This window comes from Actinoplanes sp. NPDC089786, assembly GCF_040684855.1.
Lineage (GTDB): Bacteria > Actinomycetota > Actinomycetes > Mycobacteriales > Micromonosporaceae > Actinoplanes.
On sequence record NZ_JBFBGU010000028.1, the window covers coordinates 1 to 57671 of the forward strand.

Below are 57671 nucleotides of genomic sequence, written 5' to 3' on the forward strand. Positions count from 1 at the left end.
TTGATCAGGCCGACGTTGGCGGTCTGGATGAGGTCGTCGGTGGGCTCGCCGCGGCCGGAGTAGCGGTGGGCGAGGTGGCGGGCCAGCGGCAGCCACGCCTCGATCGCCCGGTCTCGAGCAGCGGCCCGCTCCGGGCCCGCCGGTGCGGCCACCATGACCGCTAAAAGCTGGGCTGGTTCCTCACGTACGGTGATCATGGGGTGGTCCTCCATCAGCGAGCAGAGAGCCGTGCTCGCACGCGGCGACCGTTCAGACTTCCTACGCTAGCCGGTCGGTCGAGTCCTGACCAGCCGAAAGTATGAGTGACGTTCCGTGACTAATCACCCAGTCGAGGAACTGATCCGGAGGTAGCGGACGGGACAGCAGATAGCCCTGGACGACGTCGCACCCCTCGGTCGCGAGGTACGCGTACGTCTCCTGGTCCTCCACCCCCTCGGCGACCACCTGGAGGTCCAGGGCGTGCCCGAGCTGCACCGCCGAGCGGACCACCGCGCGGTCCCGGTGGTCGGTGGCGCTGCGCTGCACGAACGACTTGTCGATCTTGACCTCGTGGATGGGCAGCTGACGGAGCCGGCCCAGCGACGAGTAACCGGTCCCGAAGTCGTCGATGGAGAGCTTCACGCCCAGCGCGTGCAGCCTTTCGATGGTGGCCGAGCTGCCCGCCGGGTCGGTCAGGATCGTGCCCTCGGTGATCTCCAGCGTGAGCCGGTGCGGCGGGTTGCCGGTCTGCGCCAGCAGCAGCGCCACCGTCTCCGGCAGCTCGGCGTCGAGCAGGCTGTTCGGCGAGAGGTTCACCGCCACGTCCAGGTCGTGGCCCTGGCGTGCCCAGCCGGCCCGGCGGCGCAGGGCCAGCTCGAGCACGTGCAGGGTGAGCGGGCGGATCAGGCCGCTGTGCTCGGCCAGCGGCACGAAGACGTCCGGCGCGATCGGGCCCAGCTTCGGGTGGTGCCAGCGGGCCAGCGCCTCGGCGCCGATCACCCGGCCGGTGCGCGGCTCGACCTTGGGCTGGAAGGCCACCACCAGGTCGCGGCGCTCGATCGCGTCGCGCAGGTCGGTGATCAGGGCCAGCCGCTCGGCGCTGTGCCGGTCCGCGCCGGGGTCGTAGACGCGCGGGCCGCTGTGGTTGTCCTTGGCCGCGTACATGGCCACGTCGGCCTGCCGGATCAGGGTCTGCGCGTCGTCGCCGTGCTGCGGCGCCAGCGCGAGCCCGATGCTGGCCCGGGCGGTGACCGTGACCGGGTCCATCCGGACGCCGCGCTCGACCACGGCGCCGAGCTCGGCGGCCGCCGCCACGGCCGCCTCGGCGCTGCCCGAGGTGGGCAGCAGCACGGCGAACTCGTCGCCGCCGAGCCGGGCCACCACCCCGCGGCCGGCCAGGTGCGCGCTCAGCCGGTCGCCGACCTCGCGGAGCAGCCGGTCGCCGGTGTCGTGGCCGAGCGCGTCGTTGATCTCCTTGAACCGGTCCAGGTCGAGCAGCATGACGGCCACGCCGGCGCCGTCCGCCCGCGCCTCGGTCAGGGCCTCGTCCAGCAGCCGCTGGAAGTAGCGCCGGTTGGGCAGGCCGGACAGCGGGTCGTGCAGCGACAGGTGCTGCTTCTCCTCGACCTCGCGGCGCAGCCGGTCGACCAGGTCGGCGCGGCCCAGCGCGGCCGAGGCGTGGTTGGCCAGCGCCCGGAACAGGGTGAGCCGCTCGGGGCCGAACGGGTCGCTGTCCGACATGCTGCCGGAGACCACGAGCACGGCGCGCTCGCCGACCGGTCCGATCGGAACCGCCATCCCCTGGTCGGCCAGCACCGGTTCCCCGGCGGTCAGGGCCGGCCGCAGCCAGGCGTCGTCGGCCGGCCAGCCCAGCTCGGTCACCGTCGTGGTGGCCGGCCCGCGCAACGCGTGATGCCGCAGCACGCCGTCCTCGTTCGGCACGACCAGCTCGGCGTTCTCCGCCCGCAGCACGTCGCGGAGCAGCCCGAGGACCTCGCCGAGCAGGTCGTCGACCCCGCGGGCGCTGTCCAGGGCGCTGGTGAACGCGTACAGCTGCTGCACCTCGGCGTTGCCCTGGCCCAGCCGGTCGTACGCCCGGTAGGCCAGGAACAGCACCACCGCGACCACCGCGACCAGCGCCAGCGCCCACCGGTCGTCGATCGCCGCGGAATAGCTGACCAACGCGGTCGTGGTGGTCACGGCGACCATCCAGACGCTGCGCAGCGCGGCCGGCAGCCGGCGCCACTCCCCCGGGTCGTCGTGCATGGCGATCACGGCGGTGAGCAGCACCGCCGCCACCACGTCGGCGATCACCATCGCGGCGTACGCGCCCAGCCAGCTCCGCAGGTCGAGGCCGTCGGCGAGGGCGTGCGGGGCGACCGCGGCGAACACCAGCACCGCCACGGCCGCCTGCACGGCCAGCAGCGCCACGTTGAACGCCAGCTTGGCGCCGCGCTGCCGGCGGAGCAGCCGCAGCCCCAGCCCGCCGGCCAGGGCCCGGGTCACGATCACCGTGACCGGGTCGAAGGCGAGCAGGCCCAGGACCATCGGGAACTCGCTCAGGTTGATCGCGTGCGCGCCCCGCCTTACGCGTAGGTAGACCGTGAAGCCCTCGGTCACCGCGAAGAGCGCGCTCAGCACGAGCAGCCACCACGCCCCGCCCGGCAGGATCGGCGCGGTCACGCCGCCCCGGGCGAGGACAGCCGTCACCGCGGCGGCGGCCACGGCCATCACGGCCGTGAGCGCGCCGACCCGGAACGACGGGCTGCCTACTGCCATGGCGCTCCCGACCAGTCCGCCGAGGCCCAGCTCCGGCCGGCCCACGACCGGCCGGCCCACGACCGGCCGGCCCAGCTCCGGCCGTTCCACTGCGCGTCGGCCCACGAGCGGCCGGCCCAGGTCGACCCGGCCCAGGAGCGCCCGGTCCAGGCCACCGACGACCACGTACGCTGCCCGGACACGTCCGTGCCGAACGCGCCGCCGGTCCACCGGGTGCCGTTGAACGAGCCGTCCCGCCAGCTGTTCTGGGTCTTCGAGGCGAGCGCCCAGGTCGGCGCGACCCAGGCCCGGCCGAAGATGTCCCTCTCGCCGCTGAGCTCCACGTCGTTGGCCGGGTCGTAGACGTGCACGCCGCCGCGCGACCGCTCGAGCGAGCCGAGCCCGGTGGCGGCCACGTTGACCTGCGGGGCGCTGGACGGCTTCTTCGTCACCGCGGCGGCCGCGACGTCGATCTGGCCGTTGCCGCCGGCGTACGCGTCGGCGCCGGTGATCGGCTTGGCCGTGGCCATCAGGAGACGCTTGACCTGGTCCGGGGAGAGGTTGGGGCGCTGCTGGAGGAGCAGGGCCACGGCGCCGGAGACGACTGCGGCGGCCTGCGAGGTGCCGCTGCCGCGGATGAACCGCTGGGCCGGGTCGGCGGTGGTGCTCAGCCGCGCGGCCGGGTAGGTCCGGTCGACGTACGAGCCGGGCACCCGCAGCGAGACCACCGAGCGGCCGGAGGCGAGCACGTCGGCGTGCCGGCCGGCGTTGCCGCGGTTGCTGAAGTCGGCGACCACGTCGTCGGCCCGGGCCTCGGTGCCCCTGGCGTCGGCGGCGCCCACCGCGATCACGTCCGGGTCGGCGGCCGGCATGGTCAGGCTGTTCGCGGCGAAGCCGTCGTTGCCGGCCGAGACGACCACCACGATGCCCTTGCTCCAGGCGTTCTCCACCGCGAAGGCCAGCGGGTCCAGGGCCGTCGACTGGGTCGACCCGGTGCCGAAGGACAGGTTCAGCACCCGGATGTTCATGCCCTTGTCGTCGCGGTGCGCGACGACCCAGTCGATCGCGGCGATCACCTGCGAGACGTCGCTGGCGCCGTCGGCCGACGCGACCTTGAGACTGACCAGGTGGGCGCCGGGGGCGACGCCGGCGAAGCGGGTGGCGCCGGGCGCGCTCGCCGGGTCGCTGCCGGCGATGATGCCGGCCATGTGGGTGCCATGACCGTACGTGTCCAGGTGTCGCAGGTTCGGCGCCTGCGACTCGAACGACAGGTCGGGCCCCTTGATCACCTTGCCCGGCGCGTTCAGGCCGGGCACCGGGGAGACCCCGGAGTCGATCAGCGCCACGCCGACGCCCGCGCCGGTCAGCTTGACGCCGGCCGGCCCGCTGCCGACGTCCGGGTCGGCCTTGTCCGCCTTGTCGCCGCCGGCGCCGCGGATCACCGGCGCGAGCAGGGTGCTGCCGACCTGGTTGAGCCAGCCTTCGCCGGACATCAGCCGGACCGGAGCCGCCGCCGCGCCGGTCGCGGCGGCGGCGTTCGCCACCCCGACCGGCCCGGTGGCCACTCCGGCACCGAGCGCCAGGGCCACGGCGAGACCGCCGGTGGCGGCTGTTCCTAGGGGTCGGGCCCGCATGGGTCTCCTCACGCCGTCGATACTGTGCGGGGTCCCTGATCGGCGGGTGTCGGCGGGACTGAACCGAAATGCGCCCGCGTGATTGCCGGGCGTCCGGTCGTGGTACACAGCATCAGCGACAATCCGCACGGCAGACGGGACAGACATGGCCATCCTCGGCATCGACATCGGCGGCTCGGGCGTGAAGGGCGCACCGGTCGACACGGTTGCCGGAGAACTGCTCGAGGAACGGCACCGGGTGCCCACCCCGCAGCCGTCCGACGTCAGCGCCGTGATCGACGCGGTCGCCGAGGTGGCCGACCGGTTCCCGGGGTACGAGCGGGTCGGCATCACCTTCCCCGGCGTGGTCGTCGACGGCGTGACCAAGACCGCGGCCAACGTCGACAAGTCCTGGCTCGACGCGCCCGCCGCGCAGCTGTTCGCCGACCGGCTGGGCGCGCCCACGACGGTGCTGAACGACGCCGACGCCGCCGGCGTGGCCGAGGTGGCCTTCGGCGCCGGCCGCGGCCAGCGCGGGCTGATCATGATGCTGACCTTCGGCACCGGCATCGGCAGCGCGCTGTTCCTGGACGGCACGCTGATCCCGAACACCGAGTTCGGCCACCTCGAGCTGGAGGGCTTCGACGCCGAGGCGCGCGCGGCCGACCGGGCCCGCGAGGTCGAGGACCTGAGCTGGGAGCGGTGGGCCGGCCGGGTGCAGACCTACCTGCGGCACGTGGAGATGCTGCTGTCGCCGCGGCTGTTCGTGATCGGCGGCGGCGTCTCCAAGAAGTCCGACAAGTTCTTCCCGCTGATCGACATCAAGACGCCGCTCGTGCCCGCGACTCTGCTGAACAACGCCGGCATCATCGGCGCGGCGGTGACCGCCCAGCTGGCCGCCACCCCGGTACCGACAAGGAGCTGAGCACCACATGCCACGCACCGCCGCCACGAACACCAAGGTCTCGCGGGCCGAGCTGGAAGACTTCATCCGGCCGCGGCACCACGCGATCCTGATGACCACCCGCCGCGACGGGCGGCCGCAGTCCTCTCCGAACACCTGTGGGCTGGACACCGAGGGCCGGATCGTGATCTCGACCTACCCCGAGCGGGCCAAGGCGATGAACGTCCGGCGCAACGCCCAGGTCTCGGTCTGCGTGCTGTCCGACGACTTCGGCGGCGCCTGGGTCCAGGTCGACGGGACGGCCGAGGTGATCGACCTGCCCGACTCGGTCGAGCCGCTGGTCGAGTACTTCCGGGTGATCTCCGGCGAGCACCCCGATTGGGACGAGTACCGCCAGGCGATGCGGGACCAGGGCAAGTCGCTCATCCGGGTCACGATCGACGCCTGGGGCCCGATCGCGACCGGCGGCTTCCCGGCCCGCCTGGCCGGCTGACAACCAGCCAGTGCTGAGCTACCACTGGTGTAGCTCTACGCGACCTTGGCCTCGACGCCGAGCAGGTAGTAGAGGTCGTCGCGGTGCATGTCGGCGACCGGCTCGAGCAGGTCCGGGTGGCGCATCAGCACGGTGGCCTCCCGGTCCTTGTCGTCGGGGCTGATCAGCTTGCGGAACTCGCCGCCGCGGCGGGCGTGCGGGCGTGGCCGGCCCTCGGGCACCGGCATGGCGGCGACCACGGCGTCGACCGCGCGCCGGGCCAGCATGGGGTCGGCCAGCAGGCAGGCGGCCCAGCTCACCACGACCTCGTCGACCCAGGTCCGCCAGCCCTCGTCGGCGGCGAAATCGTCCTCCGGTTCGGAGCCGGCCCGCCAGTCGAGCAGCGCTGAGCCGCCCGGCCCGGCGATCGCGACCAGCGCGGCGTCGATGACGGTCGGGTAGCGCAGCCACGCCGCGACGGTGGCCGCCTGGCGGGCCTGGTGCTCGGCGCGGGCGTGCGCGGGACCGTCGGAGGCGGCCGGCGGGTACGCACGGGCCAGCCAGTGGGCGCTCGCCGCGATCACCGGCGACAGGTCGCTGGAGGCTCCGGACACGGGTGATCCCCTCGTCGGCGCGCGCCGGGACCGGCCCGCGTCATGACTCACCACTCGGCGGGGCGGGCCCGGGCTTGAGCAGGGTCACCTCGATGGCACCGCAAGGCAACCGGAGCGCAACGGTGGCCGCCGAGACCGCCTCGGGCCTGGTCGAGCCGCGGCCCGGCCCGGCGGCGGATCGGCCCATTGGTCGCCGGCCCGGAATAGGAGGGTTTCGCCATCGGCGCGAAGCCCCTCCTCGATGAGCCCGCGTGACCGCCCTCCGGTAGGTTGAGACTGTCGCGGGCGGTCTGTTTGCGAACGCTCCACTACGGAGAAGTTCCTGTTAACCCCCGCATCCGTCACGGCCATTCTGATTACGGTGGAGATCATGACCGGACGCTTTCCGATCGAGGACGTCACCCCGTCCGTTTCCTGCGGCCGCTACCCCGCCAAGGCAGTGGTGGGCGAGCTCGTCCCGGTCTCCGCGGTGTCCTACCGCGAAGGGCACCACGCGCTCGGCCTGAACGTGGTGTGGCAGGGCCCGGGCCGGCACAACGAGCCGTTCACCCGCATGCGGCCGGGCACGCCCGGCCTCGACGAGTGGCACGCGGTGATCAAGCCCGACGCGGTCGGCCGCTGGACCTTCACGGTCGAGGCGTGGGACGACCCGTACCTGACCTGGCGCAACTTCGTGGTCAAGAAGATCGGCGCCGGGCAGGGCGTCGAAGACCTCGCCAACGACCTGGCCGAGGGCGCCGACGTACTCGACCTGGCCGTGAAGATCGTGCCCGAGCACGACCAGGAGCTGGTCCGCGAGGCGGCCGCCGCGCTCCGTGACGACCAGCGGTCGCTGTTCTCCCGGGTCTCCCCCGCGCTCGACCTCGAGACGCTGCTCTGGGACCACCCGGTCCGCCAGCTGGTCACCACCACCCGGTCGTACGCGATGTGGGTCGATCGTGAGCGCGCGCTGTTCTCGTCGTGGTACGAGTTCTTCCCCCGCTCCGAGGGCGCCGAGATCGGCCCGGACGCCACCCCGATCAAGCACGGCACGTTCAAGACCGCGGCGAAGCGGCTGCCCGCCGTCGCCGCGATGGGCTTCGACGTCGTCTACCTGCCGCCGATCCACCCGATCGGGAGGATCAACCGCAAGGGCCGCAACAACACCCTGGTCGCCCGGCCCGAAGACGTCGGCTCGCCGTGGGCGATCGGCTCGGACGAGGGCGGCCACGACGCGGTCCACCCCGAGCTGGGCACCCTGGACGACTTCCGCGACTTCATCCAGGAGGCGCACGACCACGGCCTGGAGATCGCGATGGACCTGGCGCTGCAGGCGGCGCCCGACCACCCGTGGCTCAAGACCAACCCCGAGTGGTTCACCACGCGCGCCGACGGCACCATCGCGTACGCCGAGAACCCGCCCAAGAAGTACCAGGACATCTACCCGCTGAACTGGGACAACGACTACCGGGGCCTGCGCGACGAGGTGCACCGCGTGGTCATGCACTGGGTCCACCAGGGCATCCGGATCTTCCGGGTCGACAACCCGCACACCAAGGCGCTGAACTTCTGGCAGTGGCTGATCGCCAAGGTCAAGGACGAGGAACCGGACGTGCTGTTCCTGGCCGAGGCGTTCACCCGGCCGGCCATGATGAACGGGCTCGGCAAGATCGGCTTCACGCAGTCGTACACCTACTTCACCTGGCGGACCACCGCCTGGGAGATGAAGCAGTACATGCAGGAGCTGCTCGCGTCGATCGACTGGATGCGGCCCAACTTCTGGCCCAACACGCCCGACATCCTGCCGCCGCACCTGCAGACCGGCGGCCCGCCGATGTTCAAGATTCGTACCGTGCTGGCCAGCATGCTCTCTCCGTCATGGGGCATGTACTCAGGGTTGGAGCTGTTCGAGCACGTGCCCCGGCCCGGCGCCGAGGAGAACATCGACAACGAGAAGTTCGAGCTCAAGCCGCGCGACTACGCCGCCGCCGAGCGGGCCGGCCGGTCGCTGGCGCCGTTCATCACCCGGCTCAACCAGATCCGGCACCAGAACCCGGCACTGCGGCGGCTGCGCAACCTGCGCTTCCACGAGGTCGACAACGACTCCCTGCTGTGTTTCTCCAAGCGCGACGAGGAGACCGGCAACACCGTCCTGGTCATCTGCTCGTTCGACTCGACGAACGTGCAGTGGGGCAACACCGTGCTGGACATGCCCGAGCTGGGCCTGGACTGGCACGACCGGTTCGAGGTGACCGACCAGATCTCCGGCGCGTCCTACGAGTGGGGGCAGCACAACGCGGTCCGGATCGACCCTTACGTCGAGCCCGCCCACGTCTTCGTCGTGCACCGGCGCGACTAGTTTCGGTTGAGATTCAGCGGTTGGGGTAGGTGGAGCAACAATGGACCTGACGGAAGACCTGGGCCCGATCGCGGACCACGATCCGAGCGATGGCAGCCACGTCGAGGACGGCGTGGTCGAACACCCGAACGCGGACGACTTCGAGCACGCGCGCGTCCTTCCGGCCGACCGGACCTGGTTCAAGCGCGCGGTGTTCTACGAGGTGCTGGTCCGGGCGTTCTACGACTCCAGCTCGGACGGCTCCGGTGACCTGCGCGGGCTCATCGAGCGACTGGACTACCTCCAGTGGCTCGGGGTCGACTGCCTGTGGCTGCCGCCGTTCTACCAGTCGCCGCTGCGCGACGGCGGGTACGACATCAGCGACTTCTACCGGGTGCTGCCCGAGTTCGGCACGGTGGAAGACTTCGTGGCGCTGCTCGACGCGGCCCACAAGCGCGGCATCCGGGTGATCACCGACCTGGTCATGAACCACACCTCCGACCAGCACGCGTGGTTCCAGGAGTCGCGGCGCGACCCCGACGGGCCGTACGGCGACTACTACGTCTGGTCCGACACGTCGGACAAATACCAGGACGCCCGGGTCATCTTCGTGGACACCGAGGAGTCCAACTGGACCTTCGACCCGATCCGCCGGCAGTTCTACTGGCACCGGTTCTTCTCGCACCAGCCCGACCTGAACTACGACAACCCCGACGTGCAGAACGCCATGCTCGACGTGCTGCGGTTCTGGCTCGATCTGGGCATCGACGGGTTCCGGCTGGACGCCGTGCCGTACCTGTTCGAGCGGGAGGGCACCAACGGCGAGAACCTGCCCGAGACGCACGCCTTCCTCAAGCACTGCCGCAAGGTGATCGACGACGAGTTCCCGGGCCGGGTGCTGCTGGCCGAGGCCAACCAGTGGCCGGCCGACGTGGTCGAGTACTTCGGCGACGCCAAGACCGGCGGCGACGAGTGCCACATGGCGTTCCACTTCCCGCTGATGCCACGCATCTTCATGGCGGTCCGCCGCGAGTCCCGCTTCCCGATCTCGGAGATCATGGCCCAGACGCCGGCCATCCCCGACATGGCGCAGTGGGGCATCTTCCTCCGCAACCACGACGAGCTCACCCTCGAGATGGTCACCGACGAGGAACGCGACTACATGTACTCGGAGTACGCCAAGGACCCGCGGATGAAGGCCAACGTCGGCATCCGACGCCGGCTGGCCCCGCTGCTCGAGAACGACCGCAACCAGATCGAGCTGTTCACCGCGCTGCTGCTGGCCCTGCCCGGGTCGCCGGTCCTCTACTACGGCGACGAGATCGGGATGGGCGACAACATCTGGCTCGGTGACCGCGACGGGGTACGCACCCCGATGCAGTGGACCCCGGACCGCAACGCCGGGTTCTCCACCGCCAACCCCGGACGGCTGTATCTTCCGGCCAACCAGGACCCGGTGTACGGCTACCAGGCGGTCAACGTGGAGGCCCAGCGGGACAGCTCGACCTCCCTGCTGAACTGGACGCGGACCATGCTCGCGGTCCGCCGCCGGCACGACGCGTTCGCCACCGGCACCTTCCGTGAGCTCGGCGGGTCGAACCCCTCGGTGCTGGCGTTCCTGCGCGAGGACGGGGACGATGTGGTGCTCTGCGTGAACAACCTGTCCCGGTTCCCGCAACCCATCGAACTGAATCTGCAGCACTGGGCCGGATACACCCCGGTGGAGCTGACCGGGCACGTCAACTTCCCCCGCATCGGGCACCTGCCATATCTCCTGACGCTCCCGGGGCACGGCTTCTACTGGTTCCAGCTCTGCGGGTCGGAGGAGAAGCAATGACGCTGCCCTACGCCGAGTGGTTGCCGGAACAGCGCTGGTACGCGGGCCGCGGCCGGACCCTGGTGTCGGCCGAGCCGGCCTCGACCACCGCATTGCGCGACGACCTCGACCTCGTGCTGATCGACACCCGGTACGCCGACGGCAGCTCGGACCTCTACCAGGTGCTGGTGTCCTGGGCCGTGGGCCCGATCGTGGAATACAGCGCGGTCGCCACCATCGGCTCCGACGGCGAGCGCACCGGCTACGACGCGCTCTACGACCCCTCGGCCGCGCAGTACCTGCTGTCGCTGATCTCCTCGGGCCAGACCGTCGGCGACATCACCTTCCAGCCCGAGCCCGGCGTGACGCTGCCGGTCGACGCCTGGCCGCGGGTCTTCGACGCGGAACAGAGCAACACCAGCGTGATCTTCGAGGAGCGGGCCATCCTCAAGATCTTCCGGCGGGTGCAGCGGGGCATCAACCCCGATGTCGAGCTCAACCGGGTCCTCGCCCGGGCCGGCAACCCCCACGTCGCGGCGCTGCTGGGCTCGTTCGACGCCGGTGACGCGCCGCTCGGCATGGTCACCGCGTACGCGTCCAACTCGGCCGAAGGCTGGGCGATGGCCACGGCCAGCGCCCGCGACCTGTTCGCCGAAGACGCCGAACTGCACGCCGACGAGGTCGGCGGCGACTTCCAGGGCGAGTCCTACCGGCTCGGCGAGGCGGTCGCGTCGGTGCACGCCACGCTCGCCGCCGAGCTCGGCACCAGCGAGCTGCCCTTCCCGGTCGAGACGCTGCTGGCCCGGCTGAGCGCCAACGTCGCGGCCGTCCCCGACCTGCGCTCGGCCGCGCCGGCCATCGAGGAGCGGTTCCGCAAGCTGACCGGTGAGCACGTCACCGTGCAGCGCGTGCACGGCGATCTTCACCTCGGGCAGGTTCTGCGTACGCCCGCGGCCTGGCTGCTGATCGACTTCGAGGGCGAGCCGGGCCAGCCCCTGGACGAGCGCCGCGCCCCCGACTCCCCGCTGCGCGACGTGGCCGGCGTGCTGCGCTCGTTCGAGTACGCCGCCTACCAGCTGCTGGTCGAGAACAACGGCGACGACGAAGGTCTGGCCGCCCGGGCCAAGGAGTGGGTGGCACGCAACCGCGCCGCGTTCTGCGACGGGTACGCCGCGGCCAGCGGTGCGGATCCGCGCGCGCAGGGACCGTTGCTCACCGCCTACGAACTCGACAAGGCCGCGTACGAGGCCGCGTACGAATCCCGCCACCGCCCTGGATGGGTGCGCATCCCGTTGCGCTCCATCGCGCGGCTGGTCGGCTGAACCGCCCCTTTAAGGAGAGTCATGACCCTGCAGCCGAGCACGCCGTCCACCGCCGCCGACCCGCGCGCGATGAACGCGGTGATCGCCGGGGACACCCACGACCCGCACGCGATCCTGGGCGCGCACCCGGCGGGCGGCAACACCGTGATCCGTACGCTGCGCAAGGGCGCCAAGGAGGTCACGCTGGTGACCGGCGGCGAGCGGACGCCGATGGTCCCGGTGCACCCGGACGGCATCTTCGCCGCCGAGGTGCCCGGCACGGTGCTCGACTACCGGGTCGAGGTGGACGGCCAGGAGCACGACGATCCGTACCGCCACCTGCCCACGCTGGGCGAGCTCGACCTGCACCTGATCGGCGAGGGCCGGCACGAGAAGCTGTGGAAGGTGCTCGGCGCGCAGCCGCGCGACGCCGGCGTGGGGTTCGCGGTGTGGGCGCCGGGCGCGCGGGGCGTGCAGGTGGTCGGTGACTTCGCCGGGTGGGGGCCGTACGACGGGTGGCCGATGCGGTCGCTCGGCTCCAGCGGTGTCTGGGAGCTGTACGTGCCGAACGCGCGGTCCGGCACCAAGTACAAGTACAAGATCCTCGGCCGCGACGGTGTCTGGCGTGAGCACGCCGACCCGCTGGCCCAGCACACCGAGGTGCCGCCGGCCACCGCGTCGGTCGTCTGGGAGTCGACCTACGAGTGGGCCGACACCGAGTGGATGTCCGAGCGCGCCACCCGGCAGTGGCACCAGGAGCCGATGAGCGCGTACGAGGTGCACCTCGGCTCGTGGCGGCCCGGCCTGTCCTACACCGAGCTCGCCGACCAGCTCACCGAGTACGTGGTCGAGATGGGCTTCACGCACGTCGAGCTGATGCCGGTGATGGAGCACCCGTTCGGCGGCTCGTGGGGCTACCAGGTCACCGGCTACTTCGCGCCCACGTCCCGGTTCGGCACGCCCGACGAGTTCCGCCACCTGGTCGACAAGCTGCACCAGGCCGGCATCGGCGTGATCCTCGACTGGGTGCCCGCCCACTTCCCCAAGGACGAGTGGGCGCTGGCCCGGTTCGACGGCAGCCCGCTGTACGAGCACGGCGACTGGCGGCGCGGCGAGCACCCCGACTGGGGCACGTACGTCTTCGACTTCGGCCGCAAGGAGGTCCGCAACTTCCTGGTGGCCAACGCGGTCTACTGGTGCGAGGAGTTCCACGCCGACGGCCTGCGGGTCGACGCGGTCGCCTCGATGCTCTACCTGGACTACTCGCGCAAGGACGGCGAGTGGACGCCCAACCAGTACGGCGGCCGCGAGAACCTCGACGCGATCAGCTTCCTGCAGGAGATGAACGCGACCGTCTACAAGAACAACCCCGGCGTGATCACCGTCGCCGAGGAGTCCACCGCCTGGCCCGGCGTCACCCGCCCCACCCACCTGGGCGGCCTCGGCTTCGGCTTCAAGTGGAACATGGGCTGGATGAACGACACCTTGTCCTACATGGAGAAGGAGCCGATCTACCGGCAGTGGCACCACCACCAGATGACCTTCGCCACCGTGTACGCCTGGAGCGAGAACTACATACTGCCGATCAGCCACGACGAGGTGGTGCACGGCAAGGGCTCGCTGACCGGCAAGATGCCCGGCGACCAGTGGCAGAAGCTGGCCAACACCCGGGCCATGCTCGGCTTCATGTGGTCGTTCACCGGCAAGCAGCTCGTCTTCATGGGCGCCGAGATGGGTGACGAGCAGGAGTGGAGCGAGGAGCGCGGGCTGAACTGGGACCTGCTCGCCGACCCGTCCCGCGGCGGTGGGGTCCGGCGGCTGGTGCAAGACCTGAACGCCGTCTACAAGCGGGTGCCGGCCCTGTGGACGCAGGACACGTCGCCGAGCGGGTTCCGCTGGATCACGTCCGAGGACAGCCAGCACAACACGTTCTCGTTCCTGCGCTTCTCCCCGAGCGGCGACATGCTGGCGGCGATCGTCAACTTCGCCGCCGTCCCGCACGAGGGCTACCGCATCGGCCTGCCCCGGCCCGGCGTGTGGCGCGAGGTGATCAACACCGACAGTACGCTCTACGGCGGCTCCGGGGTCGGCAACCTGGGCGAGGTCCACGCCGAGGAGGTCCCCTGGCACGGCATGAACGCCAGCGCGTCCCTCCGGGTGCCGCCGCTGGGCGCCGTCTGGCTGCACTTCGAGGGCTGAGAGCTTCTTCCCGGCCCCTTTAGCGGGGCCCTGTGGTGATCATCTCCACTGTAGAGTCGGGCCGATGCAGGTCCGGTTGATCGATGAACGGTCCGATCCCTCGCAGTTGACCCGTCTCTACGACAAGGTGATCGCGCCCAGTTTCGCGCCGGCCGAGCGCGAGCCGGTGGAACGGCTGGCCTCGGCGCTGGCGGCGGGATCGCTGCGCGGGGCGGTCGCGGTCGATCCGTCCGGCGACGAGGTGGGGTCGCTCTTCCTGGAGTGGTACGCCGACATCCGCGCGGCGCTGCTCTGCTATTTCGCGGTACGCCCCGACCTGCGCGGCCGTGGCATCGGCCGGCAGCTCATCCAGGTGGCGGCGCCGCGGTGGCGAACGGAGTTGCGCCCTCACGTGGTCTACGCCGAGGCCGAGGACCCCGGGTTCCACGGTGGCGTGGCCGACTACGGCGACGGGGATGCGCGGCTGCGGCTGTACGCCGGGTTCGGCGCCCGCCGCCTGCCGCTGCGCTACTTCCTGCCCGAGCTGATGCCCGGCCAGGGCCGCCTCCCCCACCTGCTGCTGCTCCTGGTCGAGGCCGACGACTCGGTGCGCCCGACACCGGACACCATCCGGGGCGACGCGGTCGAGGCCTTCCTGAGCCGCTACTTCGCCCGCCAGGAGGGCCCGCCCCGCCCCGACGACACCGACCTCCAGTCCCTGCTCGACTCCTGCCGCGGCGACCTTCAGCTGCACGACCTCAGTCAGTGAGCTTCCCGAGGAACCTCGTCGTCACGGTGGTCGAGTGGAGCTTGCGAACCGTGGCCTCGAACTCGGGGCGCGGCTTGCGGCAGGCGTCGACCGGAACACCCGGGCGAACATAACGCCCCTGCTCGTCCAGGAGGACCATCCACGGCACCTCGTGCCCCTCCAAGGTGCAGAGCCGCCCGTCGGTCGGCTTCTCGTCCGGCAGCCGCAGGGCCGGGAGCAGGGTGCTGAGGTCGGTGACGCTCTGCTCGATCGCCACCCGGTCGTAGCCGCCGTTGGCCCGCTTCTGGGAGCCGATCGTGCAGACCCTCGCGGACACCGGCCGGAACGTGTCGTCCAGCTTCGGCAGCTTCAGGGCGTCCGATCCGTCAACGAGGCGCAGGGCGGGCTCGGGTGGAGGCGGGCAGCCCTTCCACAGCGGCCGATCGACCGGAAGCCCCTCGGGCCGCGCCTTCACCCCCGGCGCTCCGGACGGCTGATTGCCCGCCGGGGGCGCGGGCGGACTGCTCACCCCGGGCCGGTCACCCGCCTCGGGATTGTCGTCCGCCCCGGGGCTGGTGCAGCCCGCGGCCAGCAGCAGGGTCGCGGCGAACAGGGACGTGAGCCGGCCGATCATGTGGTCCTCCGATCCTCGGTGGCCGTTCGACCACACCGGGACCGGTTCGGTTCCGTGGTTTCGGGGTGACCACTCACGCAGAATGAAGCGCGGCCGGCTCGTCATGGACGCGCCAGCGGCCAGAGCCGGTCGTGCGGCCTCGGCGGGAGCGACGGTCGGCGCCACCCACCGAGGCACGACATCCAGCTCTTGACCTTGCCTTTAGTCCTTGGCCAGCCCCGCGCGGCGCAAGGCTTCCGCCATCTCGCTGTTCACCGGCTGCCCACCTTGACGCTGACCACCTTGGCCGCCCTGACCGCCGCGCTGACCGCCCTGGCCGCCCTGACGCTGACCGCCGCGCTGACCGCCTTGACCGCGCTGGCCGCCTTGACCGCCGCCCTCGCGGGGCCCCCGCTGACCCCCCGGGCCGCCGCGCTGGCCGCCTTGACCGCCGCCCTCGCGTGGAGCGCGCTGACCGCCACCGCCACCGCCACCGCCACCGCCGCCCTCGCGCTGTGCCGGCTTGTCCTGGAGGCGCATGGTGAGCGAGATCCGCTTGCGCGCCTCATCCACCTCGACCACCCGAACCTTCACCACATCGCCCGATTTGACCACCTCGCGGGGATCCTTGACGAACGTGTCGGACAGCGCCGAAACGTGGACCAGCCCGTCCTGGTGGACGCCGACGTCGACGAACGCCCCGAACGCGGCCACGTTCGTGACCACGCCCTCCAGGATCATGCCCGGCCTCAGGTCGGCGATCTTCTCGACGCCCTCGGCGAACGTGGCCGTGACGAACTGCGGGCGCGGGTCGCGGCCCGGCTTCTCCAGCTCCTTGAGGATGTCGGTGATCGTCGGCAGGCCGACCGTGTCGGTGACGAAGTCGGTGGGCTTGATGCCGCGCAGCAGCGACCCGTTGCCGATCAGCGTCTTCATGTCGGTGCCGGCCGACTGGAGGATCGTGCGGACCACCGGGTACGACTCGGGGTGCACCGACGACGAGTCCAGCGGGTCGTCGCCGTCGGGGATGCGCAGGAAGCCGGCGCACTGCTCGAACGCCTTCGGGCCGAGCCGGGCCACCTTCCGCAGGTCGTCCCGGGAGCGGAAGCGCCCGTTGGTGTCGCGGTGCAGCACGATGTTCTCGGCCAGGCCGGCGCCGATGCCGGAGACCCGGGTGAGCAGCGGCGCCGACGCGGTGTTCACGTCCACACCGACCGCGTTCACACAGTCTTCGACCACCGCGTCCAGCGAGCGGGACAGCTTCACCTCGGACAGGTCGTGCTGGTACTGCCCGACGCCGATCGAGCGCGGGTCGATCTTGACCAGTTCGGCCAGCGGGTCCTGCAGGCGGCGGGCGATCGACACCGCGCCGCGCAGGGAGACGTCCATGCCGGGCAGTTCCTGGGACGCGTACGCGCTGGCCGAGTAGACCGACGCGCCCGCCTCGGACACCACGATCTTGGTGAGCTTCAGGTCGGGCTGGAGCTTGATCAGGTCGGCGGCCAGCCGGTCGGTCTCGCGGGAGGCGGTGCCGTTGCCGATGGCGATCAGGTCGACGTGGTGTTCCTTGGCCAGCTTGGCCAGGATCGCCAGCGAGGCGTCCCATTTGTTCTGCGGCACGTGCGGGTAGATCGTGGACGTCGCCACGCACTTGCCGGTCCCGTCGACCACGGCCACCTTCACGCCGGTGCGGAAGCCCGGGTCGAGGCCCATCGTGGCGCGGGTGCCGGCCGGCGCGGCGAGCAGCAGGTCACGCAGGTTCGACGCGAAGATGCGGACGGCCTCGTCCTCGGCCGCCTGCCACAGCCGGACGCGCAGGTCGGCGCCCAGGTGGATGAGGATGCGCGTACGCCAGGCCCAGCGCACCGTGTCGGCCAGCCACTTGTCGCCCGGCCGGCCCTGGTCGACGATCCCGTTGCGGCCCGCGATGGAGGCCTCGTACGAGCGGTCCTCCTCCTCGGGCGAAGCCGCCGGGTCCATGGTGAGGTCGAGGACCTCCTCCTTCTCGCCGCGGAACATGGCGAGGATCCGGTGCGACGGCAGCTTCGGGAACGGCTCGGCGAAGTCGAAGTAGTCGCTGAACTTGGCGCCCTCGGTCTCCCTGCCCGCACGAACCTTGGCCGCCAGCCGCCCCCGCGTCCACATACGTTCCCGCAGCTCACCGATCAGGTCGGCGTCCTCGGCGAACCGCTCGATCAGGATCGCCCGGGCGCCGTCCAGCGCGGCCTGCGCGTCGGCCACCCCCTTGTCGGCGTCGACGAACGCGGCCGCCTCGTCCGGCGGGTTCCGGTTCGGGTCGCCGATCAGCAGCTCGGCCAGCGGCTCCAGCCCCGCCTCACGGGCGATCTGGGCGCGGGTGCGGCGCTTGGGCTTGTACGGCAGGTAGATGTCCTCGAGCCGCGCCTTGGTGTCGGCCTCGAGGATCTGCGCCTCGAGCGCGTCGTCCAGCTTGCCCTGCGACCGGATCGACTCGAGAATCGCCGCGCGCCGTTCCTCCAGCTCACGCAGGTAGCCGAGCCGCTCCTCGAGGGTGCGCAGCTGCTGGTCGTCCAGGGTCCCGGTGACCTCCTTGCGGTACCGGGCGATGAACGGCACGGTGGCGCCCCCGTCAAGCAGGTCGACCGCCGCGACCACCTGGTTCTCCCGAACCCCGAGCTCTGTAGCGATGCGCTGATGAATACTGGTCGTCACGGTGGGATTGTCGCTTAGGCGGGTATGCGTTGTCGCGCCGCCCCGCCCCCCACACCCAAGATCAAGATCAAGTGCCGGTCGTAGCGGGGTGGGTGGTGCAGACCGCTGCTCCCGCCGAGGTCGGTCCGGGCGGCCGCACGCTCCGCTTCCGCGGCCGCCCTCCCTGCAACGTGAGTGAGTGGTCACGCCCGCCGCTGACGCGGCCCCCCGGCCTTGCGCGCCGTCGCGTGGCTGACCACGCTTCCCGATCGCGACCGGTCACTCGCTGCGGGCGGTTTCCGGGCCGGTCATGCGTTCGAGCAGGGGCAGCGTGGAGGCGATGATGCCCAGGCAGGCCGCCAGGCCGACCACCACGATGACGTAGTACTCGGCGTCGGGGGCGATCAGCGTGTAGTCCATCTGGGCGCGGAGGAAGAGCTGGGCCGCCAGGAAGCCCATGCCGATCGCCACCACGGCCACGGTCAGCATCGGCACGACGCTCTCCAGGGCCACCACCCGGCGCAGCACGCTGACCGGCACGCCGCTCAGGCGCAGCAGGCTGAACGGGCGCTTCCGCTCGGTCAGGCCGCCGGCCACGCTCACCGCGAGGCTGCACCCGGCCAGCCCGAGGCTGGCGATGATGATGACGTCGGCCAGTTGCTTCCAGCCGCTCAGCTGGTCGGTGAGGGTCGACTCGAACTCGCCGGGGGCGTTCGCGGCCACCCAGAAGTCCGGGAACGCGAGCGAGAGCACGGTGCGCGCCCGTTCGCGTGGGGCGGCCGAACCATCCGTGCCGACCACGATGGACACCACCGGCAGCTTCGCCACCGCGGCCGAGGTGAGCGGCGCGGCGGGCCAGACACGGGTGGCGGAGGCCGACTCGCGCCAGGGAATGAAGTTGCCCGCCACGACGGCCACGTCGGTGCCGGCCGCGCACCGCCCGTACACCGCCGGGATGTCGGCGCAGGCGATCACGCCGGCCTCGCCGCCCTGCACCGGGTTGGAGTGGATCTTCGTGACGGTCCGCACGCCGGGGATCGCGCGAAGCTCCGCCATCAGGGTGTCCGGGACGGTGGGTGGTTCCTCGTAGAAGGCGGTGGACAGGGTGGCGGCGTCGGTCGAGCCGCGCCGGGCCGGGCCGCGCTCCGCGACGATCGTGGTGATCACGCCGACGGCGACGCTGGTCACGAACAGGGCGAGCATGATGCCGCTGATCGCGCGGAAGCCGGCCTTCGGGTTGTCGGCGAGGCGCCGGGCGGCGATGAGCGTGGCGGGGTGGCGGGCCCGCCGGGCCATCAGGCGGGCGCCGGCCATGGTGAGCCACGGCCCGGCCAGCAGCAGGCCGGTCATGACGAGCAGGAGGCCGGGCAGGAAGATGGCGGTCTGCCCGCCCGAGGTCTCCGGCTTGCGGCCGATCGCGAAGGTCAGCAGGGCGATCCCGAGCACCAGCGGGGTCAGGCGCCAAGCCCGCGGCGGGCGCGGGGTGACCCGCCGGGTGACGCCGAGCGGAGAGATCCGTACGCGGGTCAGCGAGACCCACGCCGCCAGCGCCGCGCCGGCCGGCACCCCGATCGCGACCACCAGCACGTCCAGCGGGCGCAGGGACATGTCCGAGGGGAAGAACGGGTCGCCGGTGAACGGGATGCCGGCGAGCCGGCCGCGGAACGCGTAGAACAACGCGAAGCCGAGGACCACGCCGGCCACCGCGGCGAGGGCCGCCTCGGTCGCCGCGATCACCGAGATCTGCCGTGGCGTGGCGCCGACGAGCTGCATCGCCGCGAACCGTTGCTCCCGGCGCGCGGCGCTGAGGCGGGTGGCGGTGCCGATGAAGATGAGCACCGGGAACAGCAGGCCGCCGGCGATGACGCCGAGGATCAGGTCGACGACGGTCTCGGGCAGGGCGGGCGGCTGGTCGCCGACGGTGGCCAGCCGCCGGGCGTGCGGCAGCTTGGCGACCTGGTCCGGAGTGCCACCGACGATGACGAGCAACGAGTCCGGTGACGCCAGCGTGTCGTTGCCGATGACGCCGAGGTTCTGGCCCGGGTAACGGTCGCCCAGTTGGCCGGGCGGCGCCGTGGCCAGGAGCCGGGCCAGCGCCGGTGAGGCGTAGAACTGTCCCGGCCGCGGTGTCACCGGGATGCCGGCCGGGGTCGGTGAGCCGGGGCCGGTGGCGGCGACGTCGACCCGGGTGATCAGCTCGCCGTCGTGGAAGTCCTCGCGGGTCGACCACCACAGCGGTTCCGCCACGTCGCCCGCCGGCTGCGTCGGGTAGAGCGCGGCGTACCGGGTGAGCTGGGAGTTGACCGCGTTGACGCCGGCCAGCGTGACCAGCAGCAGGCCGGCGCCGACGGCGACGGCGAGCGCGATGACGACCAGGCGGGTGAGGGCCTCGCGACCGCCGGAGACGGCGAGGCGGACACCGAAGCGGATCATGAGGCGATCCGGTCGGCCGCGATCACGTGACCGTCGCGCACGATGACCTCGCGATCGGCGTACGCGGCGACCCGCGCCTCGTGGGTGACCAGGACGACCGTCGTACCCTGCTCCCGGGCCGTGCCCACCATCAGGTCCATCACCTGCTCGCCGGTGAGTGAGTCGAGCGCGCCGGTCGGCTCGTCGGCGAACAGCACCCGCGGCTCGGCCACCAGCCCCCGCGCCAGCGCGACCCGCTGCGCCTGACCGCCGGAGAGCTCACCGGACCGGCGCTGCTCCAGGCCCTCGAGGCCGAGCCGCGCGAACCAGCCGCCCGCCCGGCGCAGCGCCTCGGCCCGTTTCACGCCGGCCAGCAGCAGGGGCAACGCCACGTTCTCGACCACGGTCAGCTCGGGCACCAGCTGCCCGAACTGGAACACGAACCCGAAGCGTTCCCGGCGCAGCACGCTGCGCCGGGCCTCGGACATGGTGTCGACCCGCTCGCCGCCGGACCACACCTCGCCCGAGCCGGGCACGAGGATCCCGGCCAGGCAGTGCAGCAGCGTCGACTTGCCGGACCCGCTCGGGCCCATGATGGCGAGGATCTCGCCCTGCTCGACGGAGATGCTCGCCCCGCGCAGCGCCGGGGTCGCCCCGAACGAGAACACCATCTCACGTGCTTCCACCGCGATCGTCACGGCCGGACCACCTTCCGCAGCGCGTCGAGCCGGGCGCTGGTCGCCTCGATCCAGCGCAGGTCAGCCTCGAGGTGATAGAGGCCGTGATCGGCGAGCATCACGTCGACGAGCCCACCGGCCCGCTTGATCTCGGTCAGCTCGCGCATCCGCTGCAGGTGGGCGCGGCGCTGGGTGTCCAGGTATTCCTCGGCCGGGCGGTCCAGCATCAGCGCCAGCGCCACCTTGGTGAACAGCAGGCTCTGCAGGTGGGGCTCCGGCTCGACCGCCTGGGTCAGCCACTGGTCCACATCGGTCGCGCCGACGTCGGTGATGACGTACTGCTTGCGGTCCGGCCCGACGCCCGGGCCGACCTCGCTGATCACCACCTTGCCGTCCCGGGCCAGCCGGCTCAGCGTCGAGTAGACCTGCCCGAACGGTAGCGGCTTGCCCCGGCCGAAGTAGGTGTCGTAGGCGCGCTTGAGGTCGTACCCATGGCTGGGCTCTCGATCGAGCAGGCCGAGGAGGGTGAGGGGAACACTCATGCCGGCGACCATACACCGGAGGTATACACCGCGTATATACCCTCGGTGCGGGGCTTCGCTGGGCCGGGATCAGGCGCGTACGGCCTTCAGGGCGGCTTCGGTGCGGGAGGCGGCGCCGGTCTTGCGGAGCAAGTTGGACACGTGGACGGTGACCGTGCGGACCGAGATGCCCAGGACCCGGGCTATCTGCTTGTTGGACATCCCCTCGGCCAGCAGGCCCAATACCTCGCGCTCGCGGGCGGTCAGGTCGGCGGCGGCGGGGTGGCCGGCCAGGCCGGACGGGCCGCCGGAGCCCTCCACGGCGATGAGCTCGGTCAGGCGGTAGGGGTTGCCTCCGGTGCGGCGCCAGACCGCGTCGGCCAGGTCGGGCGCAAGCGTGCTGTCGGCGTACACGTGATCAAGAATTTGACCCACCTGAGTGGCGTCGAGGGCGTTGAGGTGGTGCCGGGACGCGCCGGGCACGCCGGAGAGGCAGGCCAGGGTGCGGGCGGTGAGCAGCGGGGATACGGCGGCGTCGGGGGGCTGGCTGGTCACCAGCAGGAGGGCCGGCAGGTCGGTCGTGGCCAGTTCGGCCACCAGGTTCAGGCTGGCCGGGTCGAGGGCGTGCAGGTCTTCCACGACCAGCACCCGGGGCCGGCCGGCGACGACGGCGTGGACGGTGGCCACGGCGATGCGCAGGAGGGCGTCGGGGGTGTAGCGCTCGCGGGGCAGGTCGGGGTCCTGGGCCAGCCAGCGCAGGGCGTCCCGGGGCAGGTCCAGGCCGGCCAGGTCGTGGCCGGTCAGCGCCGAGGCCAGCCAGTCGTACGGCGCGGGGGTGTGCAGGCGGGCCCGGCCCATCAGCGCGTCGGGCGGGGCGGCGGCCGCCGCGAGGGTGCTCTTCCCGGTGCCGGGCAGGCCGGTGATCACCGCGGGGACGGGCCGGCCGGTGCGCTTGACGCGTGCCCAGGCCTCCCTGAGTTCGCGCAGAGCGGCGTCGCGTCCTACCATCGGCACCGGCATCACATACTCAACCCTACGTAACGTGTACTAGAGACGCGGACGGCGGGGTTTGGCAGGCTTGGAGACATGACGCTCGTCATCCGCGCGGTCGGCGCCTCCGATCAGGGGCTGGTCCGGAACAACAACGAGGACGCGGTCTTCGTCGGCCGGCGGCTGCTCGTGATCGCCGACGGCATGGGCGGGCTGCCCGCCGGCGAACTGGCCAGCGACATCCTGGTGAAGACCCTCTCGGTGGTCGACGAACGCCCCGACGGCGGCGAGCCGCTGCAGGACGTGATCGACGCCGTGGAGACCGCGAACCAGCGCATCCTGGAAGCGGTGGCCGACGACGACGCCCGCGACGGCATGGGCACGACGGTGACGGCGATGCTGCTGGCCGGCGACCGGGTGGCCGCGCTGAACGTCGGCGACTCCCGCCTCTACCTGCTCCGCGACGGCGAGATGAACCAGCTGACCAGGGACGACACCTACGTCCAGGCGCTCGTCGACCAGGGCGTCCTCTCGCCCGACGACGCTCGGCGCCACCCGCAGCGCGCCCTGGTCACCCAGGCCGTCCAGGGCGGCCCGTTCCGCCCGGCCGGCCGGATGATCCCGATCCAGCCGGCCGACCGTTTCCTCCTGTGCAGTGACGGTCTGACCGATTACGTGGAGGACGACCAGATCGCCGAGGTCCTCAAGCACGAGCCCGACCGCAAGACCTGCGCCGAGCAGCTGGTCCGCCGCACCCTGGACGCCGGCGCCCCCGACAACGTGAGCGTGATCGTCGCCGACGTCTGCCCCGCATGATCGCCACGGAACGGCTGGTCCTGCGCCGCTTCCGCCCGTCCGACACCCCGGTTCTGGCCGCCTACCGCGCCGACCCGGCGGTGGCCCGCTACCAGAGCTGGGAGCCAACGGCGCCGGTGCCCTACTTCGGCGACGGCGAGCCCGACATCCCCGGCTGGTTCCAGTACGCGATCGAACGCGTCGCCGACCGGGTGCTCGTCGGCGACGTCGGCGTCAACACCCACGAGAACCTGATGCAGGCCGAGATCGGCTTCACGCTGGCCCGGGCCGAGCAGGGCCGGGGCTACGCCACCGAGGCGGTGACCGGGCTGCTCGGGCACCTGTTCCGGGTGCGCGGCCTGCACCGCGTGTCGGCCGGGTGCGACGCCCGCAACACCGCGTCGGCCCGCCTCCTGGAACGGGCCGGCTTCACCCGCGAGGGCCTGCGACGCGAACACTCCTGGCACAAGAACGAGTGGACCGACGAGCTGCTGTTCGGCCTCCTGGCCCGCGACTGGCTGCCCATCCGGTCAGCGTGACAAATGACGCAACGCGGTGGCCAGCCAGTCAAGGTCGTCGGTGGCGTCGGGCCAGCTGCGTTGTCCACGCACCCGGGAGGCGAGCAGGCGGTACCGTTCGGCGCCCGCCTCGATGCCCGCCTCCAGGCAGGCGAGCACGGCGGCCAGATCATCGTTCCTGAACATGTCCGCGACCAGCTCGGCCGCGGCCGGCCCATCCGGGTGGATCCCGTCCCGCCGGGCCTCGGCCACGGTTTCGACCACCTGCCGGGCCCACCAGATGCGCGCGCCCGGCGGCTTGGGCTGACCGGGCACCGGGGTGCTCAGCTCCAGGAAGAGCCGCATCCGCGCCCGGAATCCCGGATCCTGAACCAGCTCGGCCAGGTCGATCCAGGCATCCACCTGCTCGGGCGTCGGATCGTCGGGCAGGTCGATCCGCAACGCGCGCAGCTTGTCACGCTGACCCGCATCAATGTCGAGACCGCCGAACACCTCCGCCTTGAAATCGTCGATGATCTGTACACGTTCGGCCGCTGAAAGCCGCGCCAACCGATTCATGAGTGCTGTCTCCTCCGCGCTGGAACCACGTTTCGAAACGGTGGACAACACCGCCCGGCTGACCTTGAGCGAACGGATCTTCGCGTCGAGCGCCGCCACCTGCGTCTCGGCCACCGCCGCCACCGTGGTCGTGCCGTCGAGCACCCGGCGCACGTCACCCAGCCCGAGCCCGAGCTCCCGCAGCGTGCGAACCAGCTCGACCCGGGCCACCCCCGCGGCGTCGTAGAGCCGGTAGCCGCCCGCCGAACGCCCGGCCGGCGGGATCGCGCCCTCGTCCGACCAGAAGCGCAGGGTGCGCACGTCGAGGCCGCTGAGGCGCGCGAGCTGTCCAATGGTGAGCAGGTCGTCCATGGGATGATCCTCAACGTTCCAGCCGCTGGAGAGTCAAGTTCACAGTCAAGAGCTTGATGTCGTAGCCGGGTGGGTGGCACAGACCGTCGCTCCCGCCGAGGCCGCACGACCGGCTCTGGCCGCTGGCGCGTCCATGACGAGCCGGCCGCGCTTCATTCTGCGTAGGAAGACCTCGAAGGATTTGGGGGTTGAGATCAGGAACGTCCTCCCTGGTGGGATGTGCGGGCTTGGTGTCCCAGTACCCATCGAGGAGGACGTTCGTGGTTCAGCGTAGTGGGTTGACCCGGGGAGATCGTCGGCGTAATACCCGGATTGAGGGGTTGCGGCGGGTGGTGACCGCGGATCGGGCGGTCCTCGCGGGTGACCGCCGGGCCGACGCCTCGGCCTGGGGCTCGGATGCCTTTCCCGAGCTGACGGGTCATGTCACCTTTTCGTGGGACACCCTGGAGTGGTGGGAGGAGGACGAGCAGGTCTTCGTTCACGCGTGGAGCCCGTACCACCGGGTCGATGTGCTGCCGTCGTCGCGGCGGGTCGAGGTGTTCGTCGGCGGTGACAAGGTGGCGGACAGCGCACGTCCGTATCTGCTCTTCGAGACCCACCTGCCGACGCGCTACTACCTGCCGTTCGCCGACGTGCGGGCCGACCTGCTCGTGGCCAGCGAGACGGTGACCCGGTGCCCGTACAAGGGGGTGGCGCGCTACTGGTCGCATCCGGCCGTACCCGATGTGGCCTGGTCCTATCCGGAGCCGATCGCCGAGAATCCGCGGATTCGCGGGCTTTGTCGTTCTACCAGGAGCGGGTCGACATCGTACTGGACGGTCGGCGGCTGGAGCGTCCACACACGCCGTTCACCTGACCGCGGAGGGCCGCCCCCGCGATAACATTCGCGGCATGAATCCGGAGGATCGGTTCGACGAGCTGATCGCCGCGATGGCCGGCCTGGGTGCCACGCCACCCGCGGGCGGGCGCCGTTTCCACTCCCCCGCGCTGCGCTACGAGGGCCGGGTGATCGCCATGCTCAGCGGGCCCAGCCTGGCCGTGAAACTGCCCCGCGATCTGGTTGACGAACTGGTCACGCGCGGCTACGGCGACTATTTCGCCGGCCTCGGGGGCGCGCCGATGCGGGAGTGGTTCGTGCTCGCTCCCGATTCCGACGTCCCGTGGCTCGAGCTGGCCAAAGAGGCTCTGGCGTACGCGCAACGGGCGCAGATCGGGCGTACCTGAAGAGAATCACGCCGGCTTCGAAGAGTGGTGGCGGGTGGCGGTATCCGACGCCCCAATGGCGCCCTGAGCTACCACCGGGCGGGGGCGGCGGGCGGCCAGGACCGCGGCCGTGGCCAGCACCGCCAGGGCGGCGAGCAGCCACAGGGCGCCGGCGCCGCCGACGAACCCGGCGATCGCCTCCTGCACCCGGCCCGCCGCGGTCACCACCGGGTCGGCGCCGGCGGCCTTGCGGTCGGCGACCACCCGCAGCTCGTAGACGCCGTACCACGCCACGTAACAACCGGTGACGATGAGGACGACGCCGCTGATCCGGGGCGCCAGCGCCGACACGCGTCGCATCCGGCCGATCACCGAGTCGCGGAGCAGGGCCACCGCCACCGCGGCGACCGAGATGACCAGGCCCATGCCGGCGCCGTAGGCCAGGAACAGGCTCAGGCCGTCGAGGGGTGAACCGGTTCGAGTGCCGGCCACCACAATGGCCAGGAACGGGCCCGCGGCGCACCCGAGGGAGGCCAGGGCGTACGCCATGCCGAAGGCCACCGTGGACCACGCCGAGCCGGTCAGCCGCGGCGCGCGCAACCCGCCGCCCAGCCGGGGCAGGGCACGCCCGGTGACCAACCAGGCCCCGGCGAGCGCCAGCCCGAGGCCGAGCACCACGGTCAGCCAGGGCAACCGCGGCTGGAGCAGATCTTCGATCGGGGTCAGCACCAGGCCGAACGCGCCGAAGACCAGCACGTACCCCAGGGTCAGCAGGAGGGCGCAGCGCAGCGCACGGCCGACGGCCGCGACCGGCCCGCCGGAGCGGTCGCCGGCGACCAGGACCGAGAGGTACGCGGGCAGCAGGGCGAACCCGCAGGGATTCACCGCGCCCAGCATCCCGGCCGTGATCGCCAGCGCCAGCATGCTCAGCCCACCAGGGTCCTCACCTTGGCGGGCAGGTCGACGGCGTCGAGATAGCTGCTGGTGACGACCTTGCCCTGGGCGTCGATCAGCACGTACGTGCTCTGCTGGGTGATGCCGAACTTGCGCCACACCGCGCCGGCCTGGTCGTCCAGCGTGCGGACGTCGGGGATCTCCAGGTCGCTGACGAACTCGTGCATCTCGGCGTTGCTGCCCAGGCCGGCGATGCCGAGGACGCCGAGCTTCCCGGCGTACTCCTGCTGCACCTCCTGCACCGAGCTGGCCTGACCCGCGCAGGTCGCGCACCACGGGGCCCAGAACCAGAGCAGCGCGGGCTTGCCGGCCAGCGTGGCCGCGTCGAAGGCCTGCCCGTCGAGCGTCTTGCCGGCGAAGGCCAGCGACGCCGCGACCTTGGCCGGCGCGGGCGGCCCGCCGGGAGCAGACGACGCGGAAGCGGGAGCAGCCGGCGGGGAAGCGGGAGCAGCCGGCGGGGGCGCGGCCGGCGCCGCCGCGGTGCCACAGCCGGCCAGCAGTCCCAGACCGAGGGCGGCGACGAGAAGCTTGCGGATCACGTCGGAGCCCCCTCCAGCCGCAGCGCGAGCGCCGGGCAGACGTTGACCGCCTTGCGCGCGCCGTTCTCCAGCCACGGCGGCAGCGGCGTCTGCGGGAACGCCGGGAAGCCGTTCGCGTCCAGCCGGATGATCTCCGGGGCGACCGCCGAGCACAGCCCGTGCCCGTCACAGCGCGACCAGTCCACCGCGAGCTTCCGGGCGCCCTGCTCGGCCTGGTACGGCAGCGGCAGAACGCCGCGCACCTGCTTGCCGCAGCCCTCGCCGTTGGCGTGCGCCTCGACGTCGCGGGCGAAGACCTCCAGCGCCGACAGCGCGAACCGGGACGTGCCGTCCGGGTGGCTGCACGCCCCCCGGCCCTTGACCACACCGGCCGCCGCCCGCACGTGCTCGAGCGCGCTGCCGCCCAGGGCGACCAGCGTGACCGCGCGGGCCAGGTCGGGCAGGCCCATCCGGCAGGGACCGCACTGCCCGGCCGACTCGCCGGCCAGGTACTGCACGACCTGCGCGGCCTCGCCCAGCGGGCAGGTGGCCGAGCCGATCGGGATCAGCATCCCGGCGCCCAGCGTGCCGCCGACCGCCGCGAAGCCCTTGCGGGAGACGGTCACCGTCTCGGCCGCCTCGGCGCTGATCCACTTGCCGTGGTAGCCACCGACCAGCAGGCCGGGGCCGATGTCGGCCCCGCACATGTTGAGGATGTCCATCACCGGGGTGCCGGTGGGCGCCTCGATGACCGCGGGCGCGCTGGCCGAGCCGCCGACGGTCAGCATGACCGTGCCGGGCTCCTCCGGGATGCCGACCGCGTTGTACTCCCACGGTCCGAGCCGGGCCGCGATCGCCAGCTGCGAGTACGTCTCGGCGTTGGACAGCAGGGTGGGCAGGCCCATCACGCCGTTGTCGCTGGAGCGCACCTTGCGCCCGGGCGGGATGTGCGCCTCGCCGTTGATGCCGCGGACCAGCGCGCCGCCCTCACCGGAGATGAACCGGTGGGGCACCGTGACGATCCGGGTCGGCACCGGCATCCGGCGCTCGGCAAGCGCGGCGGCCAGCGAGGTCATGCCGATACCGTCGTCGGCGATGCCGATGACGATCTCCTCGGCGTCGAGGGCGGCCGCGGCCAGGGCGGCGCCGTCGAGGATCAGGTGCGGTCCCCGGGTGAGGATCACCTTGTCCTTCCACGACGGCGGTTCGCCCTCGGTGGCGTTGACGACGACCACCGGCGGCAGGTCCTGCCGGCGGCAGGAGTCGAGGACAGCACGTACTTTTCGGGCGAACGGGAAGCCCGCACCCCCGCGGCCACGGAGTTCGATCCGGTCGGCCAGCCCGATGAGCTCACCCGATGACAATTGAGCGAACCCGCCGTGCACCTCCTGGTGCGAGGCGAGATCCAACCGGCCGTACTCGTCGAAGCCCGCGGTGATACGCGGTGTGCCGATGCTGGTGACCGGCGGGACCTGCGACGAACTCACCTAGCGAGCCTCTCCCCTGAGCTGACGCCAGTACCCGGCGTCGTCTAGCGATTCGTCTCCCCCACTGACCCGATCACGCCGGCCGCCTCCCCTGGGCCGGATCGGTTCCGCCTGCTGCGCCTGACGGCGAGCACGACGCGAAGCCATGTCGACGAGCGTTGGGGTCTCGTCGGGCTCCATGTAGTTCGCGTCCGACCGGCCACGCCATCCCTCGGACTGCGGGGCGAGGTCGACGAACTCACTGCGGCTGTGCCGGCCGGAGTCGGCCCGGTCGACGTCGTCCCGGCGGGAGCGCCGCGGGGTGTCGTCGTAGGCCTCGTACTCGCCGGTGCGGTAGTCGCCGCGGCGCCCGCGGGGCGGGACCGGGGCCTCCTCGTACCGGGCGTCCTCGTAGCGGCGGCCGCGCGGGACGTCCTCGTACCGGTCGTCGTCGTAACGACGGGGAACGTCCTCGTAGCGGCCGCCACGCGGGCGCGGCGCCTCGTCGTAGCGGTAGCGCTCGTCCTCGATCGCGCGGCGGGACATCTGACCGGTGGGCTCGTCGTAGCCCTCCATCGCGCGGCGGGACATGGCGCCGGTCGGCTCATCGTAGCGCTCCTCGGCGCGGCGGCGGCCACGGCGGCCGTAGCCATCGTCCTCGTACGGCATCGGGCTGATCGGGTTGCTGCTGATCGGCATCGCGCCGGCCGGCATGGCACTGGCCGGCATGGAGCTGGCCGGCATGGAGCTGGCGGGCATGGCGCTGGCGGGCGGCATCATCACCGGCGGGCGCGGGCTGGCCGGCTTGAAGGTGGCCGGCCCGACCGGCTCCGGGCGCTCCTCGCGCTCCTCGCGGCGCTTGCGCCGGGGGGCGTCGTCCCGCGCCGCCTCGCCGACCGGGCGCATCGAGCCGGTCGAGGTGGAGCTGAAGTCCTTCTTGCGGTTCAGGCTGACCGAGAGGCGCACGGCCAGGCCGATCAGCACGCCCAGCACGCAGACCACGTAGCTGACCGTGACCCAGGTGGCGGCCGGGCGGCCGGCGGCCAGGCCGTGGATCAGGGCGAGCGGCCACATCAGGTACGAGACGGCGTGGATCGAGCGCCACATCCACGGCTTGCCCCGGCCGATGAACTTGGACCGGGCCAGACCGGTCCACATCACCATGATCATGACCCAGCCGGACAGGGTGCCGAGGCCGATGTACACCCGGTTGTAGGGCGACAGGAACGGGATGAACATGTCGATCGCGGTGATGTGCTCTTCCATGAACTTCGTCCACACGTGGGCGACCAGGGACGTCACCGCGATGACGCCGGTGGTGCGGTGGGCCGACTGGAGCAGCACGCGCTGCCGGATGGAGAGCACCAGGCGGTCGGTGGAGACCAGCCCGACCATGATCGTGATGGACAGCGACACCAGGGTCAGCACGCCCATGTAGTACTCGGAGTACGCGAAGAAGTAGTAGTACCCGACCCTGCCGAACGGGGTCAGCATCGCCGCGGCCCACAAGGCCGTGAGGATCGATACCACGAGCACAGCGACCGACCACTTGGACGGTGGCTTCCGTCCGCCGGTGGCGCCGACGGCCACCGGCTCGGGCCGACTGACGGTTCGTTCGTTGTATCTCGTCCGAGCCATTGACTCCTCGTTCTCCGCAGCGGTGTCGCGTCCGAAGGGCATCCGGGACGCCGGCATCCGTGGGGGATGCCCCGCGCTTCAGTTCTGGGGGCCGGGGCGGCCGCGGTTCTCCTTTGCCCGTTTGCACCCTGCGTTGCGGCCTGTTCGTGCCCTCCCCATGTACGTAGGCAAGCCGTGTTCGGATGAACCTTCTCCGAGAAGATTGGCGACCAACTCGTCAGACCGTGCCAGCCCACTCTCGTGAAGACGCTGTGAGCTGCGGAGACATGGAAACGCAACGGTCAGCTAAGGGAAAAATAAGGTCCCGTCCGGTGGTGAGCCGGACCACCCGGTGAACCAAACGTCCGGGCCGTGCGAACTACCTGGTGTGCGGGGACCGTGACTCCCCTGCGTGAGGAGATGATTGCCGTGCGGCATCGTGGTGCTGCCCTGCTGCTCTCGACCGCCCTGACCTTACTGACCACGCTCCTGCTCCCCGGCCCGGCTCGGGCCGAGGTGCCGGGGGTGGAGCTGAAGCTGACGAAGGTGCCGGCCGAGGTCGAGGCCGGCGAGGACCCGGAGATCGTCGAGGTGGTGGTCTCCACCGACAACCGGGGCCGCTGCCAGAAGGTCCGGTTCTCGCTCGTCGTCGGCGTGGAGGGGACCGATCCCGAGAAGGTCCGCGTCAACCGGGTCGAGGGCGACGACGCCTTCCCCACCCAGGCCCGCGAAGAGGGTGGCCGGACCCGGATCACCGACAACCAGGTCGATCCCGGCACGCTCTGCCGTGGCCGTACGGTCACCGGTCGTTATCTCGTCTCGGTGGCCGGAGGCGCGGCGGACGGGAAGATCACGTTCGACGCGGAGGCCTTCAGCGCCGGGGGCACGCTGCTGGAGAAGGCCAGCGGTTCCAGCGACGTCAAGGGATCCTCGGCCGCGCCACCCTCCGAGAAGCCCTCGGAAGAGCCCTCGGGAGAGCCGTCGGAAGAACCGTCCGAACCGGCGGCCGCCCTCCCGCCTCCCCCCGACTCCGACAGCCGGCTGGCGGCCGGCCAGGACAGCACGCCGAGCCTGCTCGGCCCGGGCCTGATCGTCGGCGCGGTGCTGGTCCTCGTCGGCGTCGGGCTGCTGCTGCGCGTACGGCTGCGGAACCGTTCGACCCCGAAGAGGCCGCAGATGCCGGGATACGCCCGCTACTGAGTCGGATCCTGGACGGCGTTCCGATGCGCCGTCCAGGATCCTGGTCGGATGAGACGGGGACTCTGCATCGGGATCAACGACTATCCGGGCACCGGCAGCGACCTGGCCGGCTGCGTGAACGACGCGAACGACTGGGCGGCCGAGCTCACCGCGCGCGGCTTCGAGGTCGGGCTGATGCTCGACGCCGAGGCCACCGGCGAGGCGATGCGCGCGGCCATGCGCACGCTGGTCGGCGAGGCCACCGGCGGCGACGACGTGGTGATCACCTACTCCGGGCACGGCACCTGGGTGCGGGACGACAACGGTGACGAGCCCGACGGGCGTGACGAGGCGCTCTGCCCGTGGGACATCGCCGAGAAGGGCCCGCTGCTCGACGACGAGCTGTACGAGATCCTCAGCGACCGGGCCCGTGGCGTACGCGTCGTGATGATCTCGGACTCCTGCCACAGCGGCTCGGTGGCCCGGTTCGCGCCGTCGACCCGCCGCGACGCCGACAAGGTCAAGTTCCTGCCGCCGGCGGTGTTCCTGACCGAGGACGAGGCGGCCCGGGCGGCCAAGCTGCCCCGGGTGACCGCCGGCCGGCCCCGGCACGCCGCCCTGCTGATGTCGGGCTGCGCCGACATCGAGTTCAGCTACGACGCGCACTTCCAGGGTCGGCCGAACGGCGCGTTCACGTTCTTCGCGCTCGAGGCGCTGCGCGAGTTGCCCGACGGCTCGACCTACAAGGATTGGAGCGCGCGCATCGGCGAGGCGCTGCCCAGCCAGGACTACCCGCAGACGCCCAGCCTCTCGGGCAGCAGCGCCCAGCGGGTCTGGCCGGTCCTTTGACGAGTGTCACTTCAGGCAAGCATCGACCGAACTTATGCCCGCCCTAAGGTTCGGTTCTCTAGGGTCGGTGGCGCTCGCTCACGCACATCGTCAGGGGATCACTAGATGAACAAGCGTACGTTCCGGATCGTTGCCGGCGTCGGCGCCGCCGCGCTGGCCATCACCGGTGTCACCGCGGGTGTCTCCTTCGCCGGTGAGACGCCGGCGGCCGACAAGTCGCCCTCCGTCCAGGCCGACAGCTTCCTCGGCGGCAAGCCTTCTGTCCCGGCGGCGATCGCGGTGCCCGCCGGCAACGTGCTGACCTCGGTGTTCAAGGCACATGGGGTGCAGAACTACGGCTGCACGGCGGGGGCGTGGGCACTGCTCGAGCCGGCCGCGGTGCTCACCGGCCTGTCGGTGAAGCCGGTCCGGCCGGCCGGCGCCATCCACTTCCGCGGACCGAGCTGGCAGTCCGACTCGGACGGCAGCCTGGTCGAGGGCACCCCGGGCGCGAAGACGGCGCCGTCGGCCACCCCGAACAGCATCCCGCAGCTGCTGGTCACGGCCAAGGTGCAAGACCCTGCGGTCCGTAACCAGGCCGGGCTCTTCGCCGACGTGACCTTCATCCAGCGGCTGAACACCAAGGGCGGCGTGGCCCCGGCCGGCGCGTGCACGGCCGGTCAGACCGCGGCGGTGAAGTACACCGCAGACTACCGCTTCTTCAAGAAGGCCTGATCTAACCTTCCCGGTGTGAAGGAACTCTCGGACGCGCGCGACCTGGCCGACCGGCTCGGTGAGAGCTACGAACTCGTCTACCTGAAGGACGGGACGGGCTGGTCGGTCGGCCGCGCGGCCGTCACCGGCGCGCTGGAGACCATCGTGGTGTCACGCGCGCCGGGCAGCAGCCATTTCGCGTACGCCGTGGGCGACGAGACGATCGTCGCGTTCGACCCCGGCTACCCGGGGCCCGAGACGATGTGGGGCGCCGACCCGGGCCGCCTGGCCCACCTGATGACCGCGCTCGGCCTGCGCGCGCCCGACGACGAGGGCGACGACAGCTGGCGCGACGGCGACGCCCGGGCCCTGCTCCTGGCCGAGCGGATCACCGGGCTCCTCGAGGTTCCGGCTTGACCGCCTTCAGGTAGGCGGAAGCCAGGGTGGTCGTGCGCGGCGCGCCGATATCGATCAATTCCCTGATGTACGCCTCGAATCGCGCCGCCTCGGCCACGGTCAGCGTCTCGGCCACCGCCTCTTCGTAGGTCGGCGCCAGCGGGTTGGGCGCGGTCCGCCGCATCCGGTCCCAGTCCCCCGGCAGCGGCGGCGCCGGCAGGTCGACCTCGGCCCGGTAGTCGAGCTCGATCGAGGCGAACCCGGCCTCCACCGCCCAGCGCAGCAGGTCGCGCTCGTCGAAGTCGGCGATGATCTCGTCGGCGCGGTACGCGGTGAGGAACTTCGACGCCAGATCGGCGATCGGGGCCAGGTCGAACCCGAACAGCCGGGCCTCCTGCCGCATCACGAAGCTGTTGATCGGCTCGAAGATCGCCAGCCGCCCGCCCGGCCGCAGCACCCGGGCCAGCTCGCGGAAGCCGGCCGCCTTGTCCGGCAGGTACATCAGCACCGAACGCGTGGTCACCACGTCGACCGTGGCGTCACCGATCTCGGCCAGGTCGTCGGCCGAGGCCCGCACGAACGCACAGCGCGGGTCGTCACCGGCCTGGCGCCGGCACTCGTCGAGCAGCGCGGCCGAGACGTCGCTGAAGATCACCCGGCCGGTCTCGCCGACCCGGTCCAGCGCCCCGAACGCGATCAGCCCGGTGCCCGCGCCGACATCGAGCACGACGTCGCCCTCGGCGATGGCGGCCCGGTCCAGCACCCCGGCCCGGAACCGCATCAGCGTCGGGTGGTGGTCCTGGCGTACACCCGGATCACCGCCGTCGCGCCGCCCCATCAACCATGCCGCCCACCTGTCCCCCACACCGCCCGATCCTACTGACGAGCGCCTATGCGTCGCGCCTGAGGTTAATGGTTACAGAACTTGAAATCTGTAACCTGGCCAGTTACGGTCGCCGGATGGAGATGAGACGACTTGGCCGCGGCGGCCCCCTCGTACCCTCGATCGGGCTGGGTTGCGGCTTTCTGAACGGCGGCGACGACGGCGTGGCGACCATCCGGGCGGCGATCGACGCCGGGGTCACGCTGCTCGACACGGCCGACTTCTACGGCCACGGCCTCAGCGAGTCGCTGATCCGGCTGGCGCTGCGTGACGGCGACCGGGAGCGGGTGGTGATCAGCGGGAAGTTCGGGGCGCTGCGAGACCCGGGCGGCGCGTTCGTCGGGATGGACATGAGCCCGGCGTACGCCAAGAGCGCGCTCGCGTACACCCTGCACCGCCTGGGCACCGACCACGTGGACATCTACCGCCCGGCCCGCCTCGATCCGGCCGTGCCGATCGAGGACAGCGTCGGTGCGATCGCCGAGATGGTCCAGGCCGGGTGGGTGCGCCACATCGGCCTGTCCGAGGTCGGCGCCGAGACCATCCGCCGGGCCCACGCCGTGCATCCGATCGCCGACGTGCAGATCGAGTACTCGCTGTTCAGCCGCGGCCCCGAGCGGTCGGTCCTGGCCACCTGCCGCGAACTCGGGATCGGCGTGACCGCGTACGGCGTCCTGTCGCACGGCCTGCTCACCGGCTCGTACGCCGGCGGTGGCGAGGTCGGGCACCTGCCCCGCTTCCACGGCGACAACCTGGCCACCAACCTGGCCCTGGTCGAGCGCCTGCGCCCGCTCGCGGCCCGGCGGAACGTGACCGTCGCCCAGCTCGCCATCGCCTGGGTGCTGTCCCGGGGTCCCGAGATCGTCGCCCTGGTCGGCGCCGGGCGCCCGCAGCGGATCGCCGACGCGCTGACCGCGGCCGATCTCGAGCTGACCGAGGCCGACCTGGCCGCGATCGAGGAGGCCGTGCCGGCCGGCGCGGTGGCCGGCACCCGGTACGCCGCGCCGCAGATGGCGATGCTCGACAGCGAACGCTGACCGGCTAGTGTTTCGGCTGATGGCCGCCCTGGACGCCGAGACGATCCTGCTCGCCACCGAGGACGTCCTCCGGCGGTTCGGCCCGGCCAAGGCGACCGTGGTGGATGTCGCCCGGGCCCTCGGTGTCAGCCACGCGGCGGTCTACCGGCACTTCCCGTCCAAGGCGGCGCTCCGCGAGGCGGTGACCCGCCGCTGGGTGGGGCGCATGTACGCCGGCCTGGAGGCGATCGCCCAATCCTCCGCCCCGCGGGAGCAGCGGCTGCGCGACTGGCTGGTCGCGCTGTTCCACGCCAAGCGGGACGCGGCGATCGGCGAGCCGGAACTGTTCGCCACCTACCGCGTCCTGGTGCAAGAGAACAGCGCGGTGGCCGGCGAGCATGTCGAGGCCCTGCTCGCGCAGCTGGCCGGGATCACCGGCGACGCGGCATCGGCCCGGGCCATCTTCGAGGCGACCGCGTCCTTCCACCACCCGGCCCACGTGGGCGAGTGGGACCGCCCCGACCGGGACGAACTCCTCGACAGCGTCTGCACGCTGATCGTCGACGGGGTCCGTCCCGGCCGGTGACGGCCTACTTCTCCGAGTCGAACAGGGACTTGATCTCGGTGGCCGAGAGCGCCCGGTCGTACAGGTGCACCTGGTCGGCCACGCCGTCCAGGTAGTCGACCTGGTTGCCGCCGTACTTGCCGCGGCCGATCACCGTGTTGCCGGTCGGGGTGCTCGACGAGAGGCAGGCGCTGGCCGTGCCGGCGAGCTCGCCGTCCACGTAGAGCCGGAGCTCGCCCTTGACCGAGTCACGCACACCGACCAGGTGGTACCAGCGGCCGACGTCCGGCTTGGCCGGGCTGAGCGCCCGGACACCGGCGAAGCTCATCGCCCAGCGCTGGTTCGCGCCCGAGTACTGCAGGAAGAAGTCGCTGGTGGACGGCCCGTCCTGACTGACGACGGTCTGGAAGGCGCCGTCCGCCTTGTCGAGCTTGACCCACGCCGACGCGGAGTAGTCGGTGGAGGTGTCCAGCACCGGCGCGCCCAGGTCGACGTACTGCGTGCTGCCGTTGACGTCGACGCCCTGGTTCTTGTGGGCGGCCACGAACGCGGGGTTGCCGACCAGCGTGCCGTCGTGGTCCCCGACCGCGTCGGTGGCGTTGCCGTCGAGCGGGTAGAACGCCACGCCGTCGAGGCCCGGGGTTCCGGGCGGCGGCTGCGGGGTGTTGCCGGCCGAGCCGTCGGACTCCCGGATGATGCGCTTGTTGACGTTGCGCACCTTCGTGAAGTCCATCTTCTCGACCTGCCGGTCGTACGTGTAGAAGCCGTTGACCTCGTGCTCGACGTCGGTGATCTGGGTGTAGATCGAGCCGCTGATGCCGCAGCGCTGGGCGGCCGTGATGGTGTCCTGCTCGTTGGTCACGTAGCGGCGGGTCAGCGCGGCCGAGTCCGGGAACAGGTCGGCGTAGCCGTGGCCCTCACCGAACCACATGTGGTTGGGCACCTCGAGGCCGAAGCCGCCGTGCTCGCCGTCGATCGAGACGCGCACGCCGTCCGGCGCCGGCGACGCGGGGCCGCCGTCGTTGTACTCGTGGAAGTCGATCACGTCGCCCTTGCCCGAGTCACCCTTCGAGTTGCAGCAGTTCACGCCACTGTGGGCGTTGACCAGCCGGGTCGGGTCCTGGGCCTTGACCGACTCGGCGATGCGGCCGGTGTCCTCGCGGTTCCACTCGCCCCAGCCCTCGTTGAACGGGATCCAGCCCACGATGGACGTCCAGCTGTCGTGCTCGGCGACCATCTCGTGCAGCTCGGCCTCGAACTGACCGCGCCACTCGGCCGGGATCGGGCCGGTGTTCGACGACGGCATGTCCTGCCAGACCATCAGGCCCAGCTTGTCCGCCCAGTAGAACCAGCGGTCGGGCTCGACCTTGATGTGCTTGCGGACGGCGTTGAAGCCGAGCGTCTTGTGCGCCTCGAGGTCGAACTTGAGCGCCGCGTCGGTGGGCGCGGTGTACAGGCCGTCCGGCCAGAAGCCCTGGTCCAGGGTGGCCAGGTTGAACAGGATCTTGCCGTTCAGGGCGATCCGGAGCTTGCCGTCGGCGCCGGCCTTCTTGCTGACCTCGCGCAGGCCGAAGTACGACCCGACGGTGTCCACCGGCGTGCTGCCGCTGAGCAGTTGCACCTCGAGCGTGTAGAGGTACGGGTTGTCCGGCGACCACAGCTTCGGGTTGCGTACGGGCAACGTGAGCTGCGTGTCGGCGGCCCCGGTGACCTGGCCGACGATGCCACCGGCGGAGTTCCGGGCGACGGCCTTGACGGTCAGCCCCGAGCCGTTCACCGTACGCGCGGTGAGCTTGAGCGCCCCGGCGGTGATGTCCGGCGTGGTCTTCAGGCTCTCGATGCTGGACGCCGCGACCGGCTCCATCCACACCGTCCGCCAGATGCCCGAGCTGCCCAGGTAGAAGATGCCCCGGTCGGACTGCCGGCGCTGCTTGCCGATCGGCTGGCCGGTGGCGTCGACGAGGTCCTCGGCCCAGACGATGAGCTCCTGCGGGCCCTTGCCCTTGAGCGCGTTGGTGACGTCCACGCTGAAGCCGTCGTAGCCGCCGCGGTGGGTGGCGACCTGCGTGCCGTTGACCCAGACCTTGGCGTCGTAGTCGACCGCACCGAAGTGCAGGACCAGCCGCTTGCCTTCCCAGGCCGCCGGGACGGTGAAGGTCCGGCGGTACCACATCCGGTCCTCGTGCCGCTGGATGCCGGAAAGAGCCGATTCGATGGGGTACGGGACGAGCACGCGCTCGTTCAGCGCACGACCGACCGGAGGCGCCTCGCCGGCGTTGGCCTTCGCGAACTGCCAGACGCCGTTGAGGTTCTGCCACGCGTCCCGGGTGAGCTGCGGGCGTGGGTACTCCGGAAGCGCGTTGTCCGGGCCGACCTCGTCGGTCCACGGTGTCGAGATCGGCGGCGTTCCCTTGTGCCAGGCCGGGGCGGCGGCGGCCGGGCCGGTCGGGGCGGCTAAGCCGGCCACGGCCAGGGTCGCGGCGGCGGTCGCGGCAAGCGCGCGCCGTCGTCTTGTCAGCATCGGGGTGGGTCCCTTCTTCGCGTTGTTCGGTACGCGGGCAGCACCCGGCCGCGCTCACTCACAACTTGTCGGGAGCGCTCGTGGACGGCCATGAGCAAACACATTTCAACAATGTTGCGCAGGCAACGTCAAGGATCGATGCTTTATTACGAGTTTTTGTCCGCTTATCCGGCTGTTGTCAGGTACCGATACCCGAGCCGCTCCAGCCGTGCGGCGTCAAGGCAGTGCCGTCCATCCAGGAGGACCGGCTTGCGCATGATCCCGGCGAACTTGCCCCAGTCCAGCTCGAGGTACTGGTCCCACTTGGTCACCAGGACCACGGCGTCGGCGTCGTCGAAGACCTCGTCGATGGTGTCGGCGAGCTGACCGGCCAGGTCGGGCTGCTCGGCCCGGAACCGCTCACCGGCCACCGGGTCGTGCAGCGTCACCCGGGCGCCGCGGGCGATCAGCCGGCGGGCGATGTCCACCGAGGGCGAATCGCGCAGGTCGTCGGTGTCCGGCTTGAACGCCAGCCCGAGCAGGCCGATCTTGCGTCCCTTGAGGATGCGCAGCTCGCTCAGCAGCTGGTCGACCACCATCGACCGCTGCTGCGAGTTCACCTCGCGGGCGGCGCGCACGATCGGCATGTCGTGGTGGTATTCCTCGGCCGTGGTGATCAGGGCCGCGGTGTCCTTGCCGAAGCACGAGCCGCCCCAGCCGACACCCGGCTCCAGGAAGCGCGGCCCGATCCGGGCGTCCAGGCCGATACCCCGCGCCACCTGCGAGATGTCGGCGCCGACCTTGCCGGCCAGCCGGCCCACCTCGTTGATGAAGCTGATCTTGGTGGCCAGGAACGCGTTCGCCGCGTACTTGATCAGCTCGGCCGAGGCCAGGTCGGTGGAGACCATGGGCACGGCGCCGACCTCGCCCGGCCGAGGCAGGAAGGTGGGCGGGGTGAAGGTCTGGTTGAGCACGGCCCGGTAGAGGCGGTGCAGCACATCCAGCCCGCGCGGGCTGTCCGAGCCGACCACGATCCGGTCCGGGTAGAGCGAGTCGAAGATCGCCACGCCCTCACGCAGGAACTCCGGGTTCGAGGCCACCGTGAACTCGCCGTCGGCCCGCCGGCCGTGCGACCGCTCGAACGCCTCACGCAGGATCGAGTCGACCCAGTTGCTGCTGCCGATCGGCACCGTCGACTTGTTGACCACCACGGTGAATTCGCCGGAGATGTGCTTTCCGACGGTTTCGGCGGCCCCGGTCAGATAGCGCAGGTCCGGGTTGCCGTCCGGCAGCGACGGCGTCTGCACGGCGATGAAGACGACCTCGGCGCCCGGCACGCCCTCGGCGTAGTCGGTCGTGAAGGTCATCCGCTCCGACGCCTCGGCCAGCAGGGCTTCCATGTGTGGCTCGTAGATCGGCGACCGCCCACCGCGCAACATCTGCACCTTGCGCTCGTCCAGGTCGACGCACGTCACGTCGTGGCCCAGAAAGGCCAGGCTGACCCCGGTCGTGAGCCCCACGTAGCCCGTGCCGACGACGCACACCTTCATGACTGATGTCCCCTTTCCACCACAGCAACCGACACCGTAGCCGACGCCGGACAACTCAGGCTGACGCCGAGATTGCCGATGTAGCAGCCATGACGGTGGGTAGTGGAGTGCTCCCGGCGGGCGTCGTGGTCGAGAACCCGGCGCCGTCCCCGCAGCATGCCCTCGAACCGCAGGTCGCGATGCTCGCCGACCTGGTCAGCTTCATGACCCGGGACACCCCGTCGATCGGCCCGCTCGTCGACGTGGTGCACGGCCACCTCGGCGCGTGCGGGCTGGATCACATGACGGTGTTCGCGCTCGACCCCGAGGAGGGCACGCTGGGCGTGGTCGCCGGCCCCGCCGACGACCGCGAGGACGGCGCGCTGGCCTTCCGGGTCTTCCGGGCCCCCGCCGGCGGCGCTCCCCTGCAGGACAAAGATCGCCTGGGGGTACGCCTACGAGCCGGCGGGCAGACGGTGGGCGTCCTCGTGCTCGCCGGCGGTGACCCCGGGGCGCTCTTCCCGTACGTCATCAGCGCCCTTGCCCTGCATGTCGCCACCACGCTGCAGGCGCTGGACGCGGAGCGCCGCCGGCAGATGGTGGCGCACGTGACGGCGGCGACGAGGCGGCTGTTCGAGGAGGGCACGTTCACCGCGAGCGTGGAGGACGCGGGCCGGGTGCTCGCCGAGACGGTGGCGGCGGCGTTCCGCACCGAACACGCCGCGCTCACCCTGATCGACGCCGAAGGCCGCATCGTGCAGGCGATCGGCGTCGGGATGGACGAGGAGCAGACCACCCGGATCCGGTCGAGCGTGCTGGGCAAGGAGGCGCTGAAGTCGCCGGTGTGGCGCGGGGTGTCCGAGGCCGGCGGCCCGGTCCTGATCAGCGACGTGGTCGAGGGCAAGGTCCGGACGGGCGGCCTGGCCCAGGCGATGGACCTGCGCTCGTGCGTGGCGATCCCGCTGCTGGCCGGCAACCAGCCGGTGGGCATGGTGATCTGCGGCGACAGCGGCCGCAGACGCCAGTGGACCGGCCACGACCGGACCCTGGCCCGCCAGCTGGCCGTCGAGGGCGCCCTGATCGTCGACAGCGCCCGCATGCGCCAGGCCGAGGCGGCCCACGTGCAAACGCTGACCCACCAGGCCTTCCACGACGCGCTGACCGGCCTGCCGAACCGTTCCCACCTGCTCGAGCGCGCCCGCAAGGCGATCGAGGTGGCCGGGGCGGCCGGCAACCGGATGGCCATGCTGCTCCTCGACCTGAACGGCTTCAAGCAGGTCAACGACACCGCCGGCCACCACGCCGGCGACGCCCTGCTGCACCAGGTCGGGCAGCGCCTGCTGGGCGCCCTCCGCGACGACGACCTGGTGGCCCGCCTGGGCGGCGACGAGTTCGCCGTGCTCCTGACCCGTAACGCCGACGAGGAGAGAGCTTTCGCCGTGGCCGAACGCATCCACGATCGCCTGTGCGACCCCTACGACGTCGACGGCACCCAGATCCACGTCGGCGCCAGCATCGGCATAGCCCTGTTCCCCGACTACGCCGGCGGCATGGCCGACCTGTTGAGGGGCGCCGACGCAGCCATGTACCGAGCCAAACACCACGGCGGCGGCGTCCGTCTGGCCCGCTGACCCTCCCCCAGCCCGCCACCCTTCTCGCAGCCCAGCCGTCACTCCGTTTACCAGGGCGCCCGGCAGCCCCTCCTTCGGACCGGCCCGGCAGGCCCCTCCCCAGCTCTTCCTTTCGTCAGCCTGGCGCGCTCATCCTTATGTCATCCTGGCGGCGCGCCGCCTCGTGATCAGGACGGCGGCCGCGGCGACGATCATGGTCAGCGACGCGGCGGCGGTGATCGCCTCGAAGGACTGCCCGTAGGACGACAACCGCGAGACCGCCACCCCGAGGGACCCGAGCAGAGCCATGCCCAGCGCCCCACCCAGCTCGGCGCCGGTCTCGGTGACCGCCCCGGCGACACCCGCGTGCTCCGCGTCAACGCTGGTGACGACCACATCGGTGCCCAGCGCGTAGGCGGGCGCCAGCCCGATCGACACGACAATGCCACCCGCGACGACGCCGAACAGCCCACCCGCGGCAGCGATCAACGCATATCCCGCGGCGACAACCAGCAACGCCACCATGATCACCCGCAGCGGAGCGAACCGCCGCACCGCCGCCGGCCCGATCCCCGCCGCCGCGAGATAGGCGAGCACCGACGGGACCGTCCACATCCCGGCATGCAGAGGCGACAGCCCCACACCCCACTGCAGGTATTGCGCGATGGCCACCTCGGTGCCGTAGAGCGCGAAGAACGTCAACGCCGTGCTCAGCAACGCAACCCGTACCCCGCGATCCCGGAACGGCGCCGGATCAACCATCGGCCGCGCCAGACGCCGCTGACGGCGTACGAAGAAGAACCCGAGCCCCACCCCCACCAGAAACGCGACACCCGCCTCGGCGAAATCCCCCACCGCCGCCCGCTTGATCGCGAAGACGATCGCCAGTAGCGCAACCAGGCTCTGCGCGGCCCCGAGCAGGTCGAAACGCCCGGCCGCCGGATCACGAAACTCCGGCAGCAGCACCGGCCCGAGCGCGAGCACCAGCCCCGCAACCGGCACCGCCAGCAGGAAGATCGCCCCCCACCAGAGGTGCTCCAGCACCGCACCACCGGCCAGCGGCCCGACCAGCCCACCGATCGAGAAGCTGGCCGCCCACACCCCGAGCGCAACGGTCCGCCGCCGCGCATCAGTGAACATCCCCCGGATCAAGGCAAGCGTCGACGGCATCAGCGAAGCCCCCGCCAGCCCCATCACCATCCGCGCCACGATCAACTCGGTGGCCGACCCCGCAAAGGCCGCCGCCGTAGACGCAACGGCGAACGCGGCCACCCCGATCAGCAACAGCCGCCGCCGCCCGATCCGATCCCCCAGCGCCCCCATGGCCAGCAACGCACCCGCCACGAAGAACACGTAACCATCCACGATCCACAACAGCTGCGTGCTGCTGGGCCGCAGATCAGCCGCAATCCGAGGCACCGCCAAATTGAGCACATGCGCATCCATGGCAACCAGGAGGCACGGCAACACCAGCACCGCCAGCCCCCACCACTCCGATCCGTAACGCTTACTCATGCCTCATCACGTTACGAGCCCAAGCCGAGACATGCAACGCGAAGCAGCATCTCAATGCGTTACAGTCGAGTGGTGTCGGTTATTGTGCAGCCCATGGACCTCGCCGCCCTGGTAGCGCTGGTCAACGACTGGGGCACCGTCCCGCGCGAGTTCGACCCCCGCCCGATGGGACCCGCCCCGATCGGCGGAGCGGCAAGCGTCGCCACCCCCTCACCCCCAAACACCGATCGCAGCGCCGCCAGCACCAACACCAGCGACGGAGCGGGCACCAGCACCAGCGACGGTGCCGGTGCCGGGACCAGCGACGGCGACGGCGAGGAGGCGACCGCCGTCGCTGACCGGCTGCATGCCGTCTTTGCGGCCGGCGACACGGCCGATCGGGCCGCCGCCGTGAACGCGATGCTCACCGAGACCGCGGTTCGCCCCGAACTGGTGCTGGAGGAAGGATCCGTGACCGGTGCGTGGCGGGTCCCGCACGCGAAGGACGCGCTGCTCGCTTCCGCCGCCCTCGCCCTCCGAGAGCACCTGCTGACCCGCCCCGACCGGCTGGGCGTATGCGCCGACCGCCAATGCGCCGACATCTACGTCGATGCCTCCCCCGCCGGCCACCGCCGCTTCTGCTCCGTAACCTGCCAGAACCGAACCCGCGTAGCCGCCTTCCGCGAACGCCGCCGCTCCTGACCCCTGCCTCCCACCACCGACACCCTCATGCCTCACCTTCGGCTCCTCCCATCCCCTCGACGCTGACTCACTCCGCGCCCGCCGCCAGCGGGCTCCCAACCGCGACTGGCTCCCCTCGACACGGCGTGCCTTCGCTCACCTCAGCCCGGCGTGCCTTCGCTCACCTCAGCCCGGCATGCCTTCGCTCACCCCGGCCCGCATCCCTTCGCTCACCCCGGCCCGGCGTCCCTTCGCTCACCCCGGCCCGCCGCGCCTCAACGACCCCAGACCCGCAGCTCGGGCTCACCCCAGCCGCCCCAAGATCACGGAGGCGGCGATGACGAGGACGACGAGGGGCGCGGTGGTCTTGCGTGCGGGGGAGCCGGCTCGGCGCAGTTCGGCCACACCGAGCGGAACGAACGCGATCGCCAGCCCGGCCAACTCGACCACCGTGAGCCAGTCGGTGCCCTTGAGGACGCCGATCATCAGGCCGGATGGCAGTGCCAGCGCGGCGACCTGCCAGGGCCGGAGCGTGTGTGACAGCAGACCGCCGATCGCCAGGACGACCCAGCCGAGCATGATGCTGAGGCTCAGGCTGGAGACCACCCACTCCGGATAGGCGTAGTAGTCAGCCACCGCCCGCGTGGCCGCACCCGTGCCGGCGCTGTCGACCAGGGCGAACGCGAACGTGTTGACCCCGCCGTGGAAGGCCCGGGCGAACAACCCGGTCATCACCAGCGCCCCACCCCACACCGCCCAGCCGGGTCTCGTCTCCCCGATCCGCGCCGCCACCATCGAAACGCCGGGCCACAGGGCGATCACCCCGGCCAGGAACACGGCATAGGCCGCCGCCATCACGCCCGGCCGGCTCTCGTACGCGACCAGCTGATGTGGAAAGAAGAACGGAACACCCCAGCGCAGCAAGGCGCCGGTCAGCATCAGCGCCGGCCCGAGAATCAGTGAGATGCCGCCGAGCCAGGGGCCGGGAAAGGCGGGTCGGTCATTCGTCATGCGTCGACCCTTTCTCGTCGGCGCCCTCCTCCGCGTCTGACCGTGGTCGGATCTTTTGGGTCTCCCCGTGGTCATACAGAATGTCCAACCTGGGTCTGATGGCAACGCCCGCTGTCGTCACTAATCTGGCGGCGTGACCAAGCTTCTGGACGTCGTGGCGGCAGCCATCCTGCTGCTGGTGTGCGGTCTCGCCGCAAGCGAGACCGCGCTGCCGGCGTGGTCGTGGTGGGTGCTGGTGGGCCTGGTCGCCCTTCCGATCTCGGTCCGCGGCCGTTGGCCGCTGCCCGCCGCCGTTGTCACCGTCGGGTCCGCTGCGGCGCTGCTGTGGTCCGGCGCCTTTCCGGCGTACGCCGCTCCCGCGCTGTGCGGAGCTGTCGCGTTGCCTCTCTACTCGGTGGCGACCACCCGCACCTCGCGATCGGTTCCGGTGCTCGCGGGCGGCCTCGCGGTCGCCGGCGCGCTGGCCCTGTGGCGACCGGCGGCGCCGCTGGTCGCGGTTCCCGCGATCGCGGTTCCGTGGGCGATCGGCCGGCTGGTTCGCCATCGGCGCCGGCTCGCCGACCGGCTCGCCGCGGAGCGGGCCGATCGCGCGGTGTCCGAGGAACGCCTTCGTATCGCCAGAGACGTGCACGACTCCGTGGCCCATCACCTCAGCATGATCACCATGAAGGCGAGCGTGGCCCGCATGGTCGCGCCGCAACACCCTGACGAGGCGGCCGGCGCCCTGGCCGTCATCGAACAGTCCGGGCGGGAGGCTCTGGTGGAGATCCGGCGGACCATCGGGTTACTGCGTGACGGCGAGCCGAACGACGATGACGACGACCTGGGGACGCTGGTGCGCCGGGTCGAGCAGACCGGCATCACCGTCGACCTCACGGCGGCGACCGTGCCCGCCGAGATGCGGACCGCGGTCCATCGCATCGTGCGGGAGGCGCTGACCAACGTGATGCGCCATGCAACGGCCGCGACACGCTGCACGGTGACCGTCTCCACCGAGCCCTCCGCGGTCGAGGTTCGAGTCATCGACAACGGCGGCCCGCCGCCTCTCGGCGGAGAGGACACGTCCATCGGAACAGGCGTTGCCAGCAGAGTCGGCGCGGCAAGCGGAGAAGGCGTGACGGGCCGAACCGGCATGGCCGGCGGAGAGGGCGTGATCGACCAAACAGGCGTGATCGACCAAACAGGCGTGATCGACCAAACAGGCGTGATCGACCAAACAGGCGTGGCCGGAAAAGGAGGCGTGGCCGGAAAAGGAGGCGCGGGTGGTCAGGGGTTGCGGGGGATGCGCGAGCGGGCTGCCATGTTCGGGGGCCGGGTCGAGGCGGGCTGGGCGGTCGGTGGCGGGTTCGTGGTAAGTGCTCGTCTGCCCTACCGGCTGGGGCGGCCATGACCGAGCCGATCCGTGTGCTCATCGCTGATGACCAGACGCTGTTTCGCGACAGCCTTCGATTGCTGTTCACCATGACGCCCGGGTTCGCCGTTGTTGGTGAGGCCGCCACGGGACGTGACGCGGTGCGGCTCGCGCGGGCCGAGCGGCCGGATGTGGCTCTGCTGGATGTGCGGATGCCCGACCTGGACGGCATCGAGGCGGCCGAGCTGATCTGCGCGGAGGTCACGGACACGCGGGTGTTGATGCTGACTACGTTCGATCTCGATGAGTACGTCTACCGAGCGCTGCGGGCGGGGGCCAGCGGGTTCCTGCTGAAAGACGCCGGCGCGCCCGACCTGATTGCCGCGGTGCGGTTGGTCGCGTCCGGTGAGGCGTTGCTCGCGCCGTCGGTGACGCAGCGGCTGATCGACGCGTTCACCGGACAACCCCGGCCCACGCAGGCGTTTCACAAAGACCTGACGGGAATCACCGATCGGGAACGTGAGGTGCTCGAATTGATCGGGCGCGGGCTCTCCAACACCGAGATCGCCCGGCATCTGACGCTCGGCCTCGCCACGGTGAAGACCCATGTCGGCCGGCTGCTGGCCAAGCTGTCCGCCCGGGACCGGGCCCAGCTGGTCGTCGTGGCCTACGAGACCGGCCTGGTCGTCACGGAGCGATCATGAGCCACCCGACGGCCCCGAGGCCCGCTCATGACCCGCCCAGGCGGGCCTCAGACGAAGGCGCTGAGACCCGTCACCGCCCGCCCTCGGCCCGCAGAAACGCGCGGACCTTCTCGACCACCGCGGCCTCCTCCGGCGAGCAGGTCCTGGAAGCGGTAGAGGTCACCCACGAGAGTCGTGATCGCTGGCATACCCGGTGGGGGGCCTGCCTAGACTTCGGACCCATGCTCACCATGCAAGACGCGCTCGCCCGGCTGATCGCCTACTGGACGGATCAGGGCTGCCTGACCGTCCAGCCGATGAACACCGAGGTCGGTGCGGGCACGCTCAACCCGGCCACGTTCCTGCGGGTGCTGGGACCGGAGCCGTGGCGCGTGGTGTACGTGGAGCCGAGCGTCCGCCCGGACGACTCCCGGTACGGCGAGAACCCGAACCGCATCCAGACGCACACCCAGGTGCAGGTGATCCTCAAGCCGGAGCCGGGCAACGCGCAGGAGCTCTACCTGGGCAGCCTGGCCGCGCTCGGGATCGACGTGGCGGCGCACGACGTCCGGTTCGTCGAGGACAACTGGGCGTCGCCCGCGCTGGGCGCCTGGGGCCTGGGCTGGGAGGTGTGGCTGGACGGGCTGGAGATCACCCAGTTCACCTACTTCCAGCAGGCGGGCGGCCTCAACCTCGACCCGCCCGCGGTGGAGATCACGTACGGGATCGAGCGCATCCTGATGGCGCTGCAGGACGTGCGGCACTTCAAGGACATCGCGTACGCCGACGGGGTCACCTACGGCGAGGTGTTCGGGCAGGCCGAGTACGAGATGTCCCGCTACTACCTGGACGACGCCGACATCAACGCCAACCGGGCGCTGCTGGATCTCTACGCGGGTGAGGCGCAGCGGATGATCGACGCGGGGCTGCCGGTGCCCGCGCACACGTTCGTGCTGAAGTGCTCGCACGCGTTCAACGTGCTGGACGCCCGCGGCGCGGTGTCAACGGCCGAGCGCGCGTCCGAGTTCGGGCGGATGCGGCGCCTGGCCGGCGAGGTGGCCCGGCTGTGGGTGGCCCGGCGCGAGGAGCTGGGCCACCCGCTCGGCATCGCCGAGAGGCCCGTGCCGGCCCACGCGCTCCCTGCCGCCGACGCTGACGATTCGCCCAGCTCACGGCCGCTCCCATCAGAAAACGCAGCCACGGCGGGCGGCTCAGTGCCGCTGGGCAGCGCGCGCGCGGCGGGCGGCTCGCGGCCGCGGATGCTGGCCTTCGAGGTGGGTACCGAGGAGATGCCGCCGGCGGCCGCGGTGGCGGCGTCGGCCTACCTGAAGGACAAGCTGACCGAGCTGCTCGGCGGGACCCGGCTGGCGCACGGCGAGGTCCGGGTGGCCGTGACGCCGCGGCGGCTGATCGCGATCGTGCCCGACGTGGCGGCGCGTGAGGACGACCGGACGCTCCGGGTGAAAGGACCACGGGCAGGCGCGCCCGCTCGCGCCCTCGAAGGGTTCGCGCGCGGGCAGGGCGTCGATCCGTCGGCGCTCACCGAGGAGGACGGCTACCACTACGCCGAGCGGTTCGAGACCGGACGGCCGGCGGGTGCCGTGCTGGCCGGGGTGCTGGGCGAGGTCGTGTCGGGTCTGCGGTCGGCCCGCAACATGCGCTGGAACGACCCGGAGCTGTCCTTCACCCGCCCGATCCGCTGGCTGCTCGCGCTGCTCGGCGACGAGGTGGTGCCGGTCGCGGTGTCCACGCTGGCCGCGGGACGCGAGACCCGGGTGCTGCGGGACGCCGCCGAGCCCGTCCTGACCGTGGCGTCGGCCGAGGCGTTCATGGAGACGATCTCGGTGAACGGCGTCGTCGCCGACCCGGAGGACCGGGAGGAGCTGATCACCACCGGGGCCCAGGATCTGGTCTACCCGGACGGGCGCGCCGACCTGACCGGCCTGCTCGAGCAGGTCACGCACCTGGTCGAGGCGCCGAACCCGCTGCTCGGAACGTTCGACGAGAGCTACCTGACGCTGCCCGCCGAGGTGCTGACCACGGTGATGCGCAAGCACCAGCGCTACTTCCCGGTCCGCGACGAGGACGGCGCCCTGCTCCCGATGTTCGTGGCCGTCGCCAACGGCGTCGTCGACGTGGAACAGGTGCGGTCCGGCAACGAGGCGGTGCTGCGGGCCCGGTACGAGGATGCCGCCTTCTTCTACCGCGCCGACCTGGCCGTGCCGCCGGCCGAGATGCGGGCGCGGCTCGCCCGGCTGACCTTCACCGACAAGCTGGGGTCGATGGCCGACCGGGCCGACCGGATCGGCCGGCTGGCGCTGTCCCTGGGCTTCGACGACCCCACCCTCGACCGCGCCGCCACGCTGGTGAAGTTCGACCTCGGGGCACAACTGGTCACCGAGATGACCAGCCTGGCCGGGGTGATGGCCGGCGACTACGCCTACCAGGCCGGTGAGAGCCGGGCCGTCGCGCAGGCGCTCTACGAATGCGAGCTGCCCCGCAGCGCCGGCGACGCCGTGCCGGCCTCGCTGCCGGGGGCGCTGCTGTCCCTCGCCGACCGGCTCGACCTGGTCGCGGGGCTGGCGGCGACCGTCGGGCTGCCGACCGGGAGCAGCGATCCGTTCGCCGTACGCCGCGCGGTCCTGGGTCTGATCGCCGTGCACCGCGCGCGGCCGGAACTCGCCTCCCTCAGCCTGACCGACGCGCTGGCCCGCGCGGCCGAGCTGCAGCCGGTGCCGGTCACCCCACAGATCCTGGCCGACGCCGGCGAATTCCTGGCCAAGCGACTGGAGCAGCAGCTCACCGAGGAGGGCCACCCGGTTGACCGGGTACGCGCGGTGCTCGTGCACGCCGACCGGCCAGCCGTGGCCGACCAGTTCCTCGCGCAGCTGTCCACCCTGGTCGCCAACGAAAAAGCCTCCGACGAAAGACCCGGCAACGAAAAAGCCTCCGACGATAGGAACGGCGAGGACGGGACCGGCGACAACGACTTCGAGAAGCTGGCGGCGGCCCTGACCCGGGCCCGGCGCATCGTCCCGGCCGGCACCGACCCGCTGACCACCCCGGGCGCCCTGGTCGAGCCGGCCGAGACCGCGCTGTGGGACGCGGTCGAGGCCTGCCCCCCGCCGCGTGACCTGGTCTCGTTCGCGGCGTCGGCCGGGCCGCTCGTGTCCGCGGTGGACCGATTCTTCGAGGAGGTGCTGGTGATGGCCGAGGACCCAGCCCTGCGGGCGGCGCGGCTCGGGCTGCTCGCCCGGGTGCGCGACCTGGGCGACCCGCTGCTGGACTGGCCGCAGCTGCGCCTCTGACAGTTCCCGGATCAGCCACGTCCACGCCACCTGGGCGTCGGATCGATCACCTTGGCTCGCGAGCGGTACAGCTTGCATCTTGCCAAGGAGGAACATCGTGGCTGATCGCCGTCAGGTGCTGCGCTTCGGGGCGCTCGCCGCCGCCGCGCCCGCCATCGCCGCCGTCATCCCGGGCACCGCCCAGGCGGCGGCACCCGGCACCGTCGCGTCGCCCGGCTTTGTCGCGTCGCCCGGCTCTGTCGCGTCGCCCGCCACCACCACGTCGCGCCGGGGGCGCACCGGCATCGTGGTGGGTCACCGTGGAGCGTCCGGCTACCGGCCCGAGCACACCCTCGCGTCGTACGAGCTGGCCGCCCGCATGGGCGCCGACTTCATCGAGCCCGACCTGGTGTCCACCAAGGACGGCGTGCTCGTCGCGCGGCACGAGCCGGAGATCGGCGGCACCACCGACGTGGCGTCCCGGCCCGAGTTCGCGAGCCGGCAACGCACGGTGCTGCTGGACGGCGTGTCGGTCACCGGCTGGTTCACCCACGATTTCACGCTGGCCGAGCTGAAGACGTTGCGGGCCACCGAGCGCATCCCGGCCGTACGCCAGCGCAACACGCTTTTCAACGGCCTGTTCGAGGTACCGACCTTCAACGAGGTGCTCGCCCTCCGCCAGCGCCTGTCGCGTGAGCTGGGCCGCGAGATCGGCGTCTTCCCCGAGACCAAGCACCCCACCTACTTCCGCGCGCTCGGCCTCAGCCTGGAGGCGCCGCTGGTCCGCGCCCTGCGTAACCACAACCTGGACCGCGCCGGCGCGCCCGTCTACATCCAGTCGTTCGAGGCGGGCAACCTGATCGACCTGCGCCGGGTGCACAAGGTCAAGGCCCCGCTGACGTTCCTGACCGGCGCCACCGGCGGCCCGTTCGGCGACTCCACGACGTACGCCGAATACCTGACGCCGACCGGCCTGGCCGGCCTCTCCCGCTGGATCGACGGCATCGGCCCGGAGAAGACGCAGGTCATCCCGTCGACGCCCGCCGACGCCACGCCCACCCCGCTGGTGGCCAACGCCCACGCGGCCGGCCTCAACGTGATCCCCTACACGTTCCGCGCCGAGAACCAGTTCCTCCCGCCGCACCTCCGCGTCGGCACCGACCCCAACGCCTTCGGCAAAGCCATCGACGAACAGATCCGCTTCTGGCGCGCCGGCGTCGACGGCCTCTTCACCGACATGCCCGACGTCGGCGTCCTCGCCCGCTCCCTGGCCTGACGCCGACGGCCGCGCCCGCTCGCTCGCCCCGGCGCGGCCTCCACCTCGGCACCCGCGCGGGGAGACCGCCGTTCTCCCCGCGCCGGGCCCTCCACCGTTGTGGTCCCGCCCGGCGGCCCGGTTCCAGCCTTTGACGGGGTACGGTTCAGAGCCCGCCGAAAGTCGAGCCAGCCCGGTCCGCGACCAGCGGGCAAACATCGCGCAGGTCCCACGAACAGCCGGGAAGCCGGTTGGCGGTGGTAAGACGAGCCAACTCGAAGCGCGACCAGAAACCCAGAAGGCACACATCACGCAGGAGGCCCGAACGACCGGGCGCCCCCTCGGCGATGGTCAGGCGGAGACCATGAGGCGAGCCAACTCGGTCCGCGACCGGACGCCAAGCCGGATGAAGACGTTGCGGAGATGGTGGTCGACGGTTCGGGGGGACAGGTACATGCGGGCGGCCACCTCACGGTTGGTCGCGCCGTCGGCGACCAGGCGGGCGATGCGCTCCTGCTGGGCCGTCAACGGGAGCGCCGCGGTGGTGGCGGCTCGTTCCACGTGTTCGCCCGCCGCGCGTAGTTCGCCGTCGGCCTGTTCGGCCCAGGGGTGGGCGTCCAGGAGGTGGAAGGTTTCCAGCGCGCTGCGCAGGTGGTCGCGGGCCGCTCCGGGGCGGCGGCGACGGCGTAGCTCGCGGCCGAACAGCAGTTCGGTGTGGGCGCGGGGGAAGTCGGCGTCGCCCTCGGCGTGCAGGTCGAGGGCCTCGCGGAAGTGGTGTTCGGCCTCGTCCTCGTCGGCGGATCGGAGGGCCCGGCAGCGGGAGCGCAACGCCAGCCAGGACGGCTTGCCGGTGACGGCGGCCCAATTCTCGAAGGCGTCCTTGAGGGCGGCGTCGGCGGGTGGCTCGTGTTCGCCGCAGCGCCAGGCCGCCTCGGCCAGGTGCAGGGTCGCGGCCACCTGGAGTACGACGTTCCCGTGCCCGGCCGCGGCGACCAGGCTGGATCGGAGGCGGTCGAGGGTGGCCTGCGGGCGGTCGTGCACCAGGTCGAGCACGGCCAGCGCCCACTGGCAGAGGCCGCGCGCCTGGTCGGGGCCGCCGGTCCCGTCGCGGACGGCCGCCTCGCGGATGCGCAGGCGGCAGGTCTCCCGGTCACCGGCCAGCGCCGCCAGCACGGCCAACGTGCCGAGCAGGCTCTGGGCCAGGCGCGGCTGGCCGCACGCCTGGGACAGGGCGACACCGTCGAGGGCCGCGGCCGTCGCCGCCTCGTAGCGCCCGGCGGACAGGTCGGCGAACGCGGAGATCTCCAGGGCCTGCGGCACCAGCGCGGCCTCGTGGCGGGCCCGGGCCAGGGCGACGGCGCGTTCGGCCAGTGCCGCCGCCCGGGCGCCGTCCCCGATCAGCAGCCCGGCCATGGCCGCCCGGATCAGCGCCGCCGGCTGCGGAACCTGGTCGGCCAGCTCGACGACCCGGCGCAGTTCCGGAAACGCCGCCGCATGATCACCCCGGAACATCGCCGCCAGCCCGGCCACGTGACAGAACGCCAGCGTGAGCGCCGGTCCGACCTCGGCCGGGCGAGGGAGAGCGGCCATCTCCCGGGCGATCTCCTGGTAGCGATCGTGCCGCCCAGCCAGGTAGCGCGTCTCCCCCGCCAGCACCAGCGCCTCCGCCGCCGCCACCACGTCCTGCCCGCCCAGCCGCCGCGCATGATCAAGCAGCGCGTCCCCCGCCACCGTCGCCGCCCCGTCCCGCAGCCGCATCTCAGCATCCAGCCGCGCCACCCCACCGGCGAGCTGGTCAAAATGCCCGATCAAAGAAGCCGCGGGTACGGAGTAAGCGTCGCGCCCGGCCGAACTGGCATGCCCAAAGGCGCCCCCAGAAACGGAACCGGGCCCAGGCGCGGACGCGGGCGCCGAAACGGAAGCCGACCCAGGAACAGAGGCGGGCGCCGAAGCAGAAACCAGCCCAGGAACAGACACCGGCACGGAAGCGGAAGGGCGCGATGGGCCGGCGGGGAGGTAGGCGGGCGGGAGGTTGCCGGCGGCGATGAATGAGGAGGTGGCTCGGAGGAGGAGGGTGGCTCGGTGGCGTTGGCCGGCGGTCCAGGCGCGGCGGGCGGCCGCCAGCAAGGAGGAGGCGGCGGAGGTGGGGTGGGCGGTCAGGCGGGCGGCGTGTTCCAGGGCGGTTGCCGCGGCTCGGGGTGGTGCGCCGGTGGACTGGTCGATCAAGGCTTGGGACAGGGCCTCGTCGGGGGCGGCGGTCGCCGCGGCTCGGTGGATCAGGGCGGGCAGGCGGCGGCCGGAGCGGGCGAACGTGGTGGCCAGCAGCTCGTGGGCGGCGCGGCGGGCGGTCAGCGGGGCCTCGTGGTAGGCGACGGCCCTGGTCACCGGCTCGGTGAAGGTCACCACGGGGCCTGCGGTGGAGATCAGGCCGGACTGTTCGGCCGGGGCCAGGGCCTCCAGGCCGGCGCCGGCCTCCAGGGCCGCGGCGTGCAGGTCGGCGGGGTGCAGGTCGGCGGCGGCGGCGGCGACCAGGACCAGCTTCCGGGTCTCCGCGGGCAGGCCGGACAGGATCTCGCGGAAGGCGGTGGCCACGGGGCTGTGCGGGGGCAGGGTGACGGGGGTGGGGGCGTCGCCGCGGCGTTGGGCGGGGGTGAGGGCGCCGGCCAGGCCGGACAGGGCGCCGGGGCTGCCTCCGGCCAGGTCGGAGACGGCGGCGGCGACGTCGGCGGGCAGGCCGGGCACGCTGGCGGCGAGCAGCCTGCGGGAGGTCGCGGCGTCCCAGCGGGCCAGCCGGCGCTCGGGCAGACCGCCGGCGAAGAAGAGGCGCGAAAGGAATGCGGCGGGCACGAGGCGGCGGCGCGGTGAAGATCGGGTCCGACCAGACGTTGTAACCCCGCGTACGCGATCGACGTCTCGAGGGGATCGCCCGGGACAAAGCGGACCTCACAAGCCGAGTCCGAGGCCGACGCCGCGGCGAGGGCGAGCAGCGTGGTCCGGCCGCTGCCGACCGGCCCGCTGAGCAGCAGCGCCCCGCCGGTGTTGACCAGTGCGACCACGGCGTCGGCGTCCGGCCCGGAATGTTGCACCCTTGATGCAAGTTCCATGTCGTCAGTGTTACGCGGCGATGACAGAAAAGGAAGACGTATGTCGATACGTGCTAGTTAAGCACCTGCTTAGGGCGCCGTTGACACGCCCCGCCCCCGCTCCGCGACCTGAGCGGCCGTCCGGGCCGGGCCGCGACCGCCGGGCTTGAGGGGCTGGAGGAGGCCCACCTGATCATCAAGACCCACCGAGGCGACTACCGGCTGGCCCCAGGCGGTGGTTCCCCTCCTGACCATCCTCGCCGCCGCGACCAACATCGCCACCGACTGACGTTCTTGTCGTACCCGGGTGGTTGAGTCTCGGTATGAAGACGGCAGTGGTCACCGGCGCGAGCCGGGGTGTGGGCAAAGGGGTCGCGGTCGCCCTGGGCGCGGCCGGTTATCGAGTGTTCGTGACCGGTCGCTCCACCGGCGACAAGGTCACGTTCCCCACCCTCGGCGGCACGGTGGAACAGACCGCCGCGGCCGTCGACCAGGCCGGCGGCCACGGCGTGCCGGTGGTCTGCGATCACACCGAAGACGACCAGACCCGAGACCTGTTCGAGCGGGTGCGTGCCGAGGCCGGCGGCCTTGACGTGCTGGTCAACAACGTGTGGGGTGGCTACGCGGCCTATCACGAAGACCGCTTCCAAGACATGGAGGGCCCGTTCTGGGAACAGCCGCTCCAGGTGTGGGACGACATGTTCACCGCCGGCGTGCGGGCCCACTACACCGCGACGGCCCTGGCCGCGCCCCTGCTGCGACCCGGCGGCCTGGTCGCGACGATCTCGTTCTTCCCCGGCAGCTACCCGCGAGACACCGACCAGGTCTCCTACGGCGTGGCCAAGGCCGCCGACGACCGCATGGCCCGCCTGATGGCCGCCCACCTGAAACCGCGCGAGGTCAGCGTGGTCTCCCTCTACCCCGGCCTGGTCCGCACCGAGGGGGTCCTGCGCTCGGGCGACTTCTTCGATCTCTCCAACTCGGAGTCCCCCGAGTTCATCGGCCGCGCCATCCTCGCCCTGGCCGCCGACCCGGCCGGCGCCGCAATCCGCAGCGGCCAGGCCTTGGTGGTGGCCGAGCTGGCCGCCGAGTACGGCTTCACCGACACCGACGGCACCCGCCCGACCAGCGTCCGCGCCGAGTACGAGCCATGAGCGGTTTGAGACACTCGACGCGCGACCAACCCTGCCGCCCGACGGACGGCGTCATTCTGGAGGTCGACCATGGCTGAACCGAAGACCACCGCGACCACGGCCAGCACCGCCGAGTTTCTCGACTCGGTGGCCGACCCGGTCCGCCGCGCCGACGCGATCGCCGCCTGCGACCTGGTCGCCGAGGTCACCGGGGCCGCGCCGGTGATGTGGGGCGCCGCCATCGTCGGGTTCGGCGCCTACCACTACCGGTACGCGACCGGCCGCGAGGGCGACTGGCCGGCCGTGGGCCTGTCGCCGCGCAAGGCCGCGCTGGTCCTCTATCTGACCGGCTTCGATCCGGCTTTCCTGGCGAGGCTGGGCCCGCACAAGATCGGCAAGAGCTGCCTCTACCTGAAGCGCCTCGACCACGTCGACCAGGCGGTGCTCCGCGAGATGGTCGCTTCCGCCTTCCGGGCGACGGACGGAAAGACGATCACGAGCTGATCGCCTTCTGGTAGAGCGCCTTGGCCTGCGGCGAATACCACTCGTAGTCGCGCAGGGCGGCCACCACCTTGGCCGGCTCCTCGGGCAGTTTCTCCAGGCTGGCCCGGCGCTTGGCCGCCTCGGCCGGCGGCGCCGCCTCCAGCGCGCCCAGTTCGGTGCCGACCGCCTCGTCCAACATGGCCTGCGCCTCGTCCGAGAGGTCACCCGGCGCGGCGCTCGGCTCGGGGTCTTCCTCCTCGGTGACCTGCGCGGACGGTTCCGTGGTGGCGAACGGATCGTCGTCGGACGGTTCGATCGAGGCCGGCGCCGACGTCGGCGGCAACGGCGCGGGCGGAGGTGGCTTGTCCGAACCGCCACATCCGGCGAGGACCAGTACGGCTGCGACAGCGAGGAGCATTCGACCCATCCCGCCATCCTGCTCATCGGAGGGCCTGGATCTCAAGCTGAGCGCGTCAGTTCTGCTGACCCGGGCCGCCGACATCACCATCGGCCCGCTCCCCGGCGGCATCGACGGCCGCTTCCGCCCCGCCGTCCACGTAACCCCCGGAGCTAAACCTTTGCGGGTACGGGCACACCACGGCCCCGTCCCCACTCCGCGGCCTGGGCGGTCCGCCCAGGCCGTGCCGCGACCGCCGGGCGTGACCGTTCCCCCGCTCACCAGATCCGCAGGCCGCGCTCCGGCCCTGATCGTGGCTCCCCGGTGCGTAACCATGGAACGGCAAGAACGGTCAGCACGACCAGCAACAGCACACTGGCGACGACGTCCCACCACCCGGCGGTCTTGAGGACACCCGTCCACATTGTCGCCGGCCACAGAAACAGCAATGCGCGGACGACGCCGAAGATCTTGGCCCGGTACAGTCCAACCGCCAGGAGCAAGGCGCCGACGTACTGCCCGAAGGCCGCCACCACGGCAATCCGCCACGGCCCGTAGGAAATGTCGACGTACGTGTCGAGCACCATCGTCGCCGCCGCATCGAGACCCTGTGACGTCGCGAGCTGGAACGCCACGTGATCGACGCCGGCGAAATACACCCGGGCCACGAGGCCGAGAATCGCCAACGCTCCGCCGGAAGCCGCCAGCACGGGTGATCGCCGGGCCGCCAGCCAGGCTAAAGCCGCCGTAGCGGGTATCAGGATGATCGCCCCGGCAAGAAACACCGCGTAGCCCGCGACGGTCAGCACCGGGTTCGCGGCATAGGCGGCCAACTGCTCCCGAACCGCGAACGGCTCTGCGGCGAACCGCGCGACATCGTCGGGGGTGAATCCCGCGGAAGAGACGGCGAGCGTCCGCAACAGCAATCCCGAAGACCATAGGAGCGGCCCGAACACCAGCACGAAAGCCGTCACTCGGCCCCACTTCCGGCTGATATCCGTCATTCCGTCACGCTAGCCAGATCCGACGTT

The 57671-nt window shown here is 71.6% G+C and carries 48 protein-coding genes; 25 read left to right on the forward strand and 23 right to left on the reverse strand.

Annotated features, from left to right (window positions below; genetic code table 11):
- From AB0O15_RS41900 to AB0O15_RS41910, 3 genes are all read right to left on the reverse strand, one after another.
- The coding region (locus AB0O15_RS41900; RefSeq protein ID WP_364331824.1) for a sigma factor at positions 1–155 on the reverse strand (155 nt) is incomplete at its 3' end.
- Between the two features lie 103 nt (positions 156–258).
- Positions 259–2757, reverse strand: a complete 2499-nt coding sequence (locus AB0O15_RS41905; RefSeq protein ID WP_364331827.1) for an EAL domain-containing protein — start codon at positions 2755–2757, stop codon at positions 259–261.
- Entirely contained in the window at positions 2748–4370 is a 1623-nt protein-coding gene (locus AB0O15_RS41910; protein ID WP_364331615.1) for a S8 family serine peptidase, read from the reverse strand. The genes AB0O15_RS41905 and AB0O15_RS41910 overlap by 10 nt, the downstream gene beginning before the upstream one ends.
- A 145-nt stretch (positions 4371–4515) precedes the next feature.
- On the opposite strand from AB0O15_RS41910, the gene ppgK reads away from it, so the two are divergent.
- Both ppgK and AB0O15_RS41920 read left to right on the forward strand, forming a co-directional pair.
- Positions 4516–5274 carry a polyphosphate--glucose phosphotransferase gene (gene ppgK, locus AB0O15_RS41915; RefSeq protein ID WP_364331618.1) on the forward strand — a complete coding sequence of 253 codons (759 nt, stop codon included), beginning with the start codon at positions 4516–4518 and terminating at the stop codon, positions 5272–5274.
- A gap of 7 nt (positions 5275–5281) precedes the next feature.
- Positions 5282–5746 (forward strand): PPOX class F420-dependent oxidoreductase, encoded by a 465-nt coding sequence (locus tag AB0O15_RS41920; RefSeq protein ID WP_364331621.1) that lies wholly within the window; start codon positions 5282–5284, stop codon positions 5744–5746.
- Positions 5747–5781: 35 nt separating this feature from the next.
- Here AB0O15_RS41920 and AB0O15_RS41925 read toward each other — a convergent pair whose 3' ends face one another.
- On the reverse strand, positions 5782–6339 hold the full coding sequence (locus AB0O15_RS41925; RefSeq protein WP_364331623.1) for a hypothetical protein: 558 nt from the start codon (positions 6337–6339) through the stop codon (positions 5782–5784).
- 370 nt (positions 6340–6709) lie between these two features.
- Here AB0O15_RS41925 and AB0O15_RS41930 point away from each other — a divergent pair, with 370 nt between their 5' ends.
- The 5 genes from AB0O15_RS41930 to AB0O15_RS41950 all read left to right on the forward strand — a co-directional run bounded on the left by AB0O15_RS41930 (position 6710) and on the right by AB0O15_RS41950 (position 14720).
- Positions 6710–8677 (forward strand): alpha-1,4-glucan--maltose-1-phosphate maltosyltransferase, encoded by a 1968-nt coding sequence (locus AB0O15_RS41930; protein WP_364331626.1) that lies wholly within the window; start codon positions 6710–6712, stop codon positions 8675–8677.
- A 40-nt stretch (positions 8678–8717) separates the two neighbouring features.
- A complete protein-coding gene (gene treS, locus AB0O15_RS41935) occupies positions 8718–10493 on the forward strand; it encodes a maltose alpha-D-glucosyltransferase (RefSeq protein ID WP_364331629.1) in 1776 nt (591 codons plus the stop codon).
- Complete coding sequence (locus AB0O15_RS41940) at positions 10490–11794, forward strand: maltokinase (protein WP_364331631.1); 1305 nt, start codon at positions 10490–10492, stop codon at positions 11792–11794. The genes treS and AB0O15_RS41940 overlap by 4 nt, the downstream gene beginning before the upstream one ends.
- Before the next feature lie 69 nt (positions 11795–11863).
- Complete coding sequence (gene glgB / locus AB0O15_RS41945) at positions 11864–13972, forward strand: 1,4-alpha-glucan branching protein GlgB (RefSeq protein WP_364331830.1); 2109 nt, start codon at positions 11864–11866, stop codon at positions 13970–13972.
- 64 nt (positions 13973–14036) lie between these two features.
- Positions 14037–14720 carry a GNAT family N-acetyltransferase gene (locus AB0O15_RS41950; RefSeq protein WP_364331634.1) on the forward strand — a complete coding sequence of 228 codons (684 nt, stop codon included), beginning with the start codon at positions 14037–14039 and terminating at the stop codon, positions 14718–14720.
- Here AB0O15_RS41950 and AB0O15_RS41955 read toward each other — a convergent pair.
- The 6 genes from AB0O15_RS41955 to AB0O15_RS41980 all read right to left on the reverse strand — a co-directional run bounded on the left by AB0O15_RS41955 (position 14710) and on the right by AB0O15_RS41980 (position 22612).
- Positions 14710–15333 carry a hypothetical protein gene (locus tag AB0O15_RS41955; RefSeq protein ID WP_364331637.1) on the reverse strand — a complete coding sequence of 208 codons (624 nt, stop codon included), beginning with the start codon at positions 15331–15333 and terminating at the stop codon, positions 14710–14712. The two genes, AB0O15_RS41950 and AB0O15_RS41955, sit on opposite strands and share 11 nt — an antisense overlap.
- A 201-nt stretch (positions 15334–15534) precedes the next feature.
- On the reverse strand, positions 15535–18003 hold the full coding sequence (locus AB0O15_RS41960) for a Tex family protein (RefSeq protein ID WP_364331639.1): 2469 nt from the start codon (positions 18001–18003) through the stop codon (positions 15535–15537).
- Between the two features lie 258 nt (positions 18004–18261).
- Complete coding sequence (locus AB0O15_RS41965; protein ID WP_364331642.1) at positions 18262–20415, reverse strand: FtsX-like permease family protein; 2154 nt, start codon at positions 20413–20415, stop codon at positions 18262–18264.
- The gene (locus tag AB0O15_RS41970; protein ID WP_364331645.1) at positions 20412–21092 is read right to left on the reverse strand and encodes an ABC transporter ATP-binding protein; all 681 of its coding nucleotides are present in this window, start codon (positions 21090–21092) and stop codon (positions 20412–20414) included. The genes AB0O15_RS41965 and AB0O15_RS41970 overlap by 4 nt, the downstream gene beginning before the upstream one ends.
- The gene (locus tag AB0O15_RS41975) at positions 21089–21613 is read right to left on the reverse strand and encodes a PadR family transcriptional regulator (protein WP_364331647.1); all 525 of its coding nucleotides are present in this window, start codon (positions 21611–21613) and stop codon (positions 21089–21091) included. The genes AB0O15_RS41970 and AB0O15_RS41975 overlap by 4 nt, the downstream gene beginning before the upstream one ends.
- Positions 21614–21682: 69 nt before the next feature.
- A complete protein-coding gene (locus tag AB0O15_RS41980) occupies positions 21683–22612 on the reverse strand; it encodes a LuxR C-terminal-related transcriptional regulator (protein WP_364331650.1) in 930 nt (309 codons plus the stop codon).
- 66 nt (positions 22613–22678) lie between these two features.
- On the opposite strand from AB0O15_RS41980, the gene AB0O15_RS41985 reads away from it, so the two are divergent.
- Complete coding sequence (locus AB0O15_RS41985) at positions 22679–23398, forward strand: protein phosphatase 2C domain-containing protein (RefSeq protein WP_364331653.1); 720 nt, start codon at positions 22679–22681, stop codon at positions 23396–23398.
- Complete coding sequence (locus AB0O15_RS41990) at positions 23395–23916, forward strand: GNAT family protein (protein WP_364331656.1); 522 nt, start codon at positions 23395–23397, stop codon at positions 23914–23916. The genes AB0O15_RS41985 and AB0O15_RS41990 overlap by 4 nt, the downstream gene beginning before the upstream one ends.
- Here the strand turns inward: AB0O15_RS41990 and AB0O15_RS41995 are convergent.
- The gene (locus AB0O15_RS41995; RefSeq protein WP_364331659.1) at positions 23908–24804 is read right to left on the reverse strand and encodes a MerR family transcriptional regulator; all 897 of its coding nucleotides are present in this window, start codon (positions 24802–24804) and stop codon (positions 23908–23910) included. The genes AB0O15_RS41990 and AB0O15_RS41995 overlap by 9 nt on opposite strands.
- 329 nt (positions 24805–25133) lie before the next feature.
- On the opposite strand from AB0O15_RS41995, the gene AB0O15_RS42000 reads away from it, so the two are divergent.
- Complete coding sequence (locus AB0O15_RS42000; RefSeq protein WP_364331661.1) at positions 25134–25685, forward strand: DUF427 domain-containing protein; 552 nt, start codon at positions 25134–25136, stop codon at positions 25683–25685.
- Positions 25686–25695: 10 nt separating this feature from the next.
- Positions 25696–26028, forward strand: a complete 333-nt coding sequence (locus tag AB0O15_RS42005; protein ID WP_364331664.1) for a hypothetical protein — start codon at positions 25696–25698, stop codon at positions 26026–26028.
- Positions 26029–26034: 6 nt separating this feature from the next.
- Here AB0O15_RS42005 and AB0O15_RS42010 read toward each other — a convergent pair whose 3' ends face one another.
- From AB0O15_RS42010 to AB0O15_RS42025, 4 genes are read right to left on the reverse strand one after another with little or no spacing between them, the layout of a single operon-like run.
- Complete coding sequence (locus tag AB0O15_RS42010) at positions 26035–26931, reverse strand: cytochrome c biogenesis CcdA family protein (RefSeq protein ID WP_364331667.1); 897 nt, start codon at positions 26929–26931, stop codon at positions 26035–26037.
- A 2-nt stretch (positions 26932–26933) separates the two neighbouring features.
- Complete coding sequence (locus tag AB0O15_RS42015; protein WP_364331670.1) at positions 26934–27500, reverse strand: redoxin family protein; 567 nt, start codon at positions 27498–27500, stop codon at positions 26934–26936.
- Positions 27497–28966 (reverse strand): NADH-ubiquinone oxidoreductase-F iron-sulfur binding region domain-containing protein, encoded by a 1470-nt coding sequence (locus tag AB0O15_RS42020; RefSeq protein ID WP_364331673.1) that lies wholly within the window; start codon positions 28964–28966, stop codon positions 27497–27499. The genes AB0O15_RS42015 and AB0O15_RS42020 overlap by 4 nt, the downstream gene beginning before the upstream one ends.
- The gene (locus tag AB0O15_RS42025) at positions 28967–30583 is read right to left on the reverse strand and encodes a translation initiation factor III (RefSeq protein ID WP_364331676.1); all 1617 of its coding nucleotides are present in this window, start codon (positions 30581–30583) and stop codon (positions 28967–28969) included.
- Positions 30584–30961: 378 nt separating this feature from the next.
- Here AB0O15_RS42025 and AB0O15_RS42030 point away from each other — a divergent pair, with 378 nt between their 5' ends.
- The 4 genes from AB0O15_RS42030 to AB0O15_RS42045 all read left to right on the forward strand — a co-directional run bounded on the left by AB0O15_RS42030 (position 30962) and on the right by AB0O15_RS42045 (position 33700).
- Positions 30962–31762, forward strand: coding sequence for a hypothetical protein (locus tag AB0O15_RS42030; RefSeq protein WP_364331679.1), 801 nt, complete (start codon positions 30962–30964; stop codon positions 31760–31762).
- Between the two features lie 48 nt (positions 31763–31810).
- Entirely contained in the window at positions 31811–32590 is a 780-nt protein-coding gene (locus tag AB0O15_RS42035) for a caspase family protein (protein ID WP_364331683.1), read from the forward strand.
- A 105-nt stretch (positions 32591–32695) separates the two neighbouring features.
- The gene (locus tag AB0O15_RS42040; RefSeq protein WP_364331685.1) at positions 32696–33304 is read left to right on the forward strand and encodes a DUF3455 domain-containing protein; all 609 of its coding nucleotides are present in this window, start codon (positions 32696–32698) and stop codon (positions 33302–33304) included.
- Between the two features lie 15 nt (positions 33305–33319).
- A complete protein-coding gene (locus AB0O15_RS42045; protein WP_364331688.1) occupies positions 33320–33700 on the forward strand; it encodes a DUF6461 domain-containing protein in 381 nt (126 codons plus the stop codon).
- On the opposite strand, the gene AB0O15_RS42050 is transcribed toward AB0O15_RS42045, so the two are convergent.
- Positions 33672–34544, reverse strand: coding sequence for a methyltransferase domain-containing protein (locus tag AB0O15_RS42050; protein WP_364331691.1), 873 nt, complete (start codon positions 34542–34544; stop codon positions 33672–33674). The two genes, AB0O15_RS42045 and AB0O15_RS42050, sit on opposite strands and share 29 nt — an antisense overlap.
- A 95-nt stretch (positions 34545–34639) precedes the next feature.
- Between AB0O15_RS42050 and AB0O15_RS42055 the strand changes: the two genes are divergently transcribed.
- Complete coding sequence (locus AB0O15_RS42055) at positions 34640–35599, forward strand: aldo/keto reductase (RefSeq protein ID WP_364331694.1); 960 nt, start codon at positions 34640–34642, stop codon at positions 35597–35599.
- 19 nt (positions 35600–35618) lie between these two features.
- Complete coding sequence (locus tag AB0O15_RS42060; RefSeq protein WP_364331697.1) at positions 35619–36164, forward strand: TetR family transcriptional regulator; 546 nt, start codon at positions 35619–35621, stop codon at positions 36162–36164.
- Positions 36165–36168: 4 nt separating this feature from the next.
- Here AB0O15_RS42060 and AB0O15_RS42065 read toward each other — a convergent pair whose 3' ends face one another.
- Together AB0O15_RS42065 and AB0O15_RS42070 are read right to left on the reverse strand one after the other, a co-directional pair.
- Positions 36169–38664 (reverse strand): LamG-like jellyroll fold domain-containing protein, encoded by a 2496-nt coding sequence (locus AB0O15_RS42065; protein ID WP_364331700.1) that lies wholly within the window; start codon positions 38662–38664, stop codon positions 36169–36171.
- 164 nt (positions 38665–38828) lie between these two features.
- On the reverse strand, positions 38829–40193 hold the full coding sequence (locus tag AB0O15_RS42070) for a UDP-glucose/GDP-mannose dehydrogenase family protein (protein ID WP_364331703.1): 1365 nt from the start codon (positions 40191–40193) through the stop codon (positions 38829–38831).
- Positions 40194–40282: 89 nt separating this feature from the next.
- On the opposite strand from AB0O15_RS42070, the gene AB0O15_RS42075 reads away from it, so the two are divergent.
- On the forward strand, positions 40283–41803 hold the full coding sequence (locus AB0O15_RS42075) for a sensor domain-containing diguanylate cyclase (RefSeq protein ID WP_364331706.1): 1521 nt from the start codon (positions 40283–40285) through the stop codon (positions 41801–41803).
- Between the two features lie 135 nt (positions 41804–41938).
- Here the strand turns inward: AB0O15_RS42075 and AB0O15_RS42080 are convergent, their stop codons facing one another.
- Entirely contained in the window at positions 41939–43297 is a 1359-nt protein-coding gene (locus AB0O15_RS42080) for an MFS transporter (RefSeq protein WP_364331708.1), read from the reverse strand.
- 93 nt (positions 43298–43390) lie between these two features.
- Between AB0O15_RS42080 and AB0O15_RS42085 the strand changes: the two genes are divergently transcribed.
- Positions 43391–43978, forward strand: a complete 588-nt coding sequence (locus tag AB0O15_RS42085) for a CGNR zinc finger domain-containing protein (protein WP_364331710.1) — start codon at positions 43391–43393, stop codon at positions 43976–43978.
- A 282-nt stretch (positions 43979–44260) separates the two neighbouring features.
- On the opposite strand, the gene AB0O15_RS42090 is transcribed toward AB0O15_RS42085, so the two are convergent.
- Positions 44261–44968, reverse strand: coding sequence for a hypothetical protein (locus AB0O15_RS42090; protein ID WP_364331713.1), 708 nt, complete (start codon positions 44966–44968; stop codon positions 44261–44263).
- Positions 44969–45101: 133 nt separating this feature from the next.
- Between AB0O15_RS42090 and AB0O15_RS42095 the strand changes: the two genes are divergently transcribed.
- The 4 genes from AB0O15_RS42095 (at position 45102) to AB0O15_RS42110 (ending at position 51565) form a co-directional block, all read left to right on the forward strand.
- A complete protein-coding gene (locus AB0O15_RS42095; protein WP_364331716.1) occupies positions 45102–46358 on the forward strand; it encodes a histidine kinase in 1257 nt (418 codons plus the stop codon).
- The gene (locus AB0O15_RS42100; RefSeq protein ID WP_364331719.1) at positions 46355–47023 is read left to right on the forward strand and encodes a response regulator transcription factor; all 669 of its coding nucleotides are present in this window, start codon (positions 46355–46357) and stop codon (positions 47021–47023) included. The genes AB0O15_RS42095 and AB0O15_RS42100 overlap by 4 nt, the downstream gene beginning before the upstream one ends.
- A 221-nt stretch (positions 47024–47244) precedes the next feature.
- The gene (locus AB0O15_RS42105; RefSeq protein ID WP_364331722.1) at positions 47245–50310 is read left to right on the forward strand and encodes a glycine--tRNA ligase; all 3066 of its coding nucleotides are present in this window, start codon (positions 47245–47247) and stop codon (positions 50308–50310) included.
- A gap of 97 nt (positions 50311–50407) precedes the next feature.
- On the forward strand, positions 50408–51565 hold the full coding sequence (locus AB0O15_RS42110; protein WP_364331725.1) for a glycerophosphodiester phosphodiesterase: 1158 nt from the start codon (positions 50408–50410) through the stop codon (positions 51563–51565).
- 330 nt (positions 51566–51895) lie between these two features.
- Here AB0O15_RS42110 and AB0O15_RS42115 read toward each other — a convergent pair whose 3' ends face one another.
- Positions 51896–54391: a LuxR C-terminal-related transcriptional regulator gene (locus AB0O15_RS42115; RefSeq protein WP_364331727.1), complete on the reverse strand. Its 2496-nt coding sequence runs from the start codon at positions 54389–54391 to the stop codon at positions 51896–51898.
- A gap of 559 nt (positions 54392–54950) precedes the next feature.
- Here AB0O15_RS42115 and AB0O15_RS42120 point away from each other — a divergent pair.
- Both AB0O15_RS42120 and AB0O15_RS42125 read left to right on the forward strand, forming a co-directional pair.
- A complete protein-coding gene (locus AB0O15_RS42120) occupies positions 54951–55781 on the forward strand; it encodes an SDR family NAD(P)-dependent oxidoreductase (RefSeq protein WP_364331729.1) in 831 nt (276 codons plus the stop codon).
- A 69-nt stretch (positions 55782–55850) separates the two neighbouring features.
- Positions 55851–56264 (forward strand): DUF1801 domain-containing protein, encoded by a 414-nt coding sequence (locus AB0O15_RS42125; protein ID WP_364331732.1) that lies wholly within the window; start codon positions 55851–55853, stop codon positions 56262–56264.
- Here the strand turns inward: AB0O15_RS42125 and AB0O15_RS42130 are convergent.
- Together AB0O15_RS42130 and AB0O15_RS42135 are read right to left on the reverse strand one after the other, a co-directional pair.
- The gene (locus tag AB0O15_RS42130; RefSeq protein WP_364331735.1) at positions 56254–56661 is read right to left on the reverse strand and encodes a hypothetical protein; all 408 of its coding nucleotides are present in this window, start codon (positions 56659–56661) and stop codon (positions 56254–56256) included. The genes AB0O15_RS42125 and AB0O15_RS42130 overlap by 11 nt on opposite strands.
- Before the next feature lie 257 nt (positions 56662–56918).
- Entirely contained in the window at positions 56919–57644 is a 726-nt protein-coding gene (locus tag AB0O15_RS42135) for a hypothetical protein (protein WP_364331738.1), read from the reverse strand.
- Positions 57645–57671 lie beyond the last annotated feature (27 nt).

Coding starts and splice junctions, on each gene's coding strand:
- AB0O15_RS41965 (WP_364331642.1), bottom strand. CDS start 20,415: ATGATCCGCTTCGGTGTCCGCCTCGCCGTCTCCGGCGGTCGCGAGGCC.
- AB0O15_RS42075 (WP_364331706.1), top strand. CDS start 40,283: ATGACGGTGGGTAGTGGAGTGCTCCCGGCGGGCGTCGTGGTCGAGAAC.
- AB0O15_RS42135 (WP_364331738.1), bottom strand. CDS start 57,644: ATGACGGATATCAGCCGGAAGTGGGGCCGAGTGACGGCTTTCGTGCTG.
- AB0O15_RS42060 (WP_364331697.1), top strand. CDS start 35,619: ATGGCCGCCCTGGACGCCGAGACGATCCTGCTCGCCACCGAGGACGTC.
- AB0O15_RS42090 (WP_364331713.1), bottom strand. CDS start 44,968: ATGACGAATGACCGACCCGCCTTTCCCGGCCCCTGGCTCGGCGGCATC.
- AB0O15_RS41980 (WP_364331650.1), bottom strand. CDS start 22,612: ATGCCGGTGCCGATGGTAGGACGCGACGCCGCTCTGCGCGAACTCAGG.
- AB0O15_RS42105 (WP_364331722.1), top strand. CDS start 47,245: ATGCTCACCATGCAAGACGCGCTCGCCCGGCTGATCGCCTACTGGACG.
- AB0O15_RS42035 (WP_364331683.1), top strand. CDS start 31,811: ATGAGACGGGGACTCTGCATCGGGATCAACGACTATCCGGGCACCGGC.
- AB0O15_RS41975 (WP_364331647.1), bottom strand. CDS start 21,613: ATGAGTGTTCCCCTCACCCTCCTCGGCCTGCTCGATCGAGAGCCCAGC.
- AB0O15_RS42125 (WP_364331732.1), top strand. CDS start 55,851: ATGGCTGAACCGAAGACCACCGCGACCACGGCCAGCACCGCCGAGTTT.
- AB0O15_RS41955 (WP_364331637.1), bottom strand. CDS start 15,333: ATGATCGGCCGGCTCACGTCCCTGTTCGCCGCGACCCTGCTGCTGGCC.
- glgB (WP_364331830.1), top strand. CDS start 11,864: ATGAACGCGGTGATCGCCGGGGACACCCACGACCCGCACGCGATCCTG.
- AB0O15_RS41995 (WP_364331659.1), bottom strand. CDS start 24,804: ATGGACGACCTGCTCACCATTGGACAGCTCGCGCGCCTCAGCGGCCTC.
- AB0O15_RS42010 (WP_364331667.1), bottom strand. CDS start 26,931: ATGCTGGCGCTGGCGATCACGGCCGGGATGCTGGGCGCGGTGAATCCC.
- AB0O15_RS42130 (WP_364331735.1), bottom strand. CDS start 56,661: ATGCTCCTCGCTGTCGCAGCCGTACTGGTCCTCGCCGGATGTGGCGGT.
- AB0O15_RS41905 (WP_364331827.1), bottom strand. CDS start 2,757: ATGGCAGTAGGCAGCCCGTCGTTCCGGGTCGGCGCGCTCACGGCCGTG.
- AB0O15_RS42080 (WP_364331708.1), bottom strand. CDS start 43,297: ATGAGTAAGCGTTACGGATCGGAGTGGTGGGGGCTGGCGGTGCTGGTG.
- AB0O15_RS41930 (WP_364331626.1), top strand. CDS start 6,710: ATGACCGGACGCTTTCCGATCGAGGACGTCACCCCGTCCGTTTCCTGC.
- AB0O15_RS42085 (WP_364331710.1), top strand. CDS start 43,391: ATGGACCTCGCCGCCCTGGTAGCGCTGGTCAACGACTGGGGCACCGTC.
- treS (WP_364331629.1), top strand. CDS start 8,718: ATGGACCTGACGGAAGACCTGGGCCCGATCGCGGACCACGATCCGAGC.
- AB0O15_RS42120 (WP_364331729.1), top strand. CDS start 54,951: ATGAAGACGGCAGTGGTCACCGGCGCGAGCCGGGGTGTGGGCAAAGGG.
- AB0O15_RS41990 (WP_364331656.1), top strand. CDS start 23,395: ATGATCGCCACGGAACGGCTGGTCCTGCGCCGCTTCCGCCCGTCCGAC.
- AB0O15_RS42070 (WP_364331703.1), bottom strand. CDS start 40,193: ATGAAGGTGTGCGTCGTCGGCACGGGCTACGTGGGGCTCACGACCGGG.
- AB0O15_RS41920 (WP_364331621.1), top strand. CDS start 5,282: ATGCCACGCACCGCCGCCACGAACACCAAGGTCTCGCGGGCCGAGCTG.
- AB0O15_RS41910 (WP_364331615.1), bottom strand. CDS start 4,370: ATGCGGGCCCGACCCCTAGGAACAGCCGCCACCGGCGGTCTCGCCGTG.
- AB0O15_RS41940 (WP_364331631.1), top strand. CDS start 10,490: ATGACGCTGCCCTACGCCGAGTGGTTGCCGGAACAGCGCTGGTACGCG.
- AB0O15_RS41950 (WP_364331634.1), top strand. CDS start 14,037: ATGCAGGTCCGGTTGATCGATGAACGGTCCGATCCCTCGCAGTTGACC.
- ppgK (WP_364331618.1), top strand. CDS start 4,516: ATGGCCATCCTCGGCATCGACATCGGCGGCTCGGGCGTGAAGGGCGCA.
- AB0O15_RS42100 (WP_364331719.1), top strand. CDS start 46,355: ATGACCGAGCCGATCCGTGTGCTCATCGCTGATGACCAGACGCTGTTT.
- AB0O15_RS42055 (WP_364331694.1), top strand. CDS start 34,640: ATGGAGATGAGACGACTTGGCCGCGGCGGCCCCCTCGTACCCTCGATC.
- AB0O15_RS42005 (WP_364331664.1), top strand. CDS start 25,696: ATGAATCCGGAGGATCGGTTCGACGAGCTGATCGCCGCGATGGCCGGC.
- AB0O15_RS42065 (WP_364331700.1), bottom strand. CDS start 38,664: ATGCTGACAAGACGACGGCGCGCGCTTGCCGCGACCGCCGCCGCGACC.
- AB0O15_RS42025 (WP_364331676.1), bottom strand. CDS start 30,583: ATGGCTCGGACGAGATACAACGAACGAACCGTCAGTCGGCCCGAGCCG.
- AB0O15_RS42040 (WP_364331685.1), top strand. CDS start 32,696: ATGAACAAGCGTACGTTCCGGATCGTTGCCGGCGTCGGCGCCGCCGCG.
- AB0O15_RS41985 (WP_364331653.1), top strand. CDS start 22,679: ATGACGCTCGTCATCCGCGCGGTCGGCGCCTCCGATCAGGGGCTGGTC.